Genomic DNA, 50,595 nt, shown 5'->3' with positions numbered 1-50,595 from the left:
GGCGTGCAGCGCGTTGGCGCGGTCGGCGTGCGCCTCCAGCGTGGCCAGCGCCGCCGTCAGCGCGCGCGGCGACGCGGCGAAGTCGCGCACGGCCAGCGCCACCTCGGCCTCGGCGATCACGCAGCGGGCGCGCGACAGTTCTTCATGCGAGCCGAAACCGCGCGCGGCCCGCCGCAGCAGTTCACGCGCACGGCCATGCTCGCCCAGCTGGGCCATGGCGATGCCGCGCAAGGCCAGCGCGGGCGGATCGTCGCGCAGGGCGACGCGTTTGAGGGCGCCGAGCGCATCGCCGGCAGCAAGGGCGCGCGCGGAGGCGGCGATCAGGGAATCCATGGCGGCAGCGCGCGGAAAGGCGCTACAAGCCCAGCGCCTTGCGGATCTGTGCCGACACGATGGTCCACGACGGCGAGCTGGCCGCCACCTCATCGTAATGGCTGCCGCCGGGCAGCACGATCACCTCGGCGTGGTCGCCGGCCGCGTGGGCGCGGCGCGCATAATCCTGGCCGGCGCGCAGCGGCGAGATGGTATCGAACTCGCCGTGTATCAGCACCGTGCGCACGCCGGTCGGCAGCAGTTCGGCCGGCGACGTGTCGGAGAAAATGTCCGGCCGCGCCGCGCTGGCGGTGCCGGCCAGTTGCGCCATGTCGCGGTCGCAGCTGATCTTGATCAGCGACTGTTCGTTGCGCAGATCGGCCAGTCCGCCCAGGCTGATGACGGTCGGCACCGGCAGCGGATCGGCCACATACAAGGGACTGCTGCGCGGCAGGCGCGCACGCGCCGCCGCCCACTGCGCCAGATGGCCGCCGGCCGAATGCCCGACCAGCACGATGCGCGACAAGTCCAGACGACGCTCCGGCGCCAGCACCCGCAAGCGGTCCAGCGCCGTGGCGACATCGTGGTACATGCCGGGATAACCGCCGCCCTCCTCGTCGAAGCGGCGATACTCGACGTTCCAGACCGCGATGCCCTGCTGCTGCAAGGCCCCTGCCATATTGTGCATCTGCGTGATGCCGCCGAATTCCTTGGTCCAGCAGCCTCCATGGACGATCACCGCCACCGGGAACGGACCGTCGCCGGGCGGCTGGAACAATTCCGCGAACTGCGAAGGCGCCGGGCCGTAAGCCACATGCTGCGTCGGCGCCGGGCCGCTCAGCGCCAGATAATCCTGCAAAGTCATGGGTGCGGCACCCGCCGCTCCCACGTTGCCGGCGACGGCAGCCGCCAGCAGAGTCCTTCCCATTTTGTTCAACATGCGTGCGCTCCCATAGACGATCCCGTCATGCTACACGCAAAAATGAAAACAGGGCCTTGCGGCCCTGTGCTGTACTACGATGAGTGCTCCTCAGTTCAATACTTCTTCTTGAACTTGTCCTTGGCGGCGCCCGGCGCCGGTTTTTTAGGCGGCGTCGATTTGCCGGACTCCGGCGGCATGCGCTCGGCATGGCTGATCTTCAGCTGCGCGCCGCCGACCCACACTTTGCCCAGGTGCTTGAACAGCTCGGGCGGCATCCCGTCCGGCAGTTCCAGCATGCTGTAGGTGTCGAAGATTTCGATGCGGCCGATATGCTTGGCTTCCAGGCCCGCCTCGTTGGCGATGGCGCCGACGATGTTGGACGGCGTGGCCGCGTGGTTGCTGCCCACTTCAATGCGGAAGGCGCTCATCGGCAGGGCGATCTTGCCCGGCTTTTCCTTTTTCTTCTTCGGCGCTGCGTCATCCAGCTCGGCCGACTCCACGCGCGCGGCCTTGGCCAGCGGCGACGAAGCCGGTGCGGCGGCCGGCGCGCGCGCCGGTACCGGACGGGCTGCGGCCGGCGCAGGCGCTGCGGCTGGCGCGCTGTCGCCGTTATCGCGGCTGATGCGCAGCTGCTGGCCCGCGACCTTGATGCTGGCCAGATGATCGAGCACGTCGCCGGTCAGGTTGTCCGGCATATCGAGCACGCTGTAGTCGTCGTAGATTTCGATGCGGCCGATGTGCTTGGAGTCGATGCCGCCTTCGTTGGCGATGGCGCCGACGATATTGCCCGGCTTGACGCCGTGCTGGTAGCCCACTTCAATGCGGAAGGTCTGCATGCCGGGATCGGCGGCGCGCACGATGCGTTCCTTTTTCGGGAAACGCTCGCTGCGGTCCGGACGGTCGCCGCCGCGGTCGAAGCGTTCGGCGCGGTCGCCACGGTCGTTGCGTTCGAAGCCGACTTGACGGCCCGGGCGCTCGTCCCAGGTCGCGGCAGCCACCTGATGCTTTTTATCGAGCAGCAGCGGCACATCGCCGCGCGCCATCTTGGCCAGCGCGGCGGCGATCTCGATCGCCGGGATATTCTGTTCGCGCTCGAAGTCCTCGATCAGCGACTGGAACTGTTCCAGCTCGCCCTGGGCCAGGGTTTCGCTGATCTGCGACTTGAACTTGGCGATGCGGACGTCGTTGACGGCCTGGATGGTCGGCAGTTCCAGCATGCCGATCGGCTGGCGGGTGGCGCGTTCGATCGATTTGAGCAGGTTCTTTTCACGCGGGGTGATGAACAGGATCGCCTCGCCGCTGCGGCCTGCGCGGCCGGTGCGGCCGATGCGATGGGTGTAGCTTTCCGGATCGTGCGGCACGTCGTAGTTGACCACGTGGCTGATGCGCTCCACGTCCAGGCCGCGCGCGGCGACGTCGGTCGCCACCAGGATGTCGATCTTGCCGTCCTTGAGCTGCTGGATGGTGCGTTCGCGCTGCGCCTGCTGGATGTCGCCGTTGATGGCGGCGGCCGAGAAGCCGCGCGCTTGCAGCTTCTGCGCCAGTTCCTCGGTACCGAGCTTGGTGCGCGAGAAGATGATCATGCCGTCGAAGTTCTCGGCTTCCAGGATGCGGGTCAGCGCGTCCAGCTTGTGCATGCCGGACACCAGCCAGTAGCGCTGGCGGATGTTTTCATTGGTGCCGGTTTTGGCGGCGACCGTGATTTCCTTCGGATTGCGCAGGTAGGTGTTGGCGATGCGGCGGATGGCCGACGGCATGGTGGCCGAGAACAGCGCGGTCTGGCGCGACTCCGGGGTCTCCTGCAGGATGCGTTCGACGTCGTCGATAAAGCCCATGCGCAGCATCTCGTCGGCTTCGTCCAGCACCAGCGTTTTCAGCTTGGACAGGTCGAGCGAACCCTTGTCCAGGTGATCGATGACGCGGCCCGGGGTGCCGACGACGACGTGCACGCCGCGGCGCAGGGCCGACAGCTGCGGGCCGTAGCTTTGGCCGCCGTAGATCGGCAGCACGTGGAAGCCTGGGATATGCGTAGCGTAGGTCTGGAAAGCTTCGGCGACCTGGATCGCCAGTTCGCGCGTCGGCGCCAGCACCAGCGCCTGCGGCGTGGTCTGTTTGATATCGAGGCGCGACAGGATAGGCAGCGCGAAGGCTGCGGTCTTACCCGTACCTGTTTGCGCCTGGCCCAGGACGTCCTGGTTATCCAGCAGCGACGGGATGGTCGCGGCCTGGATAGGCGAAGGCGACTCGTAACCGACTTCTTTCAGCACTTTAATCAGGGGTGCGCTGAGGTTCAGATCGGTAAAAAGGGTAATGGGGGATGTTGGGGTTTCAGACATGGCGTCACTCACAAGTATGTTCGAATCGCCTAATTGCGAAAGAAATTTGTGCGTAGTTTACTCTCTATCGACACCTTGAGCCGGTTTTTGGGCAAAAACGGTGATTTGCAGTCAAAAGCGCGACGTTCCCTTCAGGATATGTAAAGGGTACTAGCCCCGCCATAGATGTTGCATTCCAAACAAAAAAGACAGGCCTAAGCCTGTCTTTTTCCTTGCGCCGCCCAGGGCGGAGGTCCGGGGCGGCACGTCCTGCGCTAGCGGATGCGGATTACTTGCTGGCCGCTGGAGCCGATGCTGCCGGCGCCGGGGTCGAAGCTGTCGGTGCGCTGGCGGCTTTGGCGGCTTTGACTTTCTTGTGATGCGCCTTCTTGGCCGGTGCGCTGGCTGCAGGTGCCGATGCGGCGGCGGTTGCGGAAGCCGAAGCAACTGGAGCTTGAGCGAATGCGGCGCCTGCGAACAGGGTGGCGATCAGGGTAGCGATTACTTTTTTCATGATGTTATTCCTTGAATTGGTTTATATAGTTTATTTAATTACTTTCTTGCGGCTACTTTGGTGTCTGCTTTGGTGTCTACTTTCGCATCGGCGACTGGCGCTGCGACTTTGGATTCTTTGGCCTTGTGATGGACTTTGGTTTTGCCGGCGGTCTTCGTTTCAGCTTTAGCTTCGGCCTTCACTTCAGGCTTGGCTTCGGCTTTGACTTCGGCGGTTTTTACTTCAGCTTTCGCTTCGGTCTTCACCACGGCTGGCTTGGCGGCTGGTGCGGTGGTGGCGGCGACTGGCGCTTGTGCGAATGCTGCGGTTGCGAACAGGCCGGCGATCAGGGAAGCGATAATTTTGGTCATGATGTATTTCCTCTTTCTAGGTTTCGGCATCGGGACTATCCCGTGTCGCATGAGCAAAAAACGGCGCAGCCTCCCCATCAGTTGACGACCATTACAACCTCTTACCGACTCTTACACTCGCTTACAACTCGCCCTGCGACCAAGCCCGGCACCATGAAATAAAAAATGCCGCCCAGTGTGAACTGGGCGGCATTCCGGCCGAGGCCTTGCTGCGTTCCGCGCTAGCGGATGCGAATTACTTGCTGGCTGCTGGAGCCGATGCAGCCGGCGCCGGGGTCGAAGCTGCCGGTGCGCTGGCGGCTTTAACTGCCTTGGCTTTCTTGTGATGCGCCTTCTTGGCCGGTGCGCTGGCTGCTGGTGCCGATGCGGCTGCCATCGGTGCCGATGCGGCGGCGGTTGCGGAAGCCGATGCGGCTGGAGCTTGAGCGAATGCAGCGCCTGCGAACAGGGTGGCGATCAGGGTAGCGATTACTTTTTTCATGATGTTATTCCTTGAATTGGTTTATATAGTTTATTTAATTACTTGCTTGCGACTACTTTGGTGTCTGCTTTGGTGTCTGCTTTGGTGTCTGCTTTGGTGTCTGCTTTGGTGTCTGCTTTGGTGTCTGCTTTCGCATCGGCGACTGGCGCTGCGACTTTGGATTCTTTGGCCTTGTGATGGGCTTTGGTTTTGCCGGCGGTCTTCGTTTCAGCTTTGGCTTCGGCCTTCACTTCAGGCTTGGCTTCGGCTTTGACTTCGGCGGTTTTTACTTCAGCTTTCGCTTCGGTTTTCACCACGGCCGTCTTGGCGGCTGGAGCGGTGGTGGCGGCGACTGGCGCTTGTGCGAATGCTGCGGTTGCGAACAGGCCGGCGATCAGGGAAGCGATAATTTTGGTCATGATGTATTTCCTCTTTCTAGGTTTCGGCATCGGGACTATCCCGTGTCGCATGAGCAAAAAACGGCGCAGCCTCCCCATCAGTTGACGACCATTACAACCTCTTACCGACTCTTACACTCGCTTACAACTCGCCGAAAACCGACTCAATGCGGCTTCACGTCATCCTTCAGCGCCGCCAGCGCAATGCGCTCCACCAGCCCCGGCGCGATCAGCTTCATCCAGCGCCCCAGCTTGCCCTTGGCCGACATCACTACCTCGCGCCGGCGGGCCTGCATGCCATCGACGATCAGCCGCGCACACTCCTCCACCGTCATCGCCTTGTCCTCTTTCAGGCCGCTGCTGCCCAGCGCCCCGCCGGCCGCGTTGTAGCCGCGATAGCGTATCTGCGTCGCCACCACGCCCGGATACGCGATCGTCACGCTCACCCCGGCCGCCTTCAACTCCGCGCGCAAGGCCTCAAAGAAGCCGCTCATGGCGAACTTGGTGGCGCCGTAGGCCGTACGCCCCGGCACACCGACCAGCCCCGCCAGCGACGACACAGCGACAATGCTGCCGCGCGACTGCTTCAGATAAGGCAGCGCCGCATGCGTGCACCACACGCTGCCCCACAGGTTAATCTTCATCAGCTCCTCATACCAAGCCAGGTCCGCGACCTCCTCGAACAGCGCATGCGCCGAACGCCCGGCGTTGTTAATCAGCGCATCGACGCGACCGAAGCGCGCCACGCAGGCCGCCACCAGCGCCGTGCACTGCGCCTGCTGCGACACATCGGTCGGCACGACCAGTGTCTGCGCGCCCGCCGCCGCACACTGCGCGGCCACCTGCTCCAGCATCGCGGCATTGCGCGCCGCCAGCACCAGCGCCACGCCGCCCCGATGGCTGCGCGCCAGCTGGCGCGCGATCTCGGCGCCGATACCGTCCGAACTCCCGGTGATGATGATGACTTTCATGGCTCTTCCTTATTTTGGCAAGTACAGTAAGATAGCCCGCTTCTGCACCGAATCACACATCACGGAGTAAATATGCGTCTTCAAGCACTAGCAATCGCCGCCGGCCTGGGCCTGGCTTCCCTGCCCGCCGCCGCCCAGCAGGCCCCGGTCGTGACGGAGGCGCCGCTGCGCGCCCACCTGTCCTTCCTGGCCGACGACCTGTTCGAAGGCCGCGGCACGGGCCAGCGCGGCGGCGATCTGGCGGTGCGCTATCTGGAGACGCAGGCCGCCATCATCGGCCTCAAGCCGCTGGCCGGCGGCGGCTACCGCATGCCGGTCAAGATCGAAGGCACACGCCTGCTGGACAAGAGCTTCGTGCGCTTCGACGCCGGCGGCAAGAGCGTCACGCCGAAGAACGGCAGCGAGATCGTGTTCGGCACCGCCAGCGGCAAGGCCTCCGTCACCATCGACGCGCCGCTGGTGTTCGTCGGCTACGGCGCCATCGCGCCGGAAGAAAAATGGGATGACTACAAGGGCATCGACATGAAGGGCAAGGTGCTGGTCATGATGGTCAACGACCCGCAGCCCACCGCCGCCGAGCCTGACCGCTTCGCCGGCAAGGCCTATACCTACTACGGCCGCTGGCTGTACAAGTACGAAGAGGCGGTGCGCCAGGGCGCCGCCGGCGTGCTGCTGATCCACACCACGCCATCCGCCTCCTATCCGTGGAGCGTGCCCGCCAACGGCTTCAGTCACGAGCGCTTCCACCTCGCCGTGGCCGGCAATCCGGTCGAAGGCTGGCTGCAGGAAGACACCGCGCGCGCGCTGTTCGCCGCGGCCGGCTTCGATCTCGACACCCTGCGCGCCCAGGCCGAAACCCGCGAGTTCCGTCCGGTCGACCTGAAGACCCGCGTGCATGCCGAGGTGCACAGCGCCATCCGCCGCATCGAGCAGTTCAACGTGGCCGGCATCGTGCCCGGCGGCGACGCCAAACTGAAGGAACAGGCGGTGGTCTACTCGGCCCACTGGGACCACCTGGGCATGGACGAAGGCGTGCGCCGCGACGACCGCAGCGACCATATCTGGAACGGCGCCATCGACAACGCCTCCGGCGCCGCCGCCCTGCTGGCGATGGCGGCCGAAGCGGTCAAGCATCCGGCCAAGCGCACCCAGGTCTTCCTGTGGCCGGCCGCCGAGGAACAGGGCCTGCTGGGCAGCGCCGCCTACGTGCAGAACCCGGCCTGGCCGCTGGCGCAGACCACGGCCGACCTCAATCTGGACAGCATGAACTTCGTCGGCGCCACGCGCGACATCGGCGTCGCCGGGGCCGAGCGCAGCAGCCTGTATGAAGCGGCCGGCGAGGTCGCCCGCAAGATGGGCCTGAAGCTGGCGCCGGCCATCCCCGACCTGTCGGGCGCCTACTTCCGCGCCGACCACTTCAACTTCGCCAAGGCCGGCGTGCCGGCGTTTAACGTCGGCTCGGCGGTGTTCTCCGGCGACGGCCACTTCGAGTTCGTCAAGGATCCGGCCAAGTCGGCCGCGCGCCTGGTCGCCTTCAAGCAGGACTACCACCAGGTCAGCGACGAGTACCACGCCGACTGGGATTTGTCGGGCATGGTGCAGCAGGCGCAGTTCACGCTCAACCTCGGCTACGCGGTCGGCAACGCGCCGGCCATGCAGCGCTGGAAGGACGGCGACGCCTTCGGCAAGGTCAAACGCTAAGCCGCAAAAAAAGGTAGGATGGCCGCTCCGTCCACCCACGCACAAGGAGCACCATGGAAACCAATAGCCACTGGATCGATATCGCCGCCGCTGACGGCGGCTTCGGCGCCTACGTCTCGCTGCCGCGCGGCGGCAAGGGGCCGGGCATCGTGCTGCTGCAGGAGATCTTCGGCGTCAACCAGCATATCCGCAACGTCGCCGACCAGTACGCGGCCGACGGCTACGTGGTGATCGCGCCGGACCTGTTCTGGCGCCACGGCGCCCGCATCGAACTCGCCTACGACGACGCCGGCTGGAAGCGCGCCGTCGAGCTGATGAACGCCACCGACTTCGCGCTGGCGCAATCGGACATCGCCGCCACCGTCAAGGCGCTGCGCGCGCTGGACGGCGTGGAGGGCAAGGTGGCCTCGCTCGGCTTCTGCTTCGGCGGCCGCCTGTCCTACCACACGGCCGCCAACGGCCTGGTGGACGCGGCGGTGTGCTACTACGGCGGCGGCATCCACAACGCGCTCGATCGCGCCGGGCAGATCACCGTGCCGATGCTGATGCACTTCGGCGGCGCCGACAGCCACATCCCGCCGGCCGCCGTGCAAAGCATCGCCGAGCGCTTCGGCGACAACGAGCAGGTCGAGATCCACGTCTACCCGGGCGCCGAGCACGGCTTCAACTGCAACCACCGCGCCTCCTACCAGCAGCGCGCCGCCGCCCAGGCGCACGGCAACACGCTGCTGTTCCTCGGCGAGCAGCTCTAGGCGCTTGCAGCCGTCGTCGCCACGCCACGCACGCGGCGCAGGCGGCGCAGCTGCAGCGTCACGCCGATCAGATACAACAGCAGCAGCACGCCGGTGGCCGCCTTCAGCTCGGGCGCCTCGGCGTCCGCCAGCAGCGGGTGGCCGAGCGGCAGCCGGGTGCTGGTCTCGGTGACGGCCGGGATCATGTGGAACAGGAAGGTGATCGAATACGCGCACACCGCCACCGCCGCCGAGCGCGCGCCGAAGCGGCCCTGCCCGGCCCACCAGGCCAGGCCCAGCGTCAGCAGCGTGATGATGCCCAGCGCATGCGGTTTGCCGAAGCCGCCGTGGGCGAAGATGCCGAAGCCGGTCAAACAGGTCAGCACGGTGGTGGCGATATACACCTTGCCGACCGTGTTGGCCGGTTCGATGCCGCGGTCGCGGATGAAGGCGATCAGGCCGGCGGCCACGGCGACCAGGCTGATCAGGGTATGAATGACGCCGAGCTGGGTGAGACCATACATGGGATGTCCTTTCAAAGTTGGCACTTAGTTAGTACTTAGTTGCCACTCTGATAGTACGCGCTATCGCCGGCGCGGTCCTATCCCGAAAGGGGCAGGCGCCGGCTGCGCTAGAATACGGGGATCGATACAGAGGTGAGCACATGGCCCGTTTGAAACTGGACTTCCCGGAAGACCAATACTACTTTTCCACCCAGCTGACGGTGCGCGTGACCGACATCAACGGCGCCAACCATCTGGGCAACGACTCGATGATCTCGATGATCTCCGAGGCGCGCGCCCGCTTCCTGTTCGAGTTCGGCGTGCAGGAAACCGGCAGCGACGGCGTCGGCATCATCGTCACCGACCTCGCCACCACCTACCGCGCCGAAGCCCACGCGCGCGACCAGCTGCTGTTCGAGATCGGCGTGATGGACTTCAACCAGTACGGCGGCGACATCACCTTCCGCATCACCCGCCCCAAGGACGCCACGCTGGTGGCGATGGCCAAGTCGGGCTTCGTCTTCTTCAACTACAAAACCAGCCAGGTGACGCCGATGGCGCCCGAATTCCTGGCCAAGTTCCCCAAGGTCAACCGCCTCGACTGACGCCCGACGGCGCTCAGCGCGCCGCCACCTGCGGCACGATGGTTTTCTTGAACCAGTCGTCCAGCATCTGCTTCTCGTAGCGCAGCGTATCGCTGTCGCTGTAGCGGCTGATGCCCTGCATGTAGTTCATATTCGACAGCTGCTCGTCGCCGCTGCGCAGCACCTTGCCGTCCTGCTCCAGCGTGTAGCGCAGATGCATGCGCGGCCAGTCGGCGCCGTTGTTGAGGATGCGGATATCCTCGCCGCCCGAACGGCGCGGCCACAGGCGGCCCGCCATGTCGATGTCCAGCACCTCGATCTTCAGGTTCTGGCCGGCCGGCAGCCTGGCGTTGAGCGTGGCGAAATAATCGCTGAAATCCTTCAGCACGCGTTCGCGGTCGATGGCGTTGCGCGGCACGTCGGCGAATTCCTCCGGCTTGACGTAGCTGACGGTCACGTCGGCCCAGGCGGCGCTGGCCAGCAGCGCCAGCATGGCGGCCAGCAGCGGCCGGGCGTAGGGTTTGCTCATGGTTCGCATTTGCTGCTCCTTCACGGTTCGAACTTTCAATATAGACCTTTTCACCGCACCAGGCCCGCCCTGAATAAGTTTGTTACGAAACTTACTTTAACGCTTTGTCACGCCCCTGTCATAACAAATCCTTAATATTGCGCCCGTCGAGGTGAAGCCACCACCTCGCATGATGCCGCGCCCGGCGCAGGCACATGGAATGGCCATAACAACCAACAGGATTTACCATGACCGAGTCCCTCGATCTGTCCCGCCGCAGCATCCTTAAAATGTTGTCCAGCGCGCCGCTGCTGCCGCTGACCGCCGGCGGCGCCGCCGCCACCCTGCTGTCGGCCTGCGGCGGCGGCGACACCGCCGCGGCCGCGCCGCAGCTGCTGTCCGTGACCTTCTCCGGCATGAGCGCGCCTACCCTGGCCGACGCCGCCAAGATGGCCACCACCACCGTCGCCTCGACGCTGAACTTCACCTACTCCGACGGCAAGACCCAGCCGTACGCGCTGTCGTACCAGACCTTCTTCATCACCGGCGCCACCGTCCCCAACCAGGCCGGCGGCAGCATCCTGGCCGGCGGCTACTTCGACATCAACAACCAGCCCATCGTCGACAAGACCGACGCCGGCCAGCGCCAGTTCTTCTCGGACTGTCCGGACGGCACCTCGCTGCTCAAGCTGGCCGCGCCGACCGTGTCCGGCATCAAGGGCAACGCCGTGTTCGCCGTGGTGCAGTTCGAATACGCGACCCGCAACGTCAAGGGCGATTCGATGTACGGCATGCTGCCGTCGCCGATCGCCGTGCTGACGCTGGACCAGGACAAGACCACCGGCGCGCTGACCCTGGTGAAGTACCACAACGTCAACACCAGCCCGGTCAACGGCCTGTGGATCACCTGCGGCGCCAGCCGTTCGCCATGGAATACCCACCTGTCGAGCGAAGAGTACGAGCCGGACGCGACCACCATCGCCAGCAACAGCCAGTTCGCCGCCTTCAGCACCAACCTGTACGGCGACGCCACCAAGGCCAATCCTTACCACTACGGCCACATGCCGGAAATCACCGTCAACCCGGACGGCAGCGGCAGCATCAAGAAGCACTACTGCATGGGCCGCATCTCGCACGAGCTGGTGCAGGTCATGCCCGATGAGCGCACCGCGCTGATGGGCGACGACGCCACCAACGGCGGCCTGTTCATGTTCGTCGCCGACAAGGCGCAAGACCTGTCCTCCGGCACGCTGTACGTGGCCAAATGGACCCAGAAGACCGCCGAAAACGGCGGTTCGGCCACGCTGTCGTGGATCAAGCTGGGCAGCGCCACCAGCGCCGAGATCAAGGCCCTGGCCGACACGCTGAAGGCGGCCGACATCCTCAGCGTCAAGACCAGCGACCCGGCCGACGCCAGCTACACCAAGATCCCGTTCAGCGGCAAGAGCAACTGGATCAAGATCGTGCCGGGCAAGGAAAAAGCCGCGGCCTTCCTGGAAACCCACCGCTACGCCGCGTTCAAGGGCGGCAGCCTGGGCTTCACCAAGATGGAAGGCACGACCGTCAACGCCAAGGACAAGATCGCCTACAGCGCGATGAGCTACATCAACGGCGCCATGAAAGATGGTTCCGGCGGCATCAAGATCCAGGGTCCGAGCGCCGGCATCGTCTACGCGCTGAACCTGAAGGCCGGCCAGGTGGACGACACCGGCGCCGCCATCAACAGCGAATGGGTGCCGGTCGACATGGCCGCCGTGCCGGCGCTGGTCGGCGAAGACCTGGCCAAGCCGGACGAGCTGGGCAACCTGGCCAATCCGGACAAGATCGCCAATCCGGACAACATCAAGTTCTCGGAAAAACTGCGCACGCTGTTCATCGGCGAAGATAGCGGCATGCACGTCAACAACTTCCTGTGGGCCTACAACGTCGACACCAAGGCGCTGACGCGCGTGCTGTCGACCCCGGCCGGCGCCGAGTCGACCGGCCTGCACGCGGTGGACGACATGAACGGCTTCGCCTACATCATGAGCAACTTCCAGCATCCGGGCGACTGGGATTCGGCGCTGCACGGCAAGGTGCAGACCACGCTGGACCCGCTGATCCGCGCCAACTACCGCGACCGCTTCGGCGCCGCCGTCGGCTACCTGACCGGCCTGCCGACGCTGAGCTAAGCTGAGCTAAGTCTTAAAGTTTCCCCCAGCTGTCCCGGCCCGCAACGAGCGTCAAGCTCCTTGCGGGCTTTTTCCATGGCGCGGCAGTGCCGCGTCCAGCGCCGGCTTGCCGTTGCGGGCCAGGTACTGGGCGCCGAACAGGCTCAGGTGATTGATGTCGGCGTACAGGATGTGCTCGCCGTCCAGGGTCTTGCAAACCTTGCCGGGACACAGCACCGGGAAGGGATCGAACACCGCCACCCGGTGCTGCGCCAGCAGCGGCAGCATGCGGCTGCGGTAGCCGCCGTCGTTGTCGGTGGCGATCTCGGTCGGCACGTCGCACAGCCGCTTGTGGGTCAGCGTGATCGGCCGCGCGATACACGAGCGCGGCTTGCTGCCGGTCGGCGGCGCCAGCAGCACCACCACCTGCAGGCCGCGCGCCTGGTACTGCGCCACGCTGCGGGCGAACGCCTGGTCGAAGGAGGCGGCGGTCTCGACCTGCGGCCCCAGCTCCTGGCGGTCGACATAAGCCGGCCAGTGTCCCGCCAGGATCACGGTGCGCAGCGACGGCGTGCGTTGCAGATAGCCGGCCACGGCCTGGCTGAAGGCGCGGCAGTCCGGCCGCCCGTAGTCGGCCAGCACCGGACAGCCGCCCATGCCGATCTGCACGAAGCGCCGCTCGCCCTCGTCGCGCACATGCTCGGCCAGCATCGGCGCGTAGGCGTTCGAGAAGCTGTCGCCGATCAGCAGGGTATCGGGCGGCAGCGCGCCGGCGTTGCCGGCGTTGCACCAGCCGCCGTCGAAGCCCGCGCCCAGCATGGGCCGGCAGCTTTGCTTGTACGGATAGTCAAAACGGTTGAGGCTGTTGCGCAGCTGCGCCGTCTGCACCCCCGTCCGTCCCAGTTCAATCGGATGCAGACCGAGGCCGGCCAGGCAGGCCAGCGCCACGCCCAGCAGCACCGTCTTGCGCGCGCCGTGGCCGCCGTAGCGCAGCGGCTGCTCCACCAGGCGCCAGGTCAGCCAGGCCAGCACGAAGCTCAGGATCACCGCCGCATTGCGTTCGCCGATCGGCAATTCGTCGAGGATGCGCGCAAACGCCAGCAGCGGCCAGTGCCACAGGTACAGCGGATAACTGATCTTGCCGATCCAGCGCAGCGGCCGGCTGCCGAGCAGGTGGCGGTTGATCCAGGCCTGCGGTCCGGCCATGATCAGCAGCACGCCGCCCAGCACCGGCAGCAGCGCCCACCAGCCGGGGAAGGCCTGCGCCTTGCTCAGGCCGACGGCGCTGCCGAGCAGCAGCGCCAGGCCGGCAAGCGCGCACAGGTTGCCGCCCAGCGCAGCGCGGCGCGGCGCCGGCGCCCATCCCGCGCGCCGCTGCGCCTGCGCCAGCAGCGCGCCGGCCAGCAATTCCCACAGCCGCGTCTGCGGCAGGAAAAAGGTGCGGGCCGGATGGTCGTCGACGCCGGCCACGTTCAGCCCGAACGACAGCAGCGCCAGCCCGCCGACCACGGCGGCCAGGTTCCAGCCGCGCCGCCAGACGGCCCAGACCAGCACCGGAAACAGCAGGTAGAACTGTTCCTCGACGGCCAGCGACCACAGATGCATCAGCGGCTTGAGCTCGGAGGCGTTGTCGAAATAGCCGGACTCCCGATACAGCACCAGGTTTTGCACGAAACCGGCGCTGGCCGCGGTATGGCGCGCCAGCTGGGCGAATTCGTCGTCCAGCAGCGCCGCCGCGCCCAGGCCGTAGCACGCCGCCAGCACCAGCACCAGGGCCGGGAAGATGCGCCGCACGCGGTGGCTGTAAAAGCTGGCGAAGCTGAACGCGCCCTGCTGCAGGCCGTGGTAAATGATGTGGGAAATCAGATAGCCTGAAATGACAAAGAAAACATCGACGCCGACAAAGCCGCCGCGCAACTTGTCGGGAAAGGCGTGATAGAACACCACCGCCAGCACCGCCAGGGCGCGCAGCCCGTCGATGTCCGGGCGGTAAGGCAGGGAGGCGGGGGCGGGAGGGGCGGTGGAAATGACAGACATCGAAGGGAATTGCGAGTTAGCAAGTTTCTATTTTACATTTATTTACACCGGCCCCTTCCATGGCGGGCGGCGTCTGTCACACGCCGGTAAAAATATTTTACGCAGAGATAGCAATATTGCCAAAAACGAAGTATTGTTTCGGCTGCACATAAGCATTACAGAAAACCAACACTGCGCCGCCGCAGGCGGGCGCGACGTACAATCAGGCGTGTGGAGATGGACCGGAGTGTTGTGCAAAGCAACAGGAATTTTTGTTGCCTGTTGTTAATAGCAGTGGGTAAGACTACAATCGAAAAAACCATTCAGTAGTGCCATTTTGCGGAACTCGTCCTTATGTCTTTTTTGTCTGCTGCCTCGCCTAAGCTAGCGCCTTGGAAAGTCCTGTTGGTCGACGATGAACCGGACATCCACGACATCACGAAACTGACACTGAACCGCTTCCGCCTCGACGGCCGCGCCCTCAGTTTCGTGCACGCCTACAGCGGCGCCGAAGCCAAGGAAGTGCTGGCGCGCGAGGCCGACATCGCGCTGGTGTTCCTCGACGTGGTGATGGAAAAGGAAGACAGCGGCCTGGAAGTGGCGCGCTGGATGCGCGAAGACCTCGACAACCAGTTCACCCGCATCGTGCTGCGCACCGGCCAGCCCGGCCAGGCCCCCGAAGAGCGCGTGATCGTCAACTACGACATCAACGACTACAAGGAAAAGACCGAGCTCGACCGCACCAAGCTGTTCACCACCACCTTCGCCGCGCTGCGCGCCTACCGCGACATCATGAAGGTCGAGGAAGCCCGCCGCCAGCAGCTGAACTACCGCGAAGGCCTGGAGCGCGTGATCGCCGCCTCGGCCCACATCTTCCAGCAACGCAACCTGAAAGACTTCGCCAACGGCCTGCTGCAGCAAGTGGTGGCGCTGCTGCGCCTGGAACACAGCATGCTGCTGCGCCTGCGCGGCGCCACCGCCATCAGCGGCGAGAACGATTACGAAATCCTGGCCCAGATCGGCGACGAGGACGGCACCCTGCTCAGCGCCGACGTGCTGGCCCAGCTCGACGCCGCCAAGAGCAACAAGATCTCGCGCGTCGAAGGCGACACCTACATCGGTTACTTCCCCAACAGCAGCGGCAAGGCGTCGCTGCTGATCCTCAAGGGCGTGGAGGAAATCTCCGAGATCGACACCAAGCTGCTGGAAGTGTTTTGCTCCGGCGTCGCCATCGCCTTCGACAACATCCTCTTGACCCAGGAAATCACCGACACCCAGGCCGAGCTGATCCTGCGCCTCGGCGACGTGGTCGAATCGCGCTCCAACGAGGCGGGCAACCACGTGCGCCGCATGTCCGAAGTGTGCCACCTGCTGGCCCAGGCTTCCGGCATGCCGGACGACGAGACGGCCGTGCTGCGCCACGCCGCGCCGATGCACGACATCGGCAAGATCGCCACGCCGGACGCGGTGCTGCTCAAGCCGGGCAAGCTCGACGCGGCCGAATGGGAAATCATGAAGCAGCACCCGACCGTGGGCCTGTCCATCCTCGACGGCTCGCAGCGCCCGATCCTGAAGGCGGCCGCCGTGATCGCCCACCAGCACCACGAAAAATTCGACGGCAGCGGCTACCCGCAAGGCTTGAAGGGCCACGACATCCACCTGTACGCGCGCATCGTCGCCGTGGCCGACGTGTTCGACGCGCTGATGCACAAGCGCTGCTACAAGGAAGCGTGGCCGATCGACAAGGTGGTCGAGCATCTGCGCGAAGTGGCCGGCCATCACCTCGACCCGGTCTACGTCGATCTGTTGTGCCAAAACATCGACAAGGCGGTCGCCATCAACGAACGCTTCCCCGACTGAGCCCCGCATAAGCATATTAGCAATGGGTCTTTGTTAAAGTGAATTCCTTGCCCGTAAGATCGTAGTCCGGTCCACGCAAGGAATTCACGATGCCACGCAGCCAGTCCCCGCACGCCCTCCCCCATTTGCCTTTGCGCCGCAGCGTGCTCGCCTGCGCGCTGCTGCTGGCCGCGCTGCCCGAAGTGCGGGCGCAGCAGGCGCCGGCCAGCGACGCCGCCATCGACCAGGTCACCGTGGTCGGCTCGCGCGCGCGCAACCGCACCGTGTTCGACAGCGCCGTGCCGATCGACCGCTTCGGCCAGCGCGAAGTCGAGAACGCGGCGGCCAGCGGCGAACTGGGCGCGGCCCTGCAAAACCTGGCGCCATCGATCAACTTCCCGCGCATCGAATCGAGCGGCGCCTCGGACTCGGTGCGCGGCATCCAGCTGCGCGGGCTGGCGCCGGACCAGGTGCTGGTGCTCATCAACGGCAAGCGCCGCCACACCAGCGCCGTGCTCGACACCGAGAGCAGCTTCGCCGGCACGGTGCCGGTCGACGTCAACGCCATCCCGCCGGGCGCCATCGACCACATTGAAATCCTGCGCGACGGCGCCGGCGCCCAGTACGGCAGCGACGCCGTGGCCGGCGTCATCAACATCGTGCTCAAAAGCGCGCGCAGCGGCGGCTCGGCCTCGGTCAGCTACGGCGCCAACCACACCGACTTCAAGCCCACCAACGAGACCAAGACCGACGGCCAGACCAAAATCGCCAACGCCGACTACGGCGTGCCGCTGGGCGACGCCGGCTTCCTGCGCTTCGGCGCCGAGACGCGCAGCCGTTCGCCGACCCAGCGCGCCGGCTTCAGCGACGCCGGCTGGACGTCGTGGAACTCGACCCCGGCCGACCTGGCGCTGGACGGCAAGGTGGTGTTCAAGTCCGGCGACTCGCAGCAGAACAACCACTACCTGTTCTACAACGCGCTGCTGCCGCTGGCCAACGGCGTCGACGCCTACTCGTTCGCCACCGTCAACCAGCGCAAGTCCGATGGCAGCGCCTACTTCCGCTATCCGGGCGATCCGTCCAACGTGGCGGCGCTGTACCCGTCCGGCTACCGTCCCGTGACCCAGGGCGACATGACCGACACCAGCATCGTGGCCGGCGCCCGTTTCGCGGTAGCCGGCTGGAACGCCGACCTGAGCGCGCGCCACGGCGGCAACCTGTTCCGTTACGACGTGAGCAACTCGGCCAACGCCTCGCTGGGCGCGCAGAGCCCGACCAGCTTCCACCTGGCCACCTTCGACTTCCGCCAGAACGCGCTCAACGCCGACCTCACGCGCGAGCTCGACCTGGGCCTGGGCAGCCCCGTCAACCTGGCGCTGGGCGCCGAGTTCATGCACGAGACTTACCGCAGCTCGCCGGGCGACGCGGCTTCCTACGCGGCCGGCCCCATCGTCGACGCGCCGCCGGGCGCGCAGGCCGGCCCCGGCTTGCGGCCGCAGGATGCGTTCGACGGCGGCCGTTCGATCCGCTCGGTGTACGCCGACCTCGAAAGCGACCTCACCAGCCGCCTGCTGCTGGGCGCTGCCGCGCGCTATTCGGACTACAGCGATTTCGGCAGCGCCAGCACCGGCAAGCTGTCCGCGCGCTACAAGCTCAGCGACACCTTCCTGCTGCGCGGCTCGCTGTCCAACAGCTTCCGCGCGCCGGCGCTGGTGCAGACCGGCTTCCGCTTCTCCACGCTCAACTTCAACAGCGACGGCAGCGGCTTGCAGACCGCCTCGCTGCTGCCGGCCAGCGACGCGCTGGCGCGCAGCTTCGGCGCCGAAGCGCTGAAGCCGGAGAAATCGACCAATCTGTCGCTGGGCCTGGCGTGGCGTCCGCAGCGCAACACCAGCGTCACGCTGGACGCCTACCGCATCAAGATCCGCGACCGCATCACCCGCAGCAGCGACCTGCAAAGCGACGCCGCCACCGCCTACCTGGCCTCGATCGGCCGCAGCGACATCCAGTCGGTGGCCTACCTGGCCAACCTGCTCGACACCAGCACCACCGGCCTGGACGCCGTGCTGAACCACGACCTGTCCTTCGCCGGCGGCAAGCTGGACCTGAACGCCGCGCTCAACCTGAACAAGACCCGCCTGGACAAGGTGCGCCAGGGTTCGGCCGCGCTGGCCAAGATCGATCCATCGCTGACGCTGCTGACCGACACCAGCCTGTTCCGCATCCGCAACGCCTCGCCGAACAGCAAGCTGGTGCTGACCGCCGACTGGCAGGCCGCCCGCTGGAGCCTGCTGGCGCGCGCCACCCGCTTCGGCGCGCTGAAGGATTTCTCGTATGACCAGGAAGCGCCGGTGGTCGACGGCGTCCATGCGCAATCGTTCGGCGCCGTGTGGTCGGTGGACCTGGAAGCGCAGGTCAAGCTGACGAAACAGCTGACGCTGGCCGTCGGCGGCGACAACATCCTCGACCGCTATCCGGAGCGCGTGCGCCAGACCAACAACGCCACCTACGGCGGCGCGCTGCCGTACAACTTCATCAACCCGATCGGCGTCAACGGCGCATATTTCTACGGCCGCTTGCGCTACACATTCTAAGAAGGATTCCATGAAGCTCACCCGCATCTCCCACCTGTTCGCCGCCGTCTGCATGAGCACGCTGATGGCCGCGCAAGCCCACGCCAGCAATGCCCTGGTGCTGCTGACCGACTTCGGCACCTCCGACGGTGCCGTCTCCGCCATGCACGGCGTGGCCTTCGGCGTCGATCCGAAACTGAACGTCTCCGACCTGACCCACAACATTCCCGACTACGACATCTGGCTGGGCGCCTATCGCCTGTACCAGACCGCCAACTACTGGCCGCAGGGCAGCGTGTTCGTCGCCGTGGTCGATCCGGGCGTGGGCACGGCCCGCAAGTCGGTGGTGCTGAAGACCAAAGAGGGCCGCTACTTCGTCGGCCCCGACAACGGCCTGTTCACGCTGATCGCCGAGCGCGACGGCGTGGCCGAGCTGCGCGAGATCGACGAGAAGGTCAACCGTCTGGCCGGTTCCGGCGAGTCCTACACCTTCCACGGCCGCGACGTCTACGCCTATGTCGGCGCGCGGCTGGCGTCCGGTGCGATCAGCTTCGAGCAGGTCGGCCCGGTGCTGCCTGGCGAATCGGTGGTGAAGATCCCTTACCAAAAGGCGGTCCGCGACGGCAAGGTGGTGCGCGGCATCATCCCCGTGCTGGACATCAAGTACGGCAACGTCTGGACCAATATCCCGAAAGCGCTGTTCGACGAGCTGGGCATCGGCGTGCACGACCGCGTGCAGGTCCGCATCCTGCACAAGGGCAAGCAGGTTGACAAGGTGGTGGCGCCGTTCGAGCACACCTTCGGCGGCGTCGCGCAGGGCAAGCCGCTGGTCTACCTGAACAGCCTGCTGGACGTGGCGGTCGCCGTCAGCCAGGGCAACTACGCCAAGCAGCACCACATCGATTCCGGCGTGGACTGGGAAGTGGAGATCAGCAAGGCCGGCGCGAAATAAGCCATTCCGCCGGGCGCGCAGTTGAGTTACTATCCTGGCAACTCAACTACGCGCCGGCGCCGTTCATGACCTTCAACATCAAGTTTAGTCTCAGCATTCTGCCGCTGGCGTTCGCGGCCTCCGCAGCCTCCGCAACCGACTGGAGCGAAGTCGCCCAGGCCGACATGAAGTTCGCCATCGACGCCGTGCGCAGCAGCCATGCCGGCGCCGTCAGCGGCCAGATCGACGTCACCGCACCACTGGAAGCCGGCAGCCGCGCCGGCATGATCGAAGCTGCCAACGCCAAAACCGAGCAAGACTACCGCCGTGCACTGGTGCGCTTCATCAACGGCTTCGGCGATCCGCACACCGGCATCCAGCTGCGCCTGCCGACGCTCGCGTGGACCGGCGTGGTGCTCGACCACATCGATGGCGGCTACCGCGTCATCTGGTCCGAGCCGAACTGGCCGCAACCGCTGCCGCCGCGTGGCGCCATCGTGCAAAGCTGCGACGGCGTCTGGATCGGCACCTACCTGAAAAGCAATGTCGCCCCGTTCAGCAACCACAGCCTCGAATACGCGACCACGCCGAGCGAGCTGGCCCGCAAGTCCATGTTCGACATCGGACTGGGCTGGACGCCGCAGCGCTGCACCTTCCAGCTAAGCGGCGGCGTCGTGCGCGACTACGCGCTGCCGCTGCGCGCCATCGAGGACGGCATCGGCAAGGCCCGCCTGAGCGAAGTGCAACAACGCTACACCGCCCAGGCCGGCGCAGTCGGCCTGACGCCGCTGGCGGCGGACATGCAATGGGTGGCCATGCCGAACTTCAATGGCGGCATTTCCGCCGACGCCTACGCAAAACTCTACCAGCAGCTGGCAGCGCACAAGCACGCCGGCTGGGTCGTGTTCGACCTGCGCGGCAATGGCGGCGGCGACTCCAGCTGGGGCAACCGCGCGCTGCAGGCGCTGTACGGCGAGGCCTATGGCGAGCAGCTGGGCCGCACTTCGTCCCACACCAAATCCCAGATCGCCTCGTCGGCCGCGATCGCCCTGCTCCAGCGCTACGCCAGCCTGCCGCAGTTCGCCGCCGCCAAGCCCATGCTCGACGATTCCATCGCCAAGATGAAGGCCGCGCAGGAACGCGGCGAGCCGATGGCGCGCGTGGAGGACATGTCGAAGCAAGAGGCCGATGCATTGGCGGCGGCGGTGCGCAAGCGTCCAGCGGGTCCGCGCATCGCCGCCGTGATCGACCGTGGCTGCTTCAGCTCCTGCATGAATTTCCTGCAGCAGATCAGCGCCATCGCCGACACCGTGGTGCTGGGCGAGCCGACCATAGGCTATTCGCCGTACGGCGAGATCGGCCCGTACAAGCTCCCCAGCGGCAATGGCGTCATCACCCTGCCGTCAGCCATCTTCGCCGGCGCGCAGGCCACGCGCGAGCCCTTCGTGCCATCGCGCCGCTACCACGGCGACATGGCCGACGAGGCAGCGCTGAAAGCCTGGGTGAAAACGACGCTGACCGCCATCAAGCCGGCGGCCCGCTAGCCGCAATGGGCTAGTAGGCAACGTCTTCCAACCTGTAGCGGAATTTTCGCCGCTCCGGCAAATCCCAGCCGGGTTCGCAGTCCTTGTTGCACAGTGGCGCAACAGTTGGCGGTGGCAGCACCGAAGCGGGCAACGCTGTTGACGCGACAGCAGGCACGGGCGCTGTCGCCGGTGGCGCCTTCGAGGTGGCGGCCAGTTCGTCGCGCAGTCTGCACGCAATTTTGAAGGTCTTGTCGCCCGGGCGACGTATGAATAAATCCTGCCACGCATTGCGCGTCGAGCGCGCGAACGATTGCGCGAACTGGTTCGGCGACACAGCGCGGCCGTTGTGGATGATCTGGTCGCCCTCAACGCGCGCGTAGTTGTTTTCGCCATAGCTCCACGATTTCAGGATTGTGCCTTCGGGCAGGAACAGCGTTTTCCATTGATAGCCGTGCAGGCCGGCGGGATCTGCGCCGGGCGCGAATCTGGCTGAGTCTTCCAGCCAGCATTTGAGCGCTTGCGTCATGGCTTCCGAAATGTCTTGCGAGCCGCCACGGCGGCGCAGCTTTTCGATCAGCTGGAGCAGGGTGTCGGTGGGCACCTGCACGGTCATTGTGGTATTCATCCTATTTTCTCCCCTATTTTCTTCTGCTTTCCCCAATTTAGACCGGGAGTCGCGGAGATAGTTCATTCGATGGAAAAATAGGGGAAAGCAGGGACGGGAATAGGGGGTTTTCTACAAGGAGCGGCACCACCTACCCCATGTACATACTCCCACCTGATTGCGCGCCCAGCGCGGCGCCTTACTTGCGCTTCACCTTGGGGAAGCGCAGCTTGTAGTGCAGGCCCATGCCCGGCGCGCTGGCCACCTTGATGGTGCCGCCCAGCGCGCCCGTCACCAGGTTGTACAGGATGTGCGCGCCCAGGCCGCTGCCGCCCGAGCCGCGCTTGGTGGTGAAGAAAGGATCGAACAGCTGCGCCAAGGTGCTGGTGTCCATGCCGGCGCCATCGTCGCTGTATTCGAAGTCGACGAAATCGCCGTCGACCTTGCCGCTGATCTTGATCTTGCCGGCCTGCCCCTCCTCGAAGCCGTGCACCAGCGAGTTGACCACCATATTGGTGACGATCTGCGACACCGCGCCCGGGAAGCTGGCCATGTTGATGTGCTCGTCGCAAGCGATCTCGACCGCGATCGGCTTGCCCTTCAGCTTGGGCTGCAGCGACAGCAGCACCTCGTCCAGGTATTTGCGCAGGTTGAAGCTGCGGATATCGTCGGACGACTGGTCCACCGCCACCTGCTTGAAGCTGCGCACCAGCGCCGCCGCGCGCTGCGTGTTGGTGGTCATGATGCGCAGCGACTGGTCGATGATGTCGAAGAACTGGTTCAAGCCGTCCTCGTCCAGCGTGCCGGCGGCCAGGTCTTCGCGCGTCAGCTTGAGCTCTTCCACCAGATGGCTGGTGGCCGTCACGCAAATGCCCAGCGGCGTGTTGATCTCGTGCGCCACGCCGGCCACCAGCCGGCCCAGCGAGGCCAGCTTCTCTTGCCGCACCAGCTCGCCCTGCGCATCCTTGAGCGAGGTCAGCGCGTTTTCCAGCGCGGCGTTCTGCTCTTCCAGCGTTTCCTTGGCGCGGCGGATTTCGCGGTCGGCCTGCATGCGCGCGATCGCCACCGCCACATGGCTGGCCATGAAGGCCAGGATGTCGAGGTCGGCCTGGGTGTAGACCACCGAGTCGTCATAGCTCTGCACGATGATGACGCCATACGCCACATCGCCCAGCAGCATCGGCGCCCCCATCCAGCTGGAGATGTCGACATTGCCCAGCGGGTGCTCCATCTCGCCGCTGTCGACCAGCGCGGTGTAGCCGGCGCGGTCCAGCAGCATGGCCTGCTTGCGCTGCAATACGTACGACGACATGCCGAGGCCGAAGTCGAAGCGCTTGACCGGCGCCTGCTCGTCCTTCTCGTCGACAAAATACGGGATGCTGATTTCCTTGGTGTCCGGGTGGTACAGCGCCATCAGGAAATTCTGCGCCGGCACCAGCTCGCTGATGATCTGGTGCAGCCGCTGGTTCAGGCGGCTGCCGCCGGTGGCCGTGGCCGACAGATTGGCCAGCTCGTACAGCGCGCGCTGGATGTTCTCGGCGCGGCGGCGCTCGGCCACCTCGTGCGACAGCTGGGCAGTGCGCTCCTGCACCGCGCGCTCCAGCCGGTCCATGCTCTGCAGGTGCTGCAGCGCGCTCGACACATGGTTGGCGATCAGCCCGAACAGCGCCTGGTCTTCCTCGTTGAAGGTGTGCTGCTTGTCGTAGCTCTGGATGACGATGGCGCCCAGCGCCTGGTGGTTCTGGTCCAGCAGCGGGCAGCCCATCCAGTGTTCGGCGATGGTGCCGATGCCGAAGCCGGCGTTGGCTTCGCGCCGCGACTGGTGCTCGGCCGCCGTCATCACCATGCGCTCGCGGCTGGCGATCACGGTGGCGGTCGGCGACTCGCCCTCGACCAGCTCGAACAATTCGTCGCGGCTGGGCGGATCGTCGACCTCGTCGACGAAATACACGAAGCGCACCTGGTTGACAGGACCGTCGCGGTCGCTCAAGGCCACGAAGAAGTTGGCCGCGTACATGATGCGCCCCAGCGCCGCGTGCACGGCCTGCAGGAACTCGCTGATATCGGTGCAGCTGCTCGACTTCTGCCCGATTTCGAGCAACATCGTTTGAACGGCTTCCAGGCGGGTGAGGCGACTTTCCATCGATTTTCCTATAGTGAGGTAATGCGCATAGGAAATACTAGCAGGTCCCGCCCGGCCCGGCCACAGAAACAAAAACAGCCAGGCCGCGGAAGCGGCCTGGCTGTCACGGTCAAGCGGGAAGACGCTTACGCTGCGTCGTCTTGCTTAGCCTTGCGACGTGCGGCGACGGCGCCGACCAGCGCCAGGCCGCCCAGCATCATGCCGTAGGTCGCCGGTTCCGGCACGGCCGACACGGTGGCGCCGGCCGAGTACACGCCGGCAGCCTTCGACATCACGGTACCGCTGATCTGCAGGAAGTAGCTGCCTGCGGCCAGAGGGGCCGTGGCCAGGGTCCAGACGTCGATGTCGCCGGTCGATACCTGGGTGCCCTTGAGCACCAGGCCGTCCGCGTTGAACAGGCCCAGGCTGGTGATGTCCAGGCCGTTCTTGGCGTTACCCGAGAACGAAGACAGATCCGAGGTCAGGATGCTGTTGCCGGTCAGGGTAAAGGTGTAACGGTCGGAGAAGGTGTTGCCGGCGTTATTGCCGGTGATGAAGTGGCCGAAGAAATCGGAACCGGAGCTCAGATCGAGCGCGGCGGACGGATTGCTGATGTCGGCAGCCATGGCGCTTTGCGACAGAAAGGCGGCACTGCCTAGCACGAAAGCACCAGCCAAGGCTTTGAGTTTAGTCATAAGGATCTCCTAAAAAAAAGAGATCAAAATGTAGCAGCCTCGTCAATTTTAACAGGCCCCGCACAATTGAAAGTTACATTCGCTTACACCTTTACTTAATGAAATCTTAATTCCAGTAAAGAACAAATGTCGCAAGAAACTATGGTTTTCGATAGCCACTGTCTATCCAGGCCGAGGCGCTGGTCACGCTCAGCTTGAAGGTCGGGGCGACCCGCACCTGGGCCAGCTCCTCGCCGTACGGGTCGAAGGCGGTCAGGGTGGCGTAGGCGTCGTCCTCGTCCGGCACGATGTCCAGGTTGACCTTGATCTGGCCGTCGTCGGTGCTGACGAACACATTCTTGTGCAGCTGCGCGTGCAACTGCTGCTCGTGGCGGCGTATCACTTCGTTGGCGGTCTTGACCAGCGTATTGAAGGCGTTGACGTCCAGCGGCTTGGGATTCTTCTTGTCGCGGCCCATGGTCCACGGACCGACCAGCGCCGGTTCCGGCTCGCCATCCTTGATCATCGCCACCGCCCAGCCCTCGTCGTCATCGTTCTTGATGACGCGCGCGGTCCAGCCGTTCCCCTGCCATACGCGCGCCTCCTGGATCGGGGCGTCGTCGTCCTGCTGCTCGTCGGTATCGGGGTAGTCTGCGCTCATGCTGATGGCTCGTGCTGAAAGTTGGCTGGGGTGAAATGATAAGCGGCCCGCCCCGTAACAACAATAGAAAGTCAGCAATGGTGCAAAAACTCTGGCCGCCCGGCTGTGTATTAAACACAACGGCAATTGTGTTTTTGACATCCACGGCATACCCCGCCCCGGCCACGGGCTTGGCGGCCCGTTTCCAGCTCCGGCGTAACAAATCCCGGCGGAAATTCACAAAAACCGATGAAACTCTCTAAATCTCACCAAGCATTGGCAAGGGAACATGACTATTATCAATCTTGAATCACCAGTTTCCAGTAGTTAATAAAAGTGAAAGTCCGGTTTCAACAACTAGCGACCTCTCAACAAGGAACGTCCAAAATGTCTATCTCCAAAACCCTGCTGGCCATCGGTCTGGCAGGCGCAGCTTTCAGCGCCAACGCCGGTGTCATCTACAACGCCTCGGCCGGCCCCACTTCCGGTGTCGGCGGCGTCACCACCAACACCTTCGACGACGGCCTGCTGCCGATCGGTTTCGCCACCTACGATCAGCTGGGCGCGCTGATCCCTTCGCCAGGCAATCCCGGCTATGCGGCCCAGCCGCCGGGCGACCCGACCGCCTTCTTCTCGGTCGGCATCAGCAACGGCCAGCCTTCGTCGTCCAGCGTCACCTTCGGCGGCAACGGCGTGGACTATTTCGGCTACTACATGGGTTCGCCCGACGACTACAACATCGTGACCATGTACAGCGGTAACACGATGGTGCTGCAGATCAATGGCATCGCGATGGCGGGCGCCGCCAGCCTGATGGCCAACGGCAATCAGGCGGTCGGCTTCTACATGAACTTCTTCACCACCGCCGGCACGCACATCACCAAGGTCACGTTCTCGGCCAACCAGAACGCCTTCGAATCGGACAACCATTCCTACATCGCCGCCGTCCCCGAACCGGAGACCTACGCCATGCTGTTGACCGGCCTCGGCCTGCTGGGCTTCGCCAGCCGCCGCGAGCGCGACCAGGCCACGCCACGCTTTTACTGAAAAGGGATGGACATGAAAGCACTGCTTCCCAAAATAGCGGCCGTCGCCATGTTCGCCATGTCCGGTGTCGCATCGGCGAGCGCCCCGCTGGCCGCCTGCAGCGTGACCGATATCTACTTCGAGATTCCGGGCGTGACGGTCTCGAAATGCTACGGCTATGTCGCGGGCAACCTGATCAACAATTCACCGGCCGACACGCTGACGGTCAAAAACATCCTGGCGACGCAATTCGCCTTCCCCGGCCAGACCGGCGCGCCGATCGAGTCGATCAACGTCGCCGCGAATCCGTCGACCCACGTCACGACCTACGACTTCAACCACCTGCTGACCGGCAATGTCATCGTCGGCCTGCACTTCGGCAACGGCAACGGCGGTCCGGGCAACGGCACGGCGTTTTACCAGTTCAACGGCGGCAGCGGCATCGACAAGTTCTTCACCCAGCTGCAGGCCAGCTCGAACGCCGGCCTGTACAAGCTGAGCGTGTACACCATGCCGCCGGTGCCGGAACCGGAAACCTACGCCATGATGCTGGCGGGACTGGGCTTGCTGGGCATCGGCGCCCGCCGCTACGCCCGCCGCTGAACACCGCAGCCAGCACAAAAGCCCGCGCGATGCGGGCTTTTTTTCGTCCGCCGCCAGCGGCGGCAGCCGGGAATGGTCAGCAGGAAATGCAGGGCCGCGGCGGCGGCATGATCGGCGGCCGCAGCGGCGTGATGCGCGGATCGATGGCCGGCTCCGGCATCTGATAGCTGAACGGTGTAATGATGATAGGCGGTATCGTGGGCGGCGCCGAGGGCGGCCCTTTGGGTCCTCCGCCGGACAGATGCTGGGCGCTACGCTGGCGCTGCCTCCGGTGACACACCGAGGATATCGATTGACCCCCGATTAATTCTGGACTAGCCATGTTAAAGCCCTCCCTGCACTGGTCAGGTTATCAGTATAGGCAGGGATAACTTTAAATCAAGGAACAATCCTCCGCTCGGCGCGCCTGATACGCATTCCATGCCGCCAATTTGCCGGTCTGTCGCAATCCGCTGGCTGGCGCCGGGCGCGCTCGCTACAGTTCAACCATGCCAAACGGCACAAGCAGAACAGAACCACCTAACCACCGAGGTCAGCCATGAAAATCACCGCTAAAAAACTGGTATTCGCAGCCTTCGTCACCCTGCTGGCCGTCGCCGCATGGCAGGCCATCTTCGGTGACGGCATGCAGGTCAACATCGACGGCGACGAGATCGACGGCCCGCTGGGCTTCCTGCTCGGTACCGTGTTTGCCGGCGGCGGCCTGCTGATCGCCACCGTGGCCATCACCTGCGCGGCCGTGTTCGTCGGCGTGCTGTTCGCCGGCCTCGGCATCCTGATGATCAGCGGCATGGTGCTGCTGGCGGTGGTGGTCGCGGCGGCCGTCTCGCCCCTGCTGCTGCCGCTGCTGATCCCGATCGGCATCTACTGGATCTTCCGCAACCGCAGCCGCAAGCAACACCGGCACGCGGCGCTGGAACACGCGGTCTGAACCAGCCGCCACCCCGCACCACAGTTTCAATCGGAAGCGGCCGGGACCTGAACTCCCGGCCGATCCGCCTCGACATCGAGCAGTTCCACCCGGTTGCGGCCGCCGCGCTTGGCACAGTACAGCGCCTGGTCGGCCCGCCGCAACGCCGCATCGCCAGCGCTGTCGGCCCGGCCCATCGCCGCGATCCCGATACTCACCGTCACCGTCAACAGCACGCCATCGTCGAGCCGCATCGCCGCCTCGGCCACGCGCTGGCGCAAACGCTCGGCAAACACCGCCCCCGCGTCCAGCGCCGTGCCCGGCAACAGCACCGCGAATTCCTCGCCGCCGATGCGGCCCAGCATGTCGATCTTGCGCTGGCCGTCGCGCATCAGCGCGCCCAGCTGGCGCAGCACGGCGTCGCCGGCCGCGTGGCCGTGCTCGTCGTTGATGCGCTTGAAGTGGTCCACATCGAGCAGCAACACCGTGGCGCAGGCTTCGACATCGCGCTGCACGCGGCCGTGCTCATCCTCCAGCCGGCGCATGAACTCGCGCCGGTTCGGCAAGCCGGTGAGGAAATCGGTGGTGGCCAGCAGGCGCAGCTCGTCGTCCATGCGGCGCCGCTCGGTCACGTCCAGGGTCGAAACGATGACGAAATCGAGGCTGTGCGTATGGCCCGGCATCACCAGCAGGGTCAGCACGTTGAGCCGGGCCACGCCGTCGAGCCGCTCGAAGCTGGCCTCGCAGGCGAAGAAATGCTGGCCCTGGGCCAGCGCGGTCAGCGCCAGCGCAAAGCTGGGCATGGCGGCCTGGTCGAAGTTTTGCGCCAGGCTCAGCTGTGACAAATCCTTGCGCCCCGGCGCCATCCCCACCTGCGCCAGCGCGGCAGCGTTGGCGTCGACGATGCGCACCAGCCCCGCCAGGCGCCGCAGCTGGCTGGCGTTGGCTTGCAGATAGCGGCCCAGGTCGTCGACGCCGGACAACTCCAGCTCGGCCAGCGCGGCGCGCACGCCGGACCAGTCCTGCTCCCACAGCGCCACCGGCGCATGGTCGTACAGGCTGCGGAAGCGGGCCTCGCCGGCGCGCAGCGCCACCGTCGCCCGGGCCTGCTCGATGGCGATGCCGGCCAGCCGCGCGGCTTGCTCGATCAGCGCCATGTGGGCCAGGCTGGGCAGGCGCGCATCGCGGTGGTAGATGGCGAAGGCGCCCAGCACATTGCCGGCGGCGCCGAAGATCGGATCGGACCAGCACGACCCCAGCCGCGCCTGCAGCGCCAGGTCGCGGTACTCCAGCCAGGCCGGCGCGTGGCGGATATCCTCGACGATCACGCGGCTGCGCGTCAGCACCGCCTGCGCGCAGGCGCCCTGGCCGCTGTGGATGGAGCGGCCGTGCACGGCCGCGTTGAAGAAGGCCGGCAGGCTGGGCGCGGCGCCGACCAGCAGATGCTCGCCCCGCTCGTCGAGCAGCAGGATGCTGCACAACATGTCCTCGTTGCCCGCCTCGACGCCCTGCACCACGCTCTCCAGGATGGTTTGCAGCGGCGCCCCGGTGGCCAGCAATTCGAGCACCTGGCGCCGGGTCCGCTCGCGCTGCTCGCCCTGGGTGCGCTCGGTGATATCGCGGAACGACCACAGCCGCGCCGGCTCGCTGCCCAGCTGCAGGCGGCGCGTGTGCTGCTCCAGCACGCGGCCATCCTTCAGGTGCAGCAATTCGAGCTGGCTGGCCGCTGGCAGGCCCGGCAGCGGCAACTGCTGCGGCGACAGCAACATCGCCTGGCCCGGATGCAGCATCTGCCGCGCCATGTGCGCCATCAGCGCCGCGCCGTCGGCCTGCCAGTCCAGATGTTCGGGCAGGTTCCACAGTTCGCGGAAGCGGCGGTTGGCGTTCAGCACGCCGCCGTGCAGATTGTCGACCAGGATGCCGTCGACGGTCGAATCGAGGATGCTGCGCAACATCGCCTGGCTGCGCTGGGCGCCATCGGCCAGCACCAGCAGCGTGGACTGGCCTTCCTGCAACTCGCGGGCCAGCACCTCGGCGCGCGCCAGCGCATCGCGGGCCCGCACGCGGCCGCGCGCCAGCAGCCAGGTCAGGCCGGCCAGCAGCGCGCTCAGCAGCACACCGGCGGCGGCGATCGGCGCCGCCTTGTCGTGCAGCGGCGCGACGCCGGGCACGGCGCTGATGCGCAGCGTCCAGCGGTGGCCGCCGACGCTGATCTGCTGCACGCTGCCATGCGGCTGCGCGCCGATGGCGGGATGGCTGTCGTACATGCGCGCGGATGCGGCGACCGCCTCGCCGTCGTAGATCTCCACGTCCAGCACGGCGGCGCGCGGACCGCCCAGCCCCGCCATCAGGTCGCCCATGCGGAACGGCGCATACACCCAGCCCTCGATGGCGGCGCGGCGCGCGGCCAGGGTGTCGGCCGCCAGCCCGTGGCGGTACAGCGGCAACACCATCAGAAAACCGGACTGGGCCGGTTCGACCTCTTCCTGCACCAGCCGTATCTTGCCGCTGACGGCGGGCAGGCCGGAATCGCGCGCCTGCTCCAGCACGGCGCGCCGCACCGCCTCCGAGGCGACATCGAAGCCGAAGGCGCGCTGATTGTTGTCGCTGAAGGGTTCGATATACACGATGGGCGCATACCAATCGCGCGCAACGTCCGGCCGGATGCGGTAGGCGGGAAAGCCGCCCTGGCGCAGCGCGCGCTCGTGGCCGGCGCGCTGGGCCGGCGTCACCAGCGGCATGTAGCCGAGGCCGCGGATGCCGGGGAAATGCAGGTTCAGGTTCTGCCCGGCCAGATAGGTGCGGAATTCGTCGCGCTCGACCTTGGCGGAGCTGGCGAACAAGCCCTGCACGCCGTACAGCACCTGCACATAGGTCTGCATGCGCTGGTCGAGATTGTTGACCAGCTCGCGCACGCGGCTGTCGAAATCAGCCTGCGCATCCTGCACCGCATCCTGGCGCGCGCCCTGCCACAGCAAGGCGGTGGCGCCCAGGCAACCGGCCAGCACCGCCACCGTCAGGGCGCCCGGCGTGGACAGCCCCTGTAATAACCGGCGCAGCCTGACCCGGGCGCCGGCGGTCATTTACACCTCGCTGCCCACGAACTGGCGGTAGCCGCGCGCGCGCAGCGCGCAGGCCGGGCAGGTGCCGCAGCCGTAACCCCAGTCGTGCAGCGCGCCGCGCTCGCCCAGGTAGCAGGTGTGCGTGCCGTCGCGGATCAGGTCGACCAGCGCCTGGCCGCCCAGCTCCTGCGCCAGCGCCCAGGTCTGGCGCTTGTCGCGCCACATCAGCGGGGTTTCCAGCTTCAGACGCGTATCCATGCCGAGGTTGAGCGCCACTTGCAGCGCCTTCATGGTGTCGTCGCGGCAGTCCGGATAGCCGGAGAAATCGGTCTCGCACATGCCGCCGACCAGCACCGTCAGGCCGCGGCGATAGGCCACGGTGGCGGCCACCGTCATGAACAGCAGGTTGCGGCCGGGGACGAAGGTGTTTGGCAAGCCGTTGGCCTGGGTTTCGATGGCGATATCGTGCGTCATCGCGGTCTGCGAAATCTCGGAGATCAGCGACAGGTCGATCATATGGTCTTCGCCCAGCTTGGCGTTCCATTCGGGCGAGTGGGCGCGCAGGCTGGCGATCACGGACGGGCGCACGGTCAGCTCGACGGCGTGGCGCTGGCCGTAGTCGAAGCCTATGGTTTCCACGCGCGCGTAGTGCTTCAGCGCCCAGGCCAGGCAGGTGGTGGAATCTTGGCCACCGCTAAACAGGACCAGGGCGGAATCGGTAGGCAGCATTGCTTTATTCTTTCAAGGGGCTTGCAGGGCGTTGCAACGTTATTAGTACGCCATCTTTTGAGGCAATCCGGTAACATGACTGTCAGCGTACACCCTGATGGAGTCTCATGTTACCGGCATTGCCAGCAAAAAAATTGGCAGGATCACGAATTTTGGCACAAGTTGTGACAAAAGTATCCGCCTGCCTGGCGGCAGCCGGCGTCATGGCCGCCCTGGCCGCCCCCGCCGCCGCCCAGGCCCTGAAGTACGACGTCCACATCGACGCTCCCGGCCCGCTGGAGGAACTGCTGGAACAAAACCTGGACCTGCTGCGTTTTCGCGGCAATCCGCGCATGGACCGCGAACAGCTGCTGCGCCTGGTGCGCGCCGCGCCCGAGCAGATCAAGACGCTGGTGGCCACCGACGGCTACTACTCGCCGGTCGTCAGCGCCAGGCTGGACCGCGACGGCGAGACGCCCAAGGTCGAGATCAGCGTGCAGCCGGGCGAGCCGGTGCGGGTCGGCGACATCGACCTGGTGCTGGAAGGCTTCGCGCCGACGCCCGGCCTGCCGGCCGACCAGCAGTTCGACACCGCCAGACTGAAGGCCGGATGGACGCTGAAAAAAGGCGAAGTGTTCCGCCAGACCGACTGGGAACAGGCCAAGCGCGGCCTGCTGCGCCAGGTGGTGCAGACGCGCTACCCGCGCGCCCAGCTGACCGACAGCCGGGCCACGGTGGACCCGGAACAGCACCTGGCCGCGCTGCGCGTGGTGCTCGACAGCGGCCCGGAGCTGCGCTTCGGCGAACTGCGCATCGAAGGCTTGAAGCGCTACCCGGCCGCCATCGTCCGCAACCTGAACCCGATCCACGCCGGCGACTACTACAGCGAAGCGGCGCTGCAATCCTACCAATCGCGCCTGCAGGACACCGGCTACTTCAGCAGCGTCGAAGTGAGCGCCGACATGGGCGCCATCCTCAACGAGCAGCTCGACGCGGCCGCCGCCACGCCGGCGCAAAACGCCGAAGCGGCCATGGCGCCGCTGCCGCTGCTGGTGCGCGTGATCGAGAACAAGCGCCGCAACGTCAGCGCCGGCCTGGGTTTCAGTACCAACACCGGCAACCGCGCCTCGCTGACCTACGACGACCTGTCGGTGTTCGGCCTGCGCATGAAAAGCGCGCTGACGCTGGAAACCAAGAAGCAGACCGCGCGCAGCGACTTCTACTTCCCCACCACGGCCGAAGGCTACAACGACAGCTTCGGCGCCTCGTTCGAGCGCAGCGACATTTCGGGTGAAGTCACCAGCGTGGCCAGCGTGGCCGGCAAGCGCGCCTGGGGCACGCCGCTGCTGGAACGCAGCCTGTCGCTGGAGCTGCTGACCGAAACCAAGACGCTGGACGGCATCCCGTCCAGCACCAGCAAGAGTTTGCCGCTGACCTACGGCGTCACCTGGCGCAAGCTGGACAACCTGCTGTTCCCGACCAAGGGCTACGCGCTCAACGCGCAGTTGGGCGGCGCGCTGCTGCCTGTCCTGACCGACCGCGCCTTCGTGCGCGGCTATACGCGTGGCGTGTGGTACCGGCCGCTGACCACCAGCACCAACCTGATACTGCGCGCCGAACTTGGCGGACTGGCCTCGCGCGACAAGGTCGGCGTACCGGCGGTGTACCTGTTCCGCGCAGGCGGCGACCAGTCGGTGCGCGGCTACGCCTTCCAGGAGCTGGGCGTGCGCGAGGGCGACGCCATCACCGGCGGCCGCTACCTGGCCACCGGCAGCGCCGAGTTCCAGTACTGGTTCAAGCCTTCGTACGGCGCGGCGGTGTTCTACGACGCCGGCAACGCGGGCGACACCTTCAACGCGCTGCATCCTAAATCCGGCTACGGCGTCGGCGGCCGCTGGAAAAGTCCCGTCGGTCCGATCAACGTGGACGTCGCCTACGGCCACGCGGTACGCAAGTATCGTTTGCACTTCTCGCTGGGATTCACCTTCTGATGGCTGACAACAAAGACAATCCTACGGCCGCCCCCGCGCGCCGCCGCTGGCCGCGCCGCGTGCTGATAACGCTGGCGGTGCTGGTGGCCGTGCTGGCCGGCGCCGTCTGGCTGCTGGGCCGCGAATCGACCTTGCAGCAGCTGGTGCAGCGCATCTCCAACGCCAGCGGCGGGCAGGTGTCCGTGACGGGCGTGAGCGGATCGCTGTACCACCGCATGCACATCGACCGGCTGGTGTACCGCAGCAAGGACAGCGTCATCACCGCCGACAACATCGATATCAACTGGTCGCCGTTGCAGTATTTTTCGGAAGGCCTGTCGATCAGCGAACTGCACGTGGCGGCGCTGACGGTGCGCAGCCTCGGCCCGTCGGAGCCGGCCAAGATGCCGGCATCGCTGGCGGCGCCCTTCCGTCTCAGCCTGTCCGACGCCCGGCTCGACAAGCTGACCTTGAGCAGCGCCACCGGCAGCGACGTCATCGAACGCCTGCGCTTCAAACTATACGGCGACAAGAGCAGCTGGCACCTGGAAGACGCCAGCGCGCAGACGGCGTTCGGCAACGTGAAGGCCGACCTGACCATCGGCGCCGACAAGCCGTTCGCGCTGCAGGGCAAGGCCTCGCTGGCGCAAGCCAAGGCCGCACCGGCAAGCGGCAACGCGCAGCTGTCGCTGGAAGCCGGCGGCAACCTCGCGCTGATCACACTGAAAGCCCAGGGCAGCGCCAATGGCGCCAGCGGCAATGCCAGCGCCGCGTTGGCGCCGTTCGATCCCGTCATCCTGCGCGCGCTCGACCTGAGCGGCCGCGATCTCGACCCGGCCGGCTTCGACCCCGGCTGGCCGCAGGCGAAGTTCAGCCTCAAACTCAACGCCGCCATCACTCCCGACCAAAAGCTCTCCGGCCAATTCGCCCTGCTAAACCAGGACAAGGCCGCGCCACTGGACCAGCAAGGCCTGCCCCTGCAAACCTTCAGCGGCAAGCTGGCCGGCACCCTGACCGCGTCCACACTGGAAAACGTCCTGCTCGACCTGGGCCAGGCGGGACGTTTCACCGGCGGCGGCCACGTCAAGCGCAGCGGCCCCGAAGCCGGCATCGACGCCGCACAGTTCATACTGCACACCGACCGCTTCGACCTGAAGAACATCCACAGCAGCATCAACAAAACCGCCGTCGCCGGCGACATCACGCTGGCCAGCACGCCCACCAAACAAACGCTGGACGCCAAACTCGCGCAGGACGGCCTGCGCCTCGACCTGCAAGCCACGCTGGCCAACGCCGTGCTGCAATTGCACCAGGCGCGCCTGCTGGCGAAGAAAGGCAGCATCACCGCCACCGGCCAGGCCAGCCTGAAGGACAAGCAGGAATTCAGCGCCAAACTGCGCGCCGAACACTTTGACCCGTCCGCGCTCGGCCCAGCCCTGCCGATCGCCGACCTGAACGCCGACATCAACGCCAGCGGCCACATCGCCCCCGCATGGCAGGTGGCGGCAGGCTTCGACCTCAAGGCCAGCAAGCTCGCAGGCCAGACCCTGTCCGGCAGCGGCAAGCTGAATGCCGACGCAAAGCACATCAGCGGCGTCGATGCACACCTGGCGATGGCGCAGAACACCGCCGACATCAGCGGCAGCTTCGGCGCGGCGGGCGAACAGCTGCGCTGGAAAATCGACGCGCGCCAACTGTCCGCACTGGCCGCCGATTTGATCGGCGCGGTCAACGCCAGCGGCATCGTCAGCGGCACCATGGATGCGCCACGCACCAGCTTCGAGGCCGACGCCAAAGGCCTGGGCCTGGCCTCCGCCAAGCGCCCCGCGCCGGATAGCCTGATCCACGCCAGCGGCGACATCGCACTGGCCGGCGCGAAGAAAACGCCCGAGCTGAAAATGAACGGCAGCATACAGCGCCTGAATCCCGCCGCATTCGGCGCGGCGCAGGCGGGCTCCATCAACGCCGGATTCACGGCCGACGCCCGGCTGGCCGCCGACTGGCGCGCAGGCCTGAACCTGACCTTGCAGCCATCGACTTTCGCCAACGCGCCCTTGAGCGGCTACGCAAAACTCAACGCCGACAAGAACAGCATCAGCAACGCCGACATCGACCTGCGACTGGCGACCAACAGCCTGCAAGCCAAGGGCAGTTTCGGCAGCGCGCTCGACAAGCTGGAATGGAAACTCAACGCGCCGCAACTGGCCGCGCTGGGACCGCAGTTCGCGGGGGCACTGCGCGCCAGCGGCACCTTGTCCGGCACCAGCGCCAAGCCGGCGCTTGCGCTCACGCTGGACGGCAGCAACCTGCGCGCACCGGGCCAACAGCAGATCGGCACGATACGCGGCAGCGCCACGCTGGGCAACACGATCGCGATGGCCGCCTCCACGACGCCGACCACGCCCGCCATCGCCGCCACACCGACGCAGAACCGCCGGGCGACAACGGCCACCAACGCACGCGCCACACCCGCACGCGGCGGCAGCAACAGCGGCACCGACGCCGACACCTACGCCGACGTGCCACTGGTCAGCGACATCGAAATCACCCGCTACGCCTCGCCTTCCCTGACGCTGGACAAGGCCCGCCTGCAAACCAGCGGCACGCGCAGCGGCCACGTGCTGCAAGTCAGCGCCAGCAACGCCGACTTCGACGCCGCCTTGCGCGTCAAAGGCTCCTGGGCCAACGACAGCTGGACCGGCGCCATCGACACACTGCAAAACCGCGGCCGCTTCGCCCTCACCCTGGCCGCGCCGGCACAACTGAAACTGACAGCACCAGCCGGCAGCGGCGTGGCCGGCCTGCTGCACCCCGAGCAGATCGCACTGGGCAGCGCCACCATCAAACTCCCCGATGGCAGCATCCGCATCGACAGCCTGACGAAAACCGGCCCCGCCTGGAGCAGCAAAGGCATGGCGGCCGGCGTGCCGGTCAACTACCTGGCCCAACTCTCCGACGCCTGGCGCGACAACGTCCGCAGCAGCATGACCATCGGCGCCGAATGGGGCTTGAACCTGCAAGCCGCCAGCAAAGGCAGCCCGCCCGTCCTCGGCGGCATGCTGCACGTGTACCGCGAACAGGGCGACCTGACCATCATCGGCGCCGACCTGCCACAGCCGCTCGGCCTGCGCACGCTGGACGGCCGCGTCGACGTCAACGACGGCACGCTGCACCTGCAACTGAACCTGGACGGCACCCGCGCCGGCCAGGCCCGCATCGACGCCAGCGCCCAGCTGCACGACGGCCGCCTGGCCGACAGCAGCGCCATCACGCTGAACGGCAGCGCCAATATGGGCTCGCTGGCCTGGCTCGCGCCGCTGGCCGGCCAGCCCGGCCTGGAGATCGACGGCTCGCTGAAGCTGGCCGTCACCGGCGCCGGCACCCTCGGCGCACCGCAGCTGAACGGCGACATCAGCGGCGACAAGCTGGTGCTGAACTGGCTGGACCAGGGCATCAAGCTGCGCAACGGCCAATTGCAGGCGCGCCTGAGCGGCGACCAGCTGCAACTGCAAAAGCTGGCCTTCGACGGCGCCGAAGGCCACGCTCAGGCCGACGGCTGGATACGCTACGCCGGCAACGAAGCCACCATGAACCTCAAACTCAGCGCCGACAAACTGGAAGTGCTGGCGCGGCCCGACCGCATCCTGGTCATCAGCGGCCAGAGCACGCTGGTGCGCGACGCCAAACGCTTCCAGCTGGACGGCAAATTCCGCGCCGACCGCGCCAGCATCGAACTGGCCGGCGAGAACACGCCAACGCTCAGCGACGACGTGGTCATCGTCGGCAAGGGCGCGGCGCCGGTCAAGACGCCGCAAGGCCAGCCGCTCAATATCGACCTGGAAGCGGACCTCGGCGACGCCTTCCACCTCAAGGGCAAAGGCCTGGACGCCCAGCTGGCCGGCGCCGTTCGCATCCGCGTGGCCGACCGCCGGCCGCCGCGCGTCACCGGCAGCATCCGCGTGGACAGCGGCACTTATGCGGCGTATGGACAGAAGCTGGCGATCGACCGCGGCGTAATCAACTTCACCGGCGCTTACGACAACCCCGGCCTGAACATCCTCGCCGTGCGGCGCCGCCCGGAAGGCGAAGCGCTCAGCGAGACCAATGTGGAAGCGGGCGTGGAAGTACGCGGCACGGCGCTGGCGCCGGTGGCCAAGCTGGTGTCGACGCCCTCCGTATCCGACAGCGACAAGCTGGCCTGGCTGGTGCTGGGCCACGGCATCGACAACACCGCCGGCAACGACATGGCGCTGCTCAGTACAGCGGCGGGCGCGCTGTTCGGCGGCGGCCAGGGCAAGCTGGCGAATGCCTTGGGCGTGGATGAACTGGGCGTGAGCCAGGCGGCCGGCACCTCGGCCGGCGCGGCCACCGGCTTGCAGAGCACAGTGGTCACGGTGGGCAAGCGCCTGTCGTCGCGCGCTTACCTGAGCTTTGAACAGGGTGCGGGCACGGCGACCAGCCTGGTCAAGCTCAAATACAAACTGAACCCGCGCATCACGCTGCAATTCCAGACCGGCACCAACAACGCGCTGGACGTGCTCTACACCTGGGCCTTCGATTAAGCCGAACATGCCGTCATTCCCGCGCAGGCGGGAATCCATACGGCGCATCTGAACAGGTGAAGCATGGGTTCCCGCCTACGCGGGAACGACGGTGTGGCTAACTCGGGTTATGGTCCGGCACCGGATCGTCCTGCGGCACCGGATGGGGGATGGCCGGCGGCGCCGGATCATCCACCGGCACGGGATCGGGGGCGCGGTGGGAAGTCACTGTATCCATGGTCGGCACTCCAGTCATAGTCACGTCCCCATTCTACGCCGGCTTGGCGTGCCTGACGTATTTGTCCAGCCACGCATTGGTTTCATACAGCATGTGCAGGATGGATTCGCGCGCGCGGTAGGCGTGCGACTCGTTCGGCAGCATCACCAGCCGCGCCGTGCCGCCCAGGCCTTTGATGGCCTGGAACATGCGCTCGCTCTGCAAGGGGAAGGTGCCGGAGTTGCTGTCCTCCGCGCCGTGGATCAACAGCATCGCATCCTTGATCTTGTCGGCGTTATTAAACGGCGACATCGCCTGATACACCGCCTGCGCCTGCCAGAACGGCCGCTCCTCCGACTGGAAGCCGAACGGCGTCAGCGTGCGGTTGTAAGCGCCGCTGCGCGCGATGCCGGCCCTGAACAGACGCGTATGCGCCAGCAGATTGCCCGTCATGAAAGCACCATACGAATGGCCGCCGATGGCGATGCGGTGACGGTCGGCCACGCCGCGCCGCACCACCTCGTCCACCGCCGCCTGGGCGTCCGCCACCAACTGCGGCAGATAGCTGTCGTTCGGCTCCTCCTCGCCCGAGCCGACGATGGGGAAGGATGGATTGTCCAGCACCGCGTACCCCATCGCCAGAAAGGCCGCCGGCCCCCAGTAGCTGACCGCGTTGAAGCGGTACGGCGAACCGGTGGTCTGGCTGGCCGCGCCGGCCGATTTGAACTCCTGCGGATAAGCCCACATCAGCAGCGGCAGCGGGCCGTCGCGGACGGCGTCGTAACCGGGCGGCAGCATCAGCGTGGCCGTCAGCTCGACGCCGTCGTTGCGCGGGTAGCGGATCTGCTCCTTGTGCACATCCTTCAGCTGCGGCGTCGGATGCGGGTAGCTGGTCAGCGCCGTCAGTTGACGGTGTTCCGGCTTGGTCAGGTCGCGCAGATAGTAGTTCGGCCGTTCCGTCGGCGATTCGCGCGTCGTCAGCAGCAGCGTGCCTTCGTCGTTCAGCACCGCCGCCACGTTTTCAAAATACGGCGCGGCGCTCTGGAACAGGCGCTCCTTGTTCTTGGTGGTCAGGCTCAGTCGATCGATGAAGGGACGGTCGCCTTCCGGCGTGGCGCCTGCGCCATCCAGCAACAGCGTGGTGCCGGGGCCGATCAGCAGGCGCGGGAAGCCGCTGCCGTCGGCCCGCATCACCGGCGAACCGGGGCTGTTGTAGCGGTCTTCGTACGAACCGGCGTAGATCAGCTCCGGCGGCGTGGACAGATGGTCGGGCTGTATCATCCACTGCTTGTAATCCCGCGTCTTGTGCCAGCGCTCGTTGATCAGCGCGACATCGCCACGGCCCCAGGCGATGCCGGCGTAGCGCATCGTCAGCCGCGCCAGCACCAGCGGCGGTTCGCGGAACGGCGCCGCGTGCTGGTAGACCAGGTCGCGGATGTTGTCGATCACCGGACGGGCCGGATCGCCGCCATCCTGCGCCTCGGTCCACACCAGCGTGGCCGGCGCGTCGGCGCGCCACGACACATGGCGCACGCCTTCGGACACGGCGTCATTCCCCGGCGGCAGGCCCTCCTCCAGCGGCAGCAGGGCCACCGTGTGCAGCACCGCGCCGTGCAGGTCGCGCACTTCCACCCGCTCGCCGAAACTGGAGGCGGGCACGATGTACGAGTACGGCCGCGTCACGCTTTGCGTCAGCAGATACTGGCCGCCCGGCGCCAGCGAGGTGCGCGAGAACTGCCCCGGCTCGCCGATGGGCCGCCCCTTGCCGTGCAGGTCCAGCAGCACCATCTGCACCGTCACGTAGTACTCGAACAGGCGCGCATCGGCCTCGTTCTTCAGCAGATCCTGATAGGTGCGCAGCTGGCGCAGCGAGCCACCGGGATCGCTGTCCTGCTGGATCGGACCGGTCGGAATCCCATCCGACACGGGCGCCTTGCCGATGCCGGCCGGACGCCAGTGCACCAGCAAACCGCTGCTGTCGGGCAGCCAGTTGAAGCCACGCGTCAGCACCGCCGACAGCGGCTGGGCCGACAGCCGCGACGCCTTGCGCGCGGCGATATCCACCAGCCACAGCTCCACCGATCCGCGCTCGCCCTTGTAGGCTACGTGCGAGAAAGCCAGGTAGCGCTGGTCCGGCGACCAGGCCAGGTCCGCCAGGCGCAGCGCGCGCGGCAGCCCGCGGATGCGGCTTTCCTTTTGCGTGGCGATATCGAGCAGACCAAGATCGGTGCCGAAGGCGAAGCGTGAAGAGGAACAGGTGCGCGGGTTAATGCGCAGGCCGGCCAGCTTGAGCTCCGGCTGCGCCACTTCGGCGATGCCGGGCAGCGGCGGCGTCTGCACCACGGCGGCCAGGTTGCGTTGGGGGCTCAGGCTGAGGGCCGGTGCGCGCGGGGCGTCGACGATCTCCATCAGGGCGGCGGGCGGCAGGCGGTAGCCGCCTTCCTGTGCGCCGGTCTGCGGCGAGGCGGCCATCAAACCCAGATTCAGGGGCAGCAGGGGTAACGGTTTGTTCATGGAAGTCCTTTCGGTCCAGAAGCGAGGCTGCTGCGGATCAGTTTGCTTATGCTATCCGTGATTGTCAATCAATGCAGGATATTGGGTGACAATCTGTAACGCTGTGGGGGAAAGGCGGAGTGGCGTACAATCGCTGTTCTTTGAATTTCGCCGTTGGAATCGCTTATGGATATGCCTACTATCGTCCTGTTGCTGCTGGTGCCTTTGGCCATCTGGCGCATCTACTCGCGCCTGAAACGCCTGATGGGCCGCACCCGCTCGGAACTGTGGCGCCACTACCTGGCGGCGGGCGCGATGTCCGCGCTGCTGGGCGTACTGGCGGCGACGCTGCTGGGCAAATGGGAAGCTTTCGGCGCGCTGGTGATCGGCGCCGCCGTCGGCGCCGCGCTGGGCTACCGCAATATGCAACTGACCCGGCTGGAGAACACGGCCGAGGGCTTCTTCTACACGCCCAACCGCCGCCTCGGCCTGCTGGTGGCGATGCTGTTCATCAGCCGCCTGATCTACCGCCTATTCGAAGCCTACCTGCACATGCACGACCATCTGCCGCTCGATCCCGATTTCGTCGGCAACCCGCTGACGGCCGTGCTGTTTGGTTTGCTGGCCGGCTTCTACGCCTGCTACGGCGTGCTGCTGGTGCGCTGGCGCCGCACCCAGAAGCCGGTGCCGCGCCCTATCGATATCTTCGATATTAAATAAACTATTTAGCCGCCAGCTGCTGCACGAACTCGCAGTAGGCCGGCCGCACCGCGGCGCTGGACAGCACGCCATTGTGTCCGGCGCCCGGCACCATCACCATGCGCTTGGACGGCGTCGGCAAGGCGTCGTACACCTTGCGCGCCAGGCGTGGCGGCGTAACCTCGTCGTCGTCTCCCTCCAGCACCAGCGCCGGCCCGGCGTAGCCCGACGCCGACGCCACGTTGTCTATTCCCTTCAGCGATTCGCTCAGCTCCACCCGCACGAACGGCCACGCATACCACGGCATCATATTGTTGGCCCAGTCGCGCGCATTGGTGGTGGTCGATTCCAGCACCAGCCCGCGCACGGCGGGACGCTGCTGCGCCACGTAGGCGGCGATGAAGCTGCCCAGCGATTGCCCGTGCACGATCACCCGGCCCGGCGCCTGCGCGTTGACCATATCGAATTCGCGCAGCGCGTCGGCCTTCAGCGTGGCGATGGTCGGCACGCCGGTGCTGCGGCCGTAGCCGCGATAATCGATCATCACCACGTCGGCGCGGCACGGCGCGACGGCGGCCAGCACATGGTCGCCATGCTGGTCCAGGTGGAAGCCGTTGCCGCCGAAGTAGAGCACCGTCAGCGCATTGCCCTCGCCGCTGGCGCTGACGCCGGCCAGTTGCGCGTCGTCCGCCGCCAGCGTCAGCGGCGCCAGTTTGTAGGCGGTCGCGCCGCCATCGCCGACCCGGCCGGGCGGCAGCACCGCGCCGGCGCGGTCCGGCCGCACGATGCTGCCCTCGCCGATCTGCATCGCACATCCAGACAACAAAACCGCCATCATCGCCAATATGAGTTTCATAAAGATCTCCAGTGAATGTACAATATATTACAACAAAGTTTTAATGTAAAACGATAATTTCTTACTGCATTACGATAAATATGAAAATCACCCTGATCCGCGCGCTGCTGTGGCTGTGCGTGGCCGTGCAAGCGGCCTTCTTCGTGCTGGCGTGGACCACCTACGTGCCCAGCATCGGCTCGATGACCATCGACATGACCGCCATCGGCCTGCCCTTCGGCGCCAGGCTGGCGATGACGGCCGCACAGCGCGCGATCGGCGCGGCGCTGGCGCTGCCGGCCATGCTGGTGCTGTTCCTGGGGCTGTGGCGGCTGGACCGGCTGCTGCTCAACTTCCGCCGCCGCGAGCTGTTCACCGCGCAGTCGATCGGCCACCTGCGCGCCTTCGCCGGCGCCACGCTGCTGGCGACCTTGCTGTCCATCGTCGAACTGCCGGTGCGCACGCTGGCGCTGCGCCTGAGCGGCAACGGCGGCCAGCATTTCGCGGTCGGCGTCAATTCCGAGCAGCTGATGCTGATACTGGTGTGCGGCATGTTCTACCTGATTACGCGGCTGATGCAGGAAGGCCGCCGCCTGCGCGAAGAGAACGAGGGCTTTGTCTGATGGCGATCCTGATCAACCTCGATCTGATGCTGGCTAAGCGCAAGCTGAAGTCGCGCGAACTGGCGGCCTATGTCGGCATCACCGAGCAGAATCTGTCGCTGCTCAAGTCCGGCAAGGTCAAGGGCATCCGCTTTGCGACGCTGGAGAAAATCTGCGAGCGCCTGGCCTGCCAGCCCGGCGACATCCTGAGCTGGGAGCCGGACGACGGCGAGACGAAAGACGACGCCGGCGAGCTGCTATAAGAACGCCGTCGTTTTAGCGACAGTGCTATCGTATTTCATGCGGTGCTGGTGACATTTGGTGATATGCTGGATGTATCCGTACGGCAATTCTTTGCACTGTTATGAATACGTCCATTTACGACAAAACCGCCAAGGGCCGGGAAGAGATCGCGACGCGCAGGGATGGTCTTGCGCCGCGCCTGCGCAGCTTGCTGGTGCTGATCGATGGCCGTCGTACGGAGGAAGAACTGCTGCGCAATGTGGCAGGTCTGGGCCTGACCATCGCCGCAGTGCACGAGCTGCTGGCGGGAGAATACATCGTGCTGTCGACCAGCTACGCGTCGATGGCGGAAGCGCCGGCCGAGCCGCCGGCGCCGGAACCCGCACCGGAGCTCGCCCCCGCGCCGCCGGCCGCCGCGCAGGTCCAGCAATTCCAGTCCGTCTACCAGTTCTACAACCAGACCATCAAAAGCACGATAGGCCTGCGCGGCTTCACCTTGCAGCTGAAGGTGGAAAAAGCCAGCTCGGTCGACGAGCTGCGCCAGCTGCGCGCGCCCTATCTGGAGGCGGTACAAAAAGCAAAGGGCAGCGACACTGCCGCTGCCCTCGCCCTGCAGCTCGATCGGCTGCTGGGTTTCAACTGAAGCCTAGGCCTCAGGCCACCTTCGCCACCTCGGCGGCGGGACGGCGCTGCAGCACGAAGATAGGCTGCGCCCACTCCGTATCCTTCTTCTTTTTGCTCGTGATGAGCGTCAGTTCCGAAGGATCGTAGACGTCGGTGTTGTGCGTCAGCGGCGTCGTCATCAGGTACTGCGCGTCGGTGTTCTTCAGGAACTCGCCGACCAGCTGGATGTTACGGATATCCAGGTGGGCAAACGGTTCGTCGATGAACACGAAGCCGCCGGAACCATCTTCCGACTTCAGCAAACCAATCAGCAGCACCAGCGATTTCATCACCTGCTGGCCGCCGGACGCTTCGCCGTCGTTCATGCCGATGATGCCCTTGCCGTCGAACTTGAAGCGTACGTGCAGGCCGGCTTGCGCCAGTTGCGTATCGTCGTTCTCCAGGCGTACCGGATCGGAGTGCACCTCGATGCCCGCCAGCTCGCCCAGCTCCTTGATGTTCTTGGAGTAGGTCTTGATGGTGTAGCGCAGCCGCTCCATGTAGGCGCCGCGCGCGTTGCCGGTGGCTTCGATGGCGCGGTTGTTCTGGTAGCGGCGCTCTTCGGTTTCCGACTGGCGGCCGTGCAGCTGGTCGTTCAGGCGCTGGTACTGGTCGATCACGGTGGCGTCCAGTTCCCAATCGCTGCGGGCCAGGCTGGCCTCCAGCGAGTGAACACGCAGCACCACCTGGTGCGAGTTCTGATGCTCGCTGACCAGGCCCGCACGACGCGCCGGACGACGCCAGCTCTTCGGCAGGTGACGCCAGGCCTTGCGCAGCGTGAGCAGAGCGCGCGCGTGGTCGGCGCGTTGTTCGATCTGGCGCTTGTTGTTCAGGCGCAGACCGGCTTCCGATTCCGACAACGCGAAGCGCGCGTTCTGCCAAGTGGTGTCGGCGCGGGTGCGCGTGACCACCGCGTTCTTGATCAGCGCTTGCAGCTCGCCCAGACGGGTGCCGACTTCGGTGCGTTCCGCCTTCAGCGGCACCGAGTTGCGCACCGCCTCGTCGAACTCCTCCTGGCGCGCAGCCAGTTCCTTGGCGGCGTCCACACCGGCCAGGCGCGATTTCAGCGAGCTGATTTCGGTCGCCAGCTTGGACACGATCAAGGTCAGGCCATCTTCCTGCGCCTCCAGCGCCGGCAGCGATTTCTGGATCGCTTCCATACGCTGCGTGCGGCCTGCGGAACCGAAGCGGTAACGCGAAGCTTCCACGAACAGCGAGCGGCCGCCGCGGCGTTCGCGGTGGTAGGCGTCCGGCGTGATCCACTCGTCATGGCTACCCAGCTTGGCGCCGGCATCGACGGTGTCCACGCGGGTGATGCGCGACAGCTGTTCCACCAGCCAGGACGGAACCTTGGCCGAGAACTTCACCACCGACATCAGCGAGTCATCCTTGACGGTCGGCGCATGCACCAGGTCCGGCACGATGAAGTGGCGATAGCGCTCCTTCTCCGCCAGGCGGTACGCGGCCGAAGCGTCGGACGATTTATCCAGCAGCACCACGGAGGCATAGCCACCCAGCACGCCTTCGATTGCACCCTGCCAGCGCGCATCCGTCACCTCGACGATGTCGGACAGCATGGCGTGGCCGATGCCGGCGTCGTTCAACGCGCGGCGCATGCCGCGTTGCGCTTCCGGCTCCGGCATCGCGGTCTTGCCCTGCAAGGCGGCGATGGTCGACAGCTCGCCGGCGATCTTGGTGGCGATGGCGTCGCGCGCCATGCGCTGGCGGGCCAGCTCGATTTCCTTTTCCTGCAGCTGCTGCGCCACTTCGGCCAGGTCTGCACCGGCGTCGGCGGCCAGCTTTTGCAAGCGGGTCTTCTGTTCCAGCAGGCTGTCCAGCGGCTTGAGTTTGCCGTTGATCTGATTCAGGCGGCTTTGCAGCGCGGTCGATTCCTGCTCCAGCACCGTTTCGTGCTGCTGCGCGTCGGCCAGCGCCTTGGCCTGCGCGGCCAGCGCGTTGCGCTTGTCGGTCAGCTGGGCGTCGGCCTGCATCAGCGGCTTGCGTGCATCGCGCAGCTGGCGGCTCAGGTTAGCGTGCTTCTCGCGCGCTTCGTGATACTCCAGCGTCGGCAGCACTTCTTCCTGCAGGTTGCGGCGTTCCTTGTTCAGGTCTTCCCACTGGTGGTAGTTGGCCACGCGCAGGCGCAGGCCCTCCAGATTGGTCTTGGAGGCTTCCAGTTCGGACTCGAAGCGTTTCAGTTCGACTTCGGTATCGCGCTGATGGCGCTTGGCTTCGTCGTAGGCGTCCAGCACTTCCTTGTCGCCGAAGACCTGGAACACCAGGTCCAGCAACTGGCGCGGCGCGTATTCGCACAGCTTGTCGGTTTCGCCCTGCTCAAGCGCCAGCACTTTCGCCATCGCCGGCGACAGGCCGGCGTTGGCGAGGCGCTTGCGGTAGTTCTCGACGCCGAGCCAGTCGTTGCCGGCTTCGCCGATGTCTTCGATCTGCACGTTACCGGGGCGCATAAGGTACTGGCGCTTCCAGTCGCCGCCGTTTTTCTGGATCTGGCAGAACAGCGTGACTTCGTCGTCGCTGAAGAAGCCGGAGCTGCGGAACGGACGGTTGGACAGCTGCTTGCCGATGTTCTTGTTGTCCACCACGGCGCGCAGCCAGGCGGTCTGCTGGCCGCTGTGGCGGGCGTAGTGCTTGTAGGTGCGCCCCATCGAGCAATCGAGGCCGAACAGCGTGCGCAAGGCGTCCAGCAAGGTGGTCTTGCCGGAGCCGTTCTGGCCCGCGATGGTGATGATCTTGGCGTCCAGCGGGATGTTCTTGATGCGCTGCCAGTAATCCCAGTGGACCAGTTCTAATGATTTAATGTGAAACACGTTTAGTCCTCGGCTGGAAGTTCGGAGTCCGCGGCGGCTTCTTCAGCCGCCTCGTCGTCGTTGGCGGCGGTCGGCGGAGCGCTGCGCGGCACCGGGATGATCTGCGCCGGCGAGCGCTTGAACACGTCGGCCAGGGCGCCGTTGATGATGCGCTCTTTCAGCTGGTCGGTATCCATCATCAGGTCCAGCAGCGGGCCTTCGACGATCACGTCGCCGCGGCGCTCGATGAAGCCCAGCTTGGCCAGGATGCCGAGGTTCATGTCCAGACGGGTCTTCTTGCCCAGCTTGTCGCCGAAGTCGGCCAGCAGCGCTTTGTAGGCGATGCCGATCGACGTGTCTTCCGCACGCGGCAGCGGCTTCTCGACGCCGAACATGTCGTTCTGGTCGTCGTCCGCGTGCTGGTGGGTTTCCTGGCGTTCGCGCTTGGGCAGGATGATCTGCGCCCACAGCACCACCAGCAAGGCCACGCCGTCGCGCGACAGGCCGAAGTTATTGTTTTGCCAGACGTCGCGGGCGCCGAAGATCTTCGGCTCGATGGCGCGGTGCAGCGCGATGGTCACATGGTCGGCGTAGACGTTGTCGAGCAGTTTGAGGCCGGTCGCCAGCAGGCGCGCGTCGACTTCGGCGCGGAACAACTCGTCGGACAGCACGCGCTTGACCAGCTTGTCGTCGCGGCGCAGGGTCTGATGCGTCAGCAGGCGCGCGATCAGGATTTGGGAATCGTCATTCATCTGACTTGTCGCCTTCCGTATTCAAAGACAGTGAGAGGGAGGCCAGGGACATCGCCGCCACGTGCAAATCGGGCAGCTGTATCATTTCGTCGGTGGGTGCGAATTTGACCGGCAGGCGCGCCAGTTCGGCGGTGGCGCCTTGCAGGCGGGCCTCGTCGGCGTCGCCCAGCAGCGGCAGCAGCGAGGCGCGGTACGAGGCCACGGCGAAGGTGGCCGGCAGCAGCGAATCCTGCACCGGTATCGATTTCGGGCCTTCGTCGGCGATGCTGGGGAAGTTGCCCAGCGCGGCGAAGTCGGACAGGCGCGCCAGCCAGTCGTCCAGCTCGCGCTGCATCTGCGGGCCGTCGCTGATGGTGGTCGGCGCATCCTGGCCGGTCGGCAGGCCGCCGGAGACGGCGCTGATGGCGCGGTCCTGCAGCAGCTCCGTCTCGGCGACGTCGATCATCTCGGCCGGCGTGATAAACAGCGGCACCACCGGCTGGTCGATCGCGCCTTCGGCCAGCGAGGCCAGGTCTTCGTGCAGCAGCAGCCAGCGCTTGATGTCGGTGGTGGACAGGCCGGACTGGCCCAGGTGCACGCGCTGGCGTTCGATCTGGTTGAGCGCGCGCGAGAACATGCCCTGCATGTTGAGCAGCGCCGATTGCGCGCGGCCGATGGCCTGCGCCGCCTTGTGGGTGGCGCCGTCGGCGTTTTCATCGGACAGGATGGCGCGCAGGATCTCGGAACCCTTCTCGACCCAGTCGCAGGCGGTGTGCCACTTGGCCTGCGAGGCGCGCAGGCGGAACTCGGAACCGGAGGCGATGGCGTCCGAGAATTCCTCGGTCAGGTCGACCAGGCGGCCCAGCAGGTGGTTCAATTGTTCGACGGTGACGCCGCCCATCACCTGGGCGCCGGCCACCTGCGACAGCAGGAAGCCCATGTCGGCCGTGTCTTCTTCCTTGCCCAGCGCCAGCAGGCCGTCGATGGCCGACAGCACGTTGCGCGCCATCGGCGTGACGCGGTAGACGGCTTGCTGCGCGTCCCAGGCCAGCAGCTGGTTGGTGCGCAGGCGCATCAGCGCCGTTTCCAGCGATTCCGGCAGCAGGTAGGCCAGGCGGGTGTTGATGTCGGCGCGCGAGAAGGTGGACGAGGCGGCGTCGGACGCCAGCTCGCGCAGCACCAGCAGGCGCACCAGGACGCCGTCGAAGCCGCCGTGGAACAGCGCGGTGAACACCTGCAGCAGCGGCTGCGCGCGTTTCAGGTGGTAGACCTGCTCGATCTCGTCGGCCGAGATATTCGGCTGGAAGTGGGCTTGCAGGCTGTCCTGCTGCTGTTGCTGATCCAGCTCACTTGTTATAATTTCTATCATTCTTTGCCATTCTGTACGCATCGCAACGACTAGATTGCGGGGGCGTCAGTATAACAGCCAGCCGGGGTCAGGTCTGACAATCGGACACGGTCTCTACCGTAATGCGCGCATTACGGTAGAGACCGTGTCCGATTGTCAGACCTGACCCCGCTTTTAAGCTTACTTTTTCACGGCCTTTTCCAGTGTCTGGTCGACGAAGTCGCCGTCATTGTCGTTGAAGCGCACGCGCACCGGGTACCAGTCCATCGACGGCGCCAGCCACAGGTCGACCTGCTGGCCCTGCGCATCCGGCGGCGGCGCCTTGACCAGGTGGACCGCGTTGACCTCCCCCGCGCCGACCTGCACCATCTCGCTCTTCATCACTTTGAAGCTCCACACCTCGGCGTCGCGGCGGCCGGCCACGAAGTAATTCCACTCGCTGCCCGGCTTGAACTTGTCCGGCGTGGCGCGCGCCTGCGCCGCCAGCTGCCACTGGATGCTGGTGCGATCCTGCTCGCCGCCCTTGATCGGGTAGCTGTCGTCACCCTCGCTGAAGGTGATGGTTTTGACATCGCGCTTGAACACCGTGGTGCTCGGGTCTTTGCGGAAGCGCTTTTCGTAGAAGGTGGCCGGCGCCAGGCCGAAGTCGTCGACCGTGCCTTCGCTGCGGTTTTCCAGGATCTTGCCGAACAGCGCGGCGCGGCTCTCGGTGGCGACCATGTATTTGCCGTCGCCGGCGCGCCACTGCACGGTGGCGGTGCCGCCTATGCTCAAGCCGTGCTGCCTGGCCTTGATGGTGTACGTCAGGTCGGCCGACGGCGGCAGGCTGTATGGGCGCTTGACGCTCGGGTGCTCGGCGTCCGGCGCGGCGGCGTGGGTCGCGCAGCTGAACAGGATGGCGGCGCTCAGGGCCAGCAGGCGCGCGGTGTGGGATGTATGCATATTATTTTCCGGATTCTGTCATCGTTATCTTGGATACGGTCTGCGTCGTCAGCGCGCCGCTTGCTTCGGTATTGCGCAGCTGGATCGGGTACCAGTTCAGGCCCGGCGCCAGCCATACGTCCAGCCGCGACGAGTAGCTGCCGGGACGCGGCGGCCGGCTCAGGTGCCAGGTCACGACCTTGCCCATCTTCGTCTCCAGCTCTTCCTCGCCGACCAGCTGGAAGCGGAAGATGTTCGCTTCCTTGTCCTCGCCGACCTGCATGTCGATGTCGCTGCTGAACTGATTGACGTCGGCGCGGCCGATGCCGCCCAGCTGGAACGGCACCGTCGTCATGTCCTGCGCGCCCACCATCAGCGGGTAGCTGCGCTCGGACGCCGAAAACGTGATGGTGCCGGCGTCGCGGTTGAAATGGGTCGCCGTCTCGGCGCGGCGCGCGCGCTTCTGCGTGCCAGTGGCCGGGGCGATGCCGAAATCGTCGATGGTGCCGGTGCTGCGCATCACCAGCAGGTTCACCCGCGTCACCAGCAGACTGATGCCCGCTTCCACCGAGGCGGTGTAGTTGCTGCCGTCAGTATGCCATGTCATCGCGGCGGCCCCCGTCCATTTGGTGCCGTCGGCGTCGACCCGGGCCACGTCCATGTCGAAGCTGGCCGATGGCGGCAGGTTGACCTTGTAGCGGCGCATGCCCTGCGGCGGCGCGGCGTCCACCGGCACGGCGGCGGCAGGCGTGGCGCCGGCGGCGTTCGGCGGCGGCGGCGCCTTACCTGGATCTGCAACTGGTGGCGTTCCCGCAGGACGGCCTGCTGCGCAGCCCTACCGCGCTGGCCAACCTCAAGCGAGCGATTGCCATGGG

42 protein-coding genes and 1 pseudogene are annotated in these 50,595 nt (G+C 65.9%); 19 read left to right on the top strand and 24 right to left on the bottom strand.

What is annotated here, in order from left to right:
- From GEV02_RS31530 to GEV02_RS31495, 8 genes and pseudogenes are all read right to left on the bottom strand, one after another.
- A pseudogene (locus GEV02_RS31530) lies at positions 1-333 on the bottom strand (helix-turn-helix domain-containing protein); the annotation flags it as partial.
- 22 nt (positions 334-355) lie between these two features.
- Positions 356-1,252 carry an alpha/beta hydrolase gene (locus GEV02_RS31525; RefSeq protein WP_152841751.1) on the bottom strand — a complete coding sequence of 299 codons (897 nt, stop codon included), beginning with the start codon at positions 1,250-1,252 and terminating at the stop codon, positions 356-358.
- A 95-nt stretch (positions 1,253-1,347) separates the two neighbouring features.
- Positions 1,348-3,570, bottom strand: a complete 2,223-nt coding sequence (locus GEV02_RS31520) for a DEAD/DEAH box helicase (RefSeq protein WP_152841750.1) — start codon at positions 3,568-3,570, stop codon at positions 1,348-1,350.
- A gap of 268 nt (positions 3,571-3,838) precedes the next feature.
- Positions 3,839-4,063 carry a hypothetical protein gene (locus GEV02_RS31515; RefSeq protein WP_152841749.1) on the bottom strand — a complete coding sequence of 75 codons (225 nt, stop codon included), beginning with the start codon at positions 4,061-4,063 and terminating at the stop codon, positions 3,839-3,841.
- A 38-nt stretch (positions 4,064-4,101) separates the two neighbouring features.
- Entirely contained in the window at positions 4,102-4,413 is a 312-nt protein-coding gene (locus tag GEV02_RS31510; RefSeq protein ID WP_152841748.1) for a hypothetical protein, read from the bottom strand.
- Between the two features lie 235 nt (positions 4,414-4,648).
- The gene (locus tag GEV02_RS31505) at positions 4,649-4,894 is read right to left on the bottom strand and encodes a hypothetical protein (protein WP_152841747.1); all 246 of its coding nucleotides are present in this window, start codon (positions 4,892-4,894) and stop codon (positions 4,649-4,651) included.
- A 38-nt stretch (positions 4,895-4,932) separates the two neighbouring features.
- Positions 4,933-5,292 (bottom strand): hypothetical protein, encoded by a 360-nt coding sequence (locus tag GEV02_RS31500; RefSeq protein ID WP_152841746.1) that lies wholly within the window; start codon positions 5,290-5,292, stop codon positions 4,933-4,935.
- Positions 5,293-5,435: 143 nt separating this feature from the next.
- Positions 5,436-6,242 carry an SDR family oxidoreductase gene (locus tag GEV02_RS31495; protein WP_152841745.1) on the bottom strand — a complete coding sequence of 269 codons (807 nt, stop codon included), beginning with the start codon at positions 6,240-6,242 and terminating at the stop codon, positions 5,436-5,438.
- Positions 6,243-6,314: 72 nt separating this feature from the next.
- On the opposite strand from GEV02_RS31495, the gene GEV02_RS31490 reads away from it, so the two are divergent.
- A complete protein-coding gene (locus GEV02_RS31490; protein WP_152841744.1) occupies positions 6,315-7,943 on the top strand; it encodes a M28 family peptidase in 1,629 nt (542 codons plus the stop codon).
- A 53-nt stretch (positions 7,944-7,996) separates the two neighbouring features.
- Entirely contained in the window at positions 7,997-8,695 is a 699-nt protein-coding gene (locus GEV02_RS31485) for a dienelactone hydrolase family protein (RefSeq protein WP_152841743.1), read from the top strand.
- Here the strand turns inward: GEV02_RS31485 and GEV02_RS31480 are convergent.
- Entirely contained in the window at positions 8,692-9,198 is a 507-nt protein-coding gene (locus tag GEV02_RS31480; protein WP_152841742.1) for a DUF2306 domain-containing protein, read from the bottom strand. The two genes, GEV02_RS31485 and GEV02_RS31480, sit on opposite strands and share 4 nt — an antisense overlap.
- A gap of 140 nt (positions 9,199-9,338) precedes the next feature.
- Between GEV02_RS31480 and GEV02_RS31475 the strand changes: the two genes are divergently transcribed.
- A complete protein-coding gene (locus GEV02_RS31475) occupies positions 9,339-9,782 on the top strand; it encodes a thioesterase family protein (protein WP_152841741.1) in 444 nt (147 codons plus the stop codon).
- 13 nt (positions 9,783-9,795) lie between these two features.
- Here the strand turns inward: GEV02_RS31475 and GEV02_RS31470 are convergent, their stop codons facing one another.
- Entirely contained in the window at positions 9,796-10,299 is a 504-nt protein-coding gene (locus tag GEV02_RS31470) for a DUF3016 domain-containing protein (protein WP_152841740.1), read from the bottom strand.
- A 218-nt stretch (positions 10,300-10,517) separates the two neighbouring features.
- Between GEV02_RS31470 and GEV02_RS31465 the strand changes: the two genes are divergently transcribed.
- Positions 10,518-12,440 carry a PhoX family protein gene (locus GEV02_RS31465; protein WP_152841739.1) on the top strand — a complete coding sequence of 641 codons (1,923 nt, stop codon included), beginning with the start codon at positions 10,518-10,520 and terminating at the stop codon, positions 12,438-12,440.
- A gap of 51 nt (positions 12,441-12,491) precedes the next feature.
- On the opposite strand, the gene GEV02_RS31460 is transcribed toward GEV02_RS31465, so the two are convergent.
- On the bottom strand, positions 12,492-14,456 hold the full coding sequence (locus tag GEV02_RS31460) for an acyltransferase family protein (RefSeq protein ID WP_152841738.1): 1,965 nt from the start codon (positions 14,454-14,456) through the stop codon (positions 12,492-12,494).
- Here GEV02_RS31460 and GEV02_RS31455 point away from each other — a divergent pair.
- The 5 genes from GEV02_RS31455 (at position 14,446) to GEV02_RS31435 (ending at position 21,322) form a co-directional block, all read left to right on the top strand.
- A complete protein-coding gene (locus GEV02_RS31455) occupies positions 14,446-14,724 on the top strand; it encodes a hypothetical protein (protein ID WP_152841737.1) in 279 nt (92 codons plus the stop codon). The genes GEV02_RS31460 and GEV02_RS31455 overlap by 11 nt on opposite strands.
- A 65-nt stretch (positions 14,725-14,789) precedes the next feature.
- Complete coding sequence (locus tag GEV02_RS31450; RefSeq protein WP_152841736.1) at positions 14,790-16,295, top strand: DUF3369 domain-containing protein; 1,506 nt, start codon at positions 14,790-14,792, stop codon at positions 16,293-16,295.
- 89 nt (positions 16,296-16,384) lie between these two features.
- On the top strand, positions 16,385-18,868 hold the full coding sequence (locus tag GEV02_RS31445; protein WP_152841735.1) for a TonB-dependent receptor plug domain-containing protein: 2,484 nt from the start codon (positions 16,385-16,387) through the stop codon (positions 18,866-18,868).
- A gap of 10 nt (positions 18,869-18,878) precedes the next feature.
- Complete coding sequence (locus GEV02_RS31440; protein ID WP_152841734.1) at positions 18,879-19,799, top strand: SAM hydrolase/SAM-dependent halogenase family protein; 921 nt, start codon at positions 18,879-18,881, stop codon at positions 19,797-19,799.
- 65 nt (positions 19,800-19,864) lie between these two features.
- Complete coding sequence (locus GEV02_RS31435; protein ID WP_152841733.1) at positions 19,865-21,322, top strand: S41 family peptidase; 1,458 nt, start codon at positions 19,865-19,867, stop codon at positions 21,320-21,322.
- 10 nt (positions 21,323-21,332) lie between these two features.
- Here the strand turns inward: GEV02_RS31435 and GEV02_RS31430 are convergent, their stop codons facing one another.
- From GEV02_RS31430 to GEV02_RS31415, 4 genes are all read right to left on the bottom strand, one after another.
- Entirely contained in the window at positions 21,333-21,917 is a 585-nt protein-coding gene (locus GEV02_RS31430; protein ID WP_152841732.1) for a hypothetical protein, read from the bottom strand.
- A gap of 190 nt (positions 21,918-22,107) precedes the next feature.
- On the bottom strand, positions 22,108-24,051 hold the full coding sequence (locus GEV02_RS31425) for a GAF domain-containing sensor histidine kinase (RefSeq protein WP_152841731.1): 1,944 nt from the start codon (positions 24,049-24,051) through the stop codon (positions 22,108-22,110).
- Between the two features lie 125 nt (positions 24,052-24,176).
- Entirely contained in the window at positions 24,177-24,725 is a 549-nt protein-coding gene (locus GEV02_RS31420) for an FxDxF family PEP-CTERM protein (protein ID WP_152841730.1), read from the bottom strand.
- Between the two features lie 139 nt (positions 24,726-24,864).
- Entirely contained in the window at positions 24,865-25,365 is a 501-nt protein-coding gene (locus GEV02_RS31415) for a hypothetical protein (protein ID WP_152841729.1), read from the bottom strand.
- A gap of 366 nt (positions 25,366-25,731) precedes the next feature.
- Here GEV02_RS31415 and GEV02_RS31410 point away from each other — a divergent pair, with 366 nt between their 5' ends.
- From GEV02_RS31410 to GEV02_RS31400, 4 genes are all read left to right on the top strand, one after another.
- Positions 25,732-26,391 carry an Npun_F0296 family exosortase-dependent surface protein gene (locus GEV02_RS31410; protein ID WP_152841728.1) on the top strand — a complete coding sequence of 220 codons (660 nt, stop codon included), beginning with the start codon at positions 25,732-25,734 and terminating at the stop codon, positions 26,389-26,391.
- Between the two features lie 12 nt (positions 26,392-26,403).
- Positions 26,404-26,973, top strand: a complete 570-nt coding sequence (locus GEV02_RS33515; protein WP_235923093.1) for a PEP-CTERM sorting domain-containing protein — start codon at positions 26,404-26,406, stop codon at positions 26,971-26,973.
- Positions 26,974-27,002: 29 nt separating this feature from the next.
- Positions 27,003-27,137, top strand: a complete 135-nt coding sequence (locus tag GEV02_RS33610) for a hypothetical protein (RefSeq protein WP_268878664.1) — start codon at positions 27,003-27,005, stop codon at positions 27,135-27,137.
- A 374-nt stretch (positions 27,138-27,511) separates the two neighbouring features.
- Positions 27,512-27,904: a hypothetical protein gene (locus tag GEV02_RS31400; protein WP_152841727.1), complete on the top strand. Its 393-nt coding sequence runs from the start codon at positions 27,512-27,514 to the stop codon at positions 27,902-27,904.
- A gap of 26 nt (positions 27,905-27,930) precedes the next feature.
- On the opposite strand, the gene GEV02_RS31395 is transcribed toward GEV02_RS31400, so the two are convergent.
- Both GEV02_RS31395 and queC read right to left on the bottom strand, forming a co-directional pair.
- A complete protein-coding gene (locus tag GEV02_RS31395; protein ID WP_152841726.1) occupies positions 27,931-30,966 on the bottom strand; it encodes a CHASE domain-containing protein in 3,036 nt (1,011 codons plus the stop codon).
- Positions 30,967-31,674, bottom strand: coding sequence for a 7-cyano-7-deazaguanine synthase QueC (gene queC, locus GEV02_RS31390; protein ID WP_152841725.1), 708 nt, complete (start codon positions 31,672-31,674; stop codon positions 30,967-30,969). It lies immediately after the preceding gene.
- A gap of 203 nt (positions 31,675-31,877) precedes the next feature.
- Between queC and GEV02_RS31385 the strand changes: the two genes are divergently transcribed.
- Positions 31,878-33,644, top strand: coding sequence for an autotransporter assembly complex protein TamA (locus tag GEV02_RS31385; protein WP_235923095.1), 1,767 nt, complete (start codon positions 31,878-31,880; stop codon positions 33,642-33,644).
- On the top strand, positions 33,644-38,185 hold the full coding sequence (locus GEV02_RS31380) for a translocation/assembly module TamB domain-containing protein (RefSeq protein ID WP_152841723.1): 4,542 nt from the start codon (positions 33,644-33,646) through the stop codon (positions 38,183-38,185). Before GEV02_RS31385 ends, GEV02_RS31380 begins: the two co-directional genes overlap by 1 nt.
- A gap of 250 nt (positions 38,186-38,435) precedes the next feature.
- On the opposite strand, the gene GEV02_RS31375 is transcribed toward GEV02_RS31380, so the two are convergent.
- Complete coding sequence (locus GEV02_RS31375) at positions 38,436-40,895, bottom strand: alpha/beta hydrolase family protein (RefSeq protein ID WP_152841722.1); 2,460 nt, start codon at positions 40,893-40,895, stop codon at positions 38,436-38,438.
- 165 nt (positions 40,896-41,060) lie between these two features.
- On the opposite strand from GEV02_RS31375, the gene GEV02_RS31370 reads away from it, so the two are divergent.
- Positions 41,061-41,594: a hypothetical protein gene (locus GEV02_RS31370; protein WP_152841721.1), complete on the top strand. Its 534-nt coding sequence runs from the start codon at positions 41,061-41,063 to the stop codon at positions 41,592-41,594.
- Position 41,595: 1 nt separating this feature from the next.
- On the opposite strand, the gene GEV02_RS31365 is transcribed toward GEV02_RS31370, so the two are convergent.
- Positions 41,596-42,429: an alpha/beta hydrolase gene (locus tag GEV02_RS31365; protein ID WP_152841720.1), complete on the bottom strand. Its 834-nt coding sequence runs from the start codon at positions 42,427-42,429 to the stop codon at positions 41,596-41,598.
- 80 nt (positions 42,430-42,509) lie between these two features.
- Between GEV02_RS31365 and GEV02_RS31360 the strand changes: the two genes are divergently transcribed.
- From GEV02_RS31360 to GEV02_RS31350, 3 genes are all read left to right on the top strand, one after another.
- Entirely contained in the window at positions 42,510-43,031 is a 522-nt protein-coding gene (locus tag GEV02_RS31360) for a DUF2975 domain-containing protein (RefSeq protein ID WP_152841719.1), read from the top strand.
- Complete coding sequence (locus GEV02_RS31355; RefSeq protein ID WP_008444654.1) at positions 43,031-43,273, top strand: helix-turn-helix domain-containing protein; 243 nt, start codon at positions 43,031-43,033, stop codon at positions 43,271-43,273. Before GEV02_RS31360 ends, GEV02_RS31355 begins: the two co-directional genes overlap by 1 nt.
- A gap of 101 nt (positions 43,274-43,374) precedes the next feature.
- Positions 43,375-43,896 carry a hypothetical protein gene (locus GEV02_RS31350; protein WP_152841718.1) on the top strand — a complete coding sequence of 174 codons (522 nt, stop codon included), beginning with the start codon at positions 43,375-43,377 and terminating at the stop codon, positions 43,894-43,896.
- Positions 43,897-43,906: 10 nt separating this feature from the next.
- Here the strand turns inward: GEV02_RS31350 and GEV02_RS31345 are convergent, their stop codons facing one another.
- The 5 genes from GEV02_RS31345 to GEV02_RS31325 all read right to left on the bottom strand — a co-directional run bounded on the left by GEV02_RS31345 (position 43,907) and on the right by GEV02_RS31325 (position 50,456).
- Positions 43,907-46,741: an AAA family ATPase gene (locus GEV02_RS31345; RefSeq protein ID WP_328595962.1), complete on the bottom strand. Its 2,835-nt coding sequence runs from the start codon at positions 46,739-46,741 to the stop codon at positions 43,907-43,909.
- A gap of 2 nt (positions 46,742-46,743) precedes the next feature.
- Positions 46,744-47,472 (bottom strand): hypothetical protein, encoded by a 729-nt coding sequence (locus tag GEV02_RS31340; RefSeq protein WP_152841717.1) that lies wholly within the window; start codon positions 47,470-47,472, stop codon positions 46,744-46,746.
- Complete coding sequence (locus tag GEV02_RS31335) at positions 47,465-48,820, bottom strand: hypothetical protein (protein ID WP_152809157.1); 1,356 nt, start codon at positions 48,818-48,820, stop codon at positions 47,465-47,467. Before GEV02_RS31335 ends, GEV02_RS31340 begins: the two co-directional genes overlap by 8 nt.
- Positions 48,821-48,979: 159 nt before the next feature.
- Positions 48,980-49,741 (bottom strand): DUF3108 domain-containing protein, encoded by a 762-nt coding sequence (locus tag GEV02_RS31330; RefSeq protein ID WP_152841716.1) that lies wholly within the window; start codon positions 49,739-49,741, stop codon positions 48,980-48,982.
- A gap of 1 nt (position 49,742) precedes the next feature.
- Complete coding sequence (locus GEV02_RS31325; protein ID WP_328595961.1) at positions 49,743-50,456, bottom strand: DUF3108 domain-containing protein; 714 nt, start codon at positions 50,454-50,456, stop codon at positions 49,743-49,745.
- Positions 50,457-50,595 lie beyond the last annotated feature (139 nt).

It is taken from the genome of Rugamonas aquatica, from assembly GCF_009380215.1.
Classification (GTDB): Bacteria; Pseudomonadota; Gammaproteobacteria; order Burkholderiales; family Burkholderiaceae_D; genus Rugamonas; species Rugamonas aquatica_B.
This window is presented reverse-complemented; position numbering and strand designations above follow the sequence as displayed.

Coding starts and splice junctions, on each gene's coding strand:
- GEV02_RS31525 (WP_152841751.1), bottom strand. CDS start 1,252: ATGTTGAACAAAATGGGAAGGACTCTGCTGGCGGCTGCCGTCGCCGGC.
- GEV02_RS31520 (WP_152841750.1), bottom strand. CDS start 3,570: ATGTCTGAAACCCCAACATCCCCCATTACCCTTTTTACCGATCTGAAC.
- GEV02_RS31515 (WP_152841749.1), bottom strand. CDS start 4,063: ATGAAAAAAGTAATCGCTACCCTGATCGCCACCCTGTTCGCAGGCGCC.
- GEV02_RS31510 (WP_152841748.1), bottom strand. CDS start 4,413: ATGACCAAAATTATCGCTTCCCTGATCGCCGGCCTGTTCGCAACCGCA.
- GEV02_RS31505 (WP_152841747.1), bottom strand. CDS start 4,894: ATGAAAAAAGTAATCGCTACCCTGATCGCCACCCTGTTCGCAGGCGCT.
- GEV02_RS31500 (WP_152841746.1), bottom strand. CDS start 5,292: ATGACCAAAATTATCGCTTCCCTGATCGCCGGCCTGTTCGCAACCGCA.
- GEV02_RS31495 (WP_152841745.1), bottom strand. CDS start 6,242: ATGAAAGTCATCATCATCACCGGGAGTTCGGACGGTATCGGCGCCGAG.
- GEV02_RS31490 (WP_152841744.1), top strand. CDS start 6,315: ATGCGTCTTCAAGCACTAGCAATCGCCGCCGGCCTGGGCCTGGCTTCC.
- GEV02_RS31485 (WP_152841743.1), top strand. CDS start 7,997: ATGGAAACCAATAGCCACTGGATCGATATCGCCGCCGCTGACGGCGGC.
- GEV02_RS31480 (WP_152841742.1), bottom strand. CDS start 9,198: ATGTATGGTCTCACCCAGCTCGGCGTCATTCATACCCTGATCAGCCTG.
- GEV02_RS31475 (WP_152841741.1), top strand. CDS start 9,339: ATGGCCCGTTTGAAACTGGACTTCCCGGAAGACCAATACTACTTTTCC.
- GEV02_RS31470 (WP_152841740.1), bottom strand. CDS start 10,299: ATGCGAACCATGAGCAAACCCTACGCCCGGCCGCTGCTGGCCGCCATG.
- GEV02_RS31465 (WP_152841739.1), top strand. CDS start 10,518: ATGACCGAGTCCCTCGATCTGTCCCGCCGCAGCATCCTTAAAATGTTG.
- GEV02_RS31455 (WP_152841737.1), top strand. CDS start 14,446: ATGACAGACATCGAAGGGAATTGCGAGTTAGCAAGTTTCTATTTTACA.
- GEV02_RS31460 (WP_152841738.1), bottom strand. CDS start 14,456: ATGTCTGTCATTTCCACCGCCCCTCCCGCCCCCGCCTCCCTGCCTTAC.
- GEV02_RS31450 (WP_152841736.1), top strand. CDS start 14,790: ATGTCTTTTTTGTCTGCTGCCTCGCCTAAGCTAGCGCCTTGGAAAGTC.
- GEV02_RS31445 (WP_152841735.1), top strand. CDS start 16,385: ATGCCACGCAGCCAGTCCCCGCACGCCCTCCCCCATTTGCCTTTGCGC.
- GEV02_RS31440 (WP_152841734.1), top strand. CDS start 18,879: ATGAAGCTCACCCGCATCTCCCACCTGTTCGCCGCCGTCTGCATGAGC.
- GEV02_RS31435 (WP_152841733.1), top strand. CDS start 19,865: ATGACCTTCAACATCAAGTTTAGTCTCAGCATTCTGCCGCTGGCGTTC.
- GEV02_RS31430 (WP_152841732.1), bottom strand. CDS start 21,917: ATGACCGTGCAGGTGCCCACCGACACCCTGCTCCAGCTGATCGAAAAG.
- GEV02_RS31425 (WP_152841731.1), bottom strand. CDS start 24,051: ATGGAAAGTCGCCTCACCCGCCTGGAAGCCGTTCAAACGATGTTGCTC.
- GEV02_RS31420 (WP_152841730.1), bottom strand. CDS start 24,725: ATGACTAAACTCAAAGCCTTGGCTGGTGCTTTCGTGCTAGGCAGTGCC.
- GEV02_RS31415 (WP_152841729.1), bottom strand. CDS start 25,365: ATGAGCGCAGACTACCCCGATACCGACGAGCAGCAGGACGACGACGCC.
- GEV02_RS31410 (WP_152841728.1), top strand. CDS start 25,732: ATGTCTATCTCCAAAACCCTGCTGGCCATCGGTCTGGCAGGCGCAGCT.
- GEV02_RS33515 (WP_235923093.1), top strand. CDS start 26,404: ATGAAAGCACTGCTTCCCAAAATAGCGGCCGTCGCCATGTTCGCCATG.
- GEV02_RS33610 (WP_268878664.1), top strand. CDS start 27,003: ATGCGGGCTTTTTTTCGTCCGCCGCCAGCGGCGGCAGCCGGGAATGGT.
- GEV02_RS31400 (WP_152841727.1), top strand. CDS start 27,512: ATGAAAATCACCGCTAAAAAACTGGTATTCGCAGCCTTCGTCACCCTG.
- GEV02_RS31395 (WP_152841726.1), bottom strand. CDS start 30,966: ATGACCGCCGGCGCCCGGGTCAGGCTGCGCCGGTTATTACAGGGGCTG.
- queC (WP_152841725.1), bottom strand. CDS start 31,674: ATGCTGCCTACCGATTCCGCCCTGGTCCTGTTTAGCGGTGGCCAAGAT.
- GEV02_RS31385 (WP_235923095.1), top strand. CDS start 31,878: ATGGCCGCCCTGGCCGCCCCCGCCGCCGCCCAGGCCCTGAAGTACGAC.
- GEV02_RS31380 (WP_152841723.1), top strand. CDS start 33,644: ATGGCTGACAACAAAGACAATCCTACGGCCGCCCCCGCGCGCCGCCGC.
- GEV02_RS31375 (WP_152841722.1), bottom strand. CDS start 40,895: ATGAACAAACCGTTACCCCTGCTGCCCCTGAATCTGGGTTTGATGGCC.
- GEV02_RS31370 (WP_152841721.1), top strand. CDS start 41,061: ATGGATATGCCTACTATCGTCCTGTTGCTGCTGGTGCCTTTGGCCATC.
- GEV02_RS31365 (WP_152841720.1), bottom strand. CDS start 42,429: ATGAAACTCATATTGGCGATGATGGCGGTTTTGTTGTCTGGATGTGCG.
- GEV02_RS31360 (WP_152841719.1), top strand. CDS start 42,510: ATGAAAATCACCCTGATCCGCGCGCTGCTGTGGCTGTGCGTGGCCGTG.
- GEV02_RS31355 (WP_008444654.1), top strand. CDS start 43,031: ATGGCGATCCTGATCAACCTCGATCTGATGCTGGCTAAGCGCAAGCTG.
- GEV02_RS31350 (WP_152841718.1), top strand. CDS start 43,375: ATGAATACGTCCATTTACGACAAAACCGCCAAGGGCCGGGAAGAGATC.
- GEV02_RS31340 (WP_152841717.1), bottom strand. CDS start 47,472: ATGAATGACGATTCCCAAATCCTGATCGCGCGCCTGCTGACGCATCAG.
- GEV02_RS31335 (WP_152809157.1), bottom strand. CDS start 48,820: ATGATAGAAATTATAACAAGTGAGCTGGATCAGCAACAGCAGCAGGAC.
- GEV02_RS31330 (WP_152841716.1), bottom strand. CDS start 49,741: ATGCATACATCCCACACCGCGCGCCTGCTGGCCCTGAGCGCCGCCATC.